Consider the following 57,671-nt stretch of genomic DNA (forward strand, 5'->3'; position numbering starts at 1 on the left):
GCCCCCGCATTCATGCGGGGGAGTAGTCACGTGAAGGCGCTGTCGGAGTTCGCCGCGGCAGGGTTCGACACGGTGTACGTCAACCAGATCGGCAAGGACCAGCAGGGCTTCTTCGACTTCTACCGCACCAAGGTGCTGCCCGAGCTGCGCGGTTGAGAGGAAGAGGAGCTGGGGGCGCTCTCCGGCGTGGCGGTCAGCCCCCTCCGCCCGCCTGGGGCGCGGGCGCCTGGAGGCGTGCCGCGAAGACGATGATGTCGTCGTCGGGGTCCTCTCCGAAGAGGTCCACCAGGTGGGCGCACAACTCCTCGGGCTCGCCGGGTCCTTCCGCCACGACGGCGCTCAACAGGTCGAGTCGCTCGTTGAGTTCAACGTTGCGGGTCTCGACGAGCCCATCCGTGATCATGACGAGCCGGCTGCCCGACTCGATGTCGTGGCAGGCGGCCGCGGGCTGCGGCAGGCCCAGGCCCAGGAGCGGTCCGTGTTCCCGCAGGTAGCGGGGCGTCCCGCCGGGCCCCAGGAGCAGGGGCGGCAGGTGCCCCGCGTTGGCGACGTGCAGCCGGGCGAGGTCGGCGTCGACCAGGACGATGCACACGGTGGCGGTCCATCCGGGCTGGTGCAGGCGCAGCAGATGGTCCAGGTGCTCCAGCAGGACGTGTGGGGCGAGGTTCTGTGCGGCGTAGGCGCGCAGGGCGTGGCGGATCTCGCCCATGACCATGGCGGCCTGGAGGGAGTGGCCCACGACGTCCCCGACGGCGAGGAGCAGGCCCTGTGCGGTGGTGACGGCTTCGTAGAAGTCGCCGCCGATCTCGGTCGTGGCGGCGGGGAGGTAACGCACCGCGAGTTCCGCGCCGGGGCTCCGGGGCAGGCTCGCGGGCAGGAAGGTGCGCTGCAGGGCCAGGGCGAGTTCGTGCTCCTGCCCGAAGCGTTCCACCACGTCCTTGTGCTCGGCCGTGAGTTCCGCGTAGAGCGCCATCACCCCGGCGTTGGTCTCGGTCAGTTCCTCGTTGAGGCGTTCCAGTTCGTCGCGTTGGGCATGGGCTTCCTGGAGCGCGTTGATCAGGTCGCGGGACTGGGCCTGGAGGTCGTCGATCGCGCTGGCGGGGCCGTCCGACTCCAGGCGGGCGAGGACGTGTTCCACCGCCAGGTCGCGGGCGGCGAGTTCGGGGATGCGGCAGACGATCTCGATCCGGCCGCCGTCCGGTTGATCCGGACGGTCGAGTGCCGGCTCGTAGCGGGTCTGCGGCAGCAGCCGGGTCACGGCGGTCAGCGACTCGCCGCTGGGGGTGCGGTCGTGCGCCAGTGCAGAAGGGTGCGGAGCGCCGCCGGTTTCCGTTGCAGGCTAAACATGGCGGTCATCGCCGAGGGGCGCAGCAGATCCCGGCCCAGTTCGCTCACCGCGGTGGCCAGGCGGACCTGGTCGCGGTCGTCCAGACCGACGGCCGAGGCGATGGTCTTGGCGTGCCGGCGCAGGGCGAAGATGTCCTGCTCGGTGCTGAGCGGCGTCACCAGCAGGGCACTGGCGCCCGCGGTGCGGCGGTGGACGCGCGGGGCGGGTGGATTCACCGTGCCGCCTTGGCGATCACCGCGCTGGCGTCGTCGCGACGGGTTCCGGCCTGCCGCAGCAACGCGGCGGCGATCAGGGCGGGCGGGTGGTGGAGCAGGCCGGCCAGGTCGCCCGGGGCCCAGCGTTCGCTGAGGCCGTCGGAGTGCATCACCAGGACCCCGTGCCGCGGCAGGTGGTGCTCGTAGGTGCGCAGTTGGTGTATCTGGTGGCCCGTGATGCCCGGGTGGGAGAGCAGCGTGGTGCGGCTGGTGCCGGTGACCAGGGCGGCGGTGATGTTCCCGACGCCGCAGAACAGCAGGCGGCCGTCCGGCTCCAGGCGTGCGACGGCCACCGCCGCGCCGCGGGTTCCGCGCAGGGCGCGGTGTACCTGCTCCACGGTCTCCTCCGGGGTGCGGGCGGTTCCCGTCCGAAAGGCGTGCACGGCCGCCTGGGCCGCCACGGCGGCCATCGGGCCGTGGCCCAGCCCGTCGCAGGACATGACCAGCACACCGGTGCCGGGCCCCGCGGCCGCGGCACGCACCGCCGTCGGGCGACCGGTGCGGCCCGGGCGGCCAGAACCGCCGGGGCGCACAAAGGGGTCCGCGGCGGGGGGTGTGGGCGGGTGGGGTTCGGACGGACGCGGTGCGGGCGAGTGGGGTGAGGGTGGGCGCGGTGAGGACGGGTGCGATGAGGGCGGCCGGATCCCTGTCAGGGCGGACCAGCTGACGCCGCCGGACGCCGACGGGGCTGGGGTGTCGCCGATGTGCGGGGCGCGCTGCCGCTCACCGGTGTCCGTGCGGGCGGCCCAGGCGTCGCCGCAGACCTGCTCGCCGCCGATGGGCCGGGTGACACCGCCGACCACGGGCTCGCCGGTCGCCGAGGGATCCGCGGGACGCGGCCAGAAACGGGCGAGTTGCACCGTGCCGAGGCCGGGCTGGGAATGGATGTGGAAGGAGTCGGCGAGGCGTCGGACCGCGCCGAGGCCGATACCCAGGGTGCCTGCCGTCGACATGCCGTCCCGCAGGGCCGCCTGCACGTCGACGATCCCCGGGCCGCCGTCCACGGCCAGTACTTCGACCCCGGCAGTGGCGTGGTTACGCACCACGCGCAGCAGCAGGGAGCCGTCGACGGCGTGCTTGGCGATGTTGCCGGCCAGTTCGGCCACCGCCAGGACGAGCTGGGAACTGCGCTGCTCCCCCAGGCCGATGCGCCGGCCCAACGCGGCGGCCGCGCCGCGGGCGGCTTCCGGCTGGTCGCGGAACCAGGCGACGTCCTCGCAGTCCATCAGGGGCGGGGCGTCCGTGTCCGTCATCGCGCCCACTTGGTGACGGTCACGGTGGTGCCCTGTCCGGGAACGGTCTCCAGCAGGAATTCGTCGACCAGCCGCTTGGAGCCGGACAGCCCGAGGCCCATCCCGGCGCCCGAGGTCCAGCCGTCGGTCAGCGCCAGGTCGACATCGGGGATGCCGGGGCCCCGGTCGTCGAATACCAGGCGCACCCCGCGCCGGCCGCGTTCCTCCACCAGGCCGCCGGTCATGGTGCCGCCGCCGCCGTGGATGAGGGTGTTGCGGGCCAGCTCGCTGGCGGCGGTGATCAGCTTCGTCTGCTCCACCAGGGAGAAGCGGCACTGCTGCGCGAGGGCCCGTACCCGCTGGCGCGCCTGCACCACACCGGCGTTGGCCGTGATCTCCAGCGTCTGCGAGGCGCTGGAGGCGCCGTTCACAGGCCTGCCGCGGCATCCGGTCCGACGCCATCGGCGCCGGGACCGGCCGCGGCGTCGGGCTCGGGCTCCTCGAGGGACTCGGCGCGCGCCCGTTCCAGCAGGCGCAGGCCCTTGTCCAGGGACAGCGCCGTCCGTACGCCGCCGAGGGACAGGCCGAGCTCCACCAGGGTGATGGCGACGGCCGGGCGCATACCGACCACGACCGTCTGCGCGTCCAGCAGCCGGGAGATGGACGCGATGGTGGCCAGCATCCGGCCCACGAAGGAGTCGACGATGTCCACCGCGGTGATGTCGATGACCACCCCGTGGGCGCCGGTCTCGACCACCTCGGCCGCCAGTTCGTCCTGAAGGAGCATCACCGACTGGTCGTCCAGGTCCGTCTGGATCGACACCAGCAGGACGTTTCCGATCTGCAGGATGGGAACGCGTTCGGTCACCGGGCACCGGCCTGCGGCGCCGTGCGGGAGAGCGTGAGCCCGGAGCGGCGCAGCGCGTGCCTCAGGGCGTCGGCCAGGGTGGCCTTGGTGACGATGTCGCCGAAGTTGATCCCCAGTGCCACGATCGTCTGCGCGATCTGGGGCCGGATCCCGGAGATGGTGCACTCGGCGCCCATCAGCCGGGCGGCCACCACGGTCTTCAGCAGGTGCTGGGCGACCTCGGTGTCGACCGCGGGAACGCCGGTGATGTCGATGATGGCCTGCTCGGATCCGGTGTCGATCAGGGCCTGGAGCATCTTCTCCATGACCACCATCGTGCGCGCCGAGTCCAGGGTTCCGACCAGCGGAACACCGATCACGCCGTCCCACAGCTTCACGACCGGCGTGGACAGCTCCAGGAGCTGCTCGGCCTGCGCCGAGATCAGCTCCTCGCGGGTGCGGGTGTAGACCTCCATGGTGAACAGGCCCAGGGTGTCCAGCAGCGTGGAGAACTTCAGGTAGGCCTGGAGGTCGCTGTCGTCGCCGGACAGGGCCGGCTCCAGGACCTCCTTGAGGGCGAAGACGCTCACCGCCGTCTCGGTGGGGGTGAAACCCTGGTGCGCGCGGTTGCGCGACAGTTCGGTCAGCAGCGCGCGGACCTCGCCGAACGCTTCCCCGCGGCCGTCCATACCGCCCTCGGCGAGGGCTGCCACGAGCGCCGTGTAGATCTCCTTCAGCTCCCGCTGGACCTCGGCTCGGCTCACCCGCCCGCCCAGGGAACCGGCGACCTTGTCGGACCATTCGGCACCGAGGTCCTCCCCCCGGACCGTCAGCAGACCGACCAGACGATCCGACACGCTTTCAGCAGCCACAAAACACATCCTTCTTCGCAGGCGGCCAAGCGGCCTGTCCGAAACCATCGGCCCTTCGTGTGACCTGCGAACGCCGCCCAAAACCGTGATGTGCGCCACGCCGGATGGCCGCTCGCGACCCACGGGCGGGGGCGCGTCGCGACCGGCCTCGACGGCGCCGGTCCTTCCCCGCCGTCCCGACGCCGCGCACGCGCGGCAACTGTGTTGTTCATCCCGGGTTCTGGAACACGCGGAGGACGCGGTGCGCGGACGATGGTGCTGCCGGTGCGCCGGCTGGGCGAGGAGGAGTTCCGCGGCGAGGGCGGCCGGCTCCTGCTCGCGGGCAACGCCCTGCACGCCGACCTGGCGCCGGAGGCCGCGGGCAGCGGCGGTTTCGGATGGCGCATGTCCATGCTGGGCCAGACGCACGGCTTCCCCGTCCCGGCCGGCGGCTCGGGAGCGCTGAGCGGCGCGCTCGCCCGCCGTCCGGCCCGACGCGGCGGCGGCGTCCATGGGGCCCCGGGCGCTGATGCCGCACGGGCCGCCCTGCGCCGCCACCGCACGGCCGCCCTCTCCCGCCTCCAGAACCGGCTGACCCACCGCGACCGCGGGGGCCGACGATGACCGGGGAACAAGATGTTGCGTGAATGAACGACGGCAGAGCGGGTAGAAGCGCGCTCGCACACCAGAATGACGAGGACGGGGGCAGTGGCATCTCATGGCTGACGGTGACGGCTGTCCCGAACCGGACGGCTGTCTGCTGCGCGCCGGCCACGCCCTGACCGGGAACGACGGCTGCATCGCCGACGCCCGCCACCGTGTCACCGCCTTCCTGGAACAGGCCGTCACCGCACACCGGTTGACCGTCAGCGACCGCGTTCGCGACCTGACCCGGCTTGTCGTCAGCGAACTGGTCACCAACGCACGCAAGTACGCCCCGGGACCCATCCTGATGGAACTCGCCATCGACGCCGACCATGTCGAGGTGACCGTGTGGGACAGCGACCCCACCGTCCCCACCCCGCGCGGCGCGGACCCGGGCAGGATCGGCCAGCACGGCCTGGAGATCGTCCAGGCCGTCACCGAGTCCCTGCGCATCGAACGGGGGCCCGTCGGCAAGCGCGTCACCGCCCGCCTCGCCCTGGCCGACCCGCCCGCCGCAAGGGCGTAGCGCCAACGCCCTCGGCAGGCGGAACCCGGCAGGTGGCGGTCAGGACCAGGGCCGCCTGGTCGTCGTCGATGCCGCGCCCGCCTGTGAAGGCGCCCACGGCCCCGGTCAGGGCGTCGACGACATCGGCGGCGGGCCGGTGCGCGGTGGGCCGATGCTCGGCGGGCCGCTACGGGCCGGTCACGGCGTCGGCGAGGCGTTGTCCACCGAACTCCCGCCAAAGGCGTCGCGGGGCTCGGTGATGCCGTCGGTGTAGAGCAGCAGGCTCTCGGTCAGCCGGTGGGCCTGCTTGGCCTGGGTGGTCTCCACTCCGGTCACGCGCACCCCCATGACGTTGCCGCGGACGTCCGTGCGGGGCTCGCACGAGGTCGAAGAACGCCTCCCGCGCCCGCTCCCTCTCGCCCAGCAGCACCCGGGCATCGCGCGCCGTGCGGGGCTTGCTGGTGCGGTACACCTGGTCCAGGAGGGCGATGAACCCCCTGCCCGGCCAGTTCCGGCAACAGCTGCCCGGCCGGAGGCCGGTGCGGACGCGCCCGCTGTCGCCGACCGCGGCGATCACCGGACCGCCCCCGCCCCGTCGCCACTGCCATCGCCGTCGGCCAGGGCGATGCGGGCGATGACGCGTTTGCCCGCCGGCTCGCGCCGCACCTCGAAGCGCTGCGCGACGGCCCGCACGATCTCCAGGCCGTGCTGGCCGACCCTTCCGGCGTCCGCCGCCCGCGCGGCCGGCAGGGCGGGATCGGTGTCCCGTACGACGACCTCGACCGTGCCCGCGACGACACGCAACTCCAGCAGGACAGCTCCGGGGGCGTACTTGCGGGCGTTGGTGACCAGCTCGCTGACCACCAGCTGCGTGAGGTCCACTACACGCTGCGCGACGGGAAGCCCTCGCTCGCCGCGGACGCCCGCGAGGAAGGCCGCCGCCAGATGCCTGGCCCGCGCGATGTCCGTGCCGTCCCCGGTCAACGACACGCCGGTCCGCGGAACTTCGCCGTCGACTTCCGTGTGCTCCCCCGCTCCCGGGTCCTGGCCTGGCCTCATCACGCTGCCGTACTTACCCCCTCACAATTTCCGCCGCATACCCGGGTACCTCCCGCCCACACCCGGCCGGCCGTGTCGCATCCGCCACATGCCGTCCACGCCCCACGTCGTGCGGGGCGGCACCCACCCGGCGTGTCGGTGTGCCAGGATCAGCGCCATGGCTGAGGAAGAGACCACGGGCGGCGCGGACGCCGGGAAGCCGGGCGGGTTGACGGTGACGACAGCCACCGCCGACGGGGTCCGCGTACTGACCGCGGTCGGAGAGATCGACCACCACACGGGCGGCCTGCTCCGCGAGGCACTGGACGCCCCCTACGCGCCGCGCGCCCGGATCGTGGTCGACCTGGGCGGGGTCACCTTCATCGACTCCACCGCCCTCAACATCTTCATCGCCGCCCACCGCGACCTGGACGACGCCGGTGGCCGGCTGCGCCTGGCCGCGGCGTCCGACTCGGTGATGCGTACCCTCGCCATCGTCGGCGTGGACACATTGATCGACTGCCGCGCGACGCTCGCTCACGCGCTCGGCGACTGACCTGGCGTCCGCTCGGTGAAAGTTGCTCTACCCTACGAACTCGCACGCCCTGGCGCGGCGCGCCCCGGTTTCAGGCAGCGGAGCCGGACCACCGTCCGCACATGTCCGCACTCATCGGCCGCGCGCCCGACGACATGACTGCTGCGCCATGCCCGGGAGCCCGCGAGGCCCACCGGGACTGATCGTTCGCTAGTTCATGGCCGGCGACTCCACCCGGACCGGCCCGAGGTCCCCGGCCGGCGCCAACTCTCCCGCGCCACTGCCGGTTTCGCCCGCCTTCCGGCTCCGGCAGGATGAGCACATGCTCATCGTGATCGGCGGACTGCCCGGCACAGGCAAGACCACCCTGGCGCGCCTTCAGCGGTCCATGTCTGGACGACGGCGCCGCGGGCGGAGCCGGGAACGCGGCAACGGTATACATCGCTGACCAGTGACGTAGGTCCAGGTTGAATACGCGGTTCACGCGCTCTTCAGGGTCGATCATGCTGGCCCTGCCGACGCGCCCGTCCCACCTGGCCCCGGATTGATCCCGCCTCCCGCTCCTACCGCGGGCCAGCCTCCCGTTTGCTATGCGCTGGTACCGGCACATAGCTACAGTGCTGGTATGGGAAAGCAGACGAACATCCGCCTGGACGAAGAGGTCAAGGCAGCCGCCGAGGACCGGGCCAAGCGCCGGGGCCTGAGCCTGCAGGGGTACGTGGCCGACCTGATCGAGGCCGACCTCAACCAGTCCCGCGCAGCCTTCATGGCCGGCGCCGCATCGTTCCTGGCCGCGTACACGGACGCATTCGATGCCGAAGTCGGCGAGGACCGCTACCCCGGACTCCCGGGCACCCCGGCGAAGACGGCGCCCAGGGACGCCGCGTGAACCTCCGCATCGACCTCGCGTGGATCCTGGCAGTCGCGCAGCAGATTCCGGGAGACCCCCAGGTCGTCGACTACGGCGTCCCCGTAGCCGCCGAAGCACGTCACCGTGCGGAGATCCTCGACCACGAGGTCTACCCCGAGCCCCACCACAAGGCCGCCGCACTGCTGTGCGAGCTGGCGAGAAACCCGAGCCTCCAGGTGCGGAACCTCCTTTTCGCAGCAACCGTGACCGCCGCCTACCTCTCCGCATGCGGCCTCCCGGTGAGCCCCGGCCTGGACACCGTCGTGCCCCTGGCCCGCGCGGCCCGCGACGGGCTCCCCGTACGCGATGTCGCCGCCCAGATCAAAACCTGGACGAGCTGACCCAGCCAGCTCTTCCCACGGCCCGCACCCAGTCCGGTTCTGTTCACACGGCCTGATGCAGGTTCGGGTGATGGGTCAGAATGTCACCCGCTCACGCATCAGAACCCGAGCAAGTCCAGCGACACCGGGTACAACATCTTCCGCATACCGCAACTCCCCCGACAACGGGCAGGGGTTTCGCGTGGCTCAGCCGTCGGACATCGAGCGCGCCCCTACGATCACGGGCGAAGTAGCGCACACAGCCACCTGCGGGGCCTTCCGCAGCCCTCCCACTACGCCACCGAGGACTACCGCGTGCTGTGAACGCTGGGCGGCGTGGGAGTCGGCGTCCTCGTCATGATGCTGGCAGACGTGCTCGCCAAACACACCACCCGGACCTCGCCACGACCGGCCTGAGTCCGTGAGACAGCCCGCCGCTCCGCACCCCTCGTCCCTTGGGAGCACCGGCCCCGGACGCCGCGGCGACCAGATCGCTGCCTGGTCACTGGAGGCCGCCCGTGCCCACGGCGGCGCCGACTGCGAGCCACCGCCGAAGACCCTGACCTCGTCATCACCGTCGCAGGCACCACCAATCGGCCCAACCGCCTTCCATGATCGGGTGGATATCGGCCGGGACACACCCTCGATTAATCCTGCTCTCACCGAACACCTACTCCTACCTGCTGTAGTACCCGCATGCGGGCCAAGCCCGGATCCCGCGCCACCCGGGATCCGGACCGGACGAAGGAGGTGGGCACCATGGCCGACGCCCACGGCGCCCGGCTGCGGAGTACGGCGGACCGGCGGGTGCCGCCCCCGGCATCGGGCCCGGCATCGGGCCCGGCCGACGCCGGGCTGCAGGCGCACCGCGGGATGACTCTGCTGGCGACCATCAGCCTGTTCATCGGGACGCGCGCCGCCTGGACCGACGCGATCAGGACCAAACCGGCCGTCGCCGCTGTCATCTCCCTCGGCTACGCCTCCATCCTCGCCTGCGGTGTCCTCGCCCTCCTGGTACGCCGCCAACGCTCGCTGATCCGGGTGGACGCCGCCGTGCTGATCACCGCGATCACCCTCGTGACCTGCGGATACCTGCTCGACCACGCGGGCACGGACGAGGGTGTCCTGACCGCCCAGGCGGCGAACGAGATCCTCCACGGCCACGTCGTCTACGGCCGGGCCTGGCCCTGGCTCTTCGGGACCCACTCCGTCGGCATCACCAAGACCATGTCCGGCGGCGCCGACTACACCTACGCCTATCCTCCGCTCACCGCACTGATCGCCGCCCCCGTCCACGCCGTCGTCCACTCCACGGCCGCCGCCACTCTGGTCACCACCGGGGCGCTGCTCGCCTCCACGGTGCTGCTGTGGGTGCTGCTGCCACCGCTGTGGCGCTCCGCCGCCACGGCCGTCTGCCTCGGCTTCGGCTTCCTGCCCCACTACGCCTACGACGGCTATCCGGCGATCACGGCGCTCGCGCTGCTCATCCCGGTGGTGGTCCGATGGCCGCAGACCGGCGCGGACGGTCGTCTCGGCACCCCCGGAGTCCTGCGGGCGGTCTGCCTGGGCGCCGCGTGCGCCGCCCAGCAACTCGCCTGGTTCCTCACCCCCTTCCTCCTCATCGGCCTGTACGCCGTCCGGCGCGGCGAACTCGGCCACCGGCGGGCCCTCGCGGTGGTCCTGCGCTACGCGGGCACGGCCGTGCTCACCTGGTCCGCGATCAACGCCTACTTCGCCGCCCAGGACTTCTCCGCCTGGCTGACCGGCACGTTGCTGCCGCTCAGCCAGAAGGCGATCCTGCACGGCCAGGGCGCGATGGGCATCTCCTACTACATGACCTCGGGCAGCAGCCGCCTCGACTTCTACTCCTACGCCAGCGTGCTGCTCCTGCTCGGACTGCTCGTCGCCACCTGGCTGTTTCCCCGCAGACTCGGCCCCGCCGTCACCGTCCTGCCATGGACCGCGTTCTACCTGGCCACCCGCTCCCAGGACGGCTACTTCCTGATGATGACCCCGCTGTGGCTGGCCGCCGCGGCCACCGCCCCGGGCGCCGCGTTCGCCCGCGCCTGGCAGCCGCGGCTGCCACGGGCCGCGACCGGCCGCCGCGCCAAGGTCGCCCTGACCACGGCGCTGCTCGCACCAGCCCTGGTGTGTGTCGTGGTCGCCGCCGCCAGCCCGCCGCCGCTCCACATGAGCCTCACGGCCCGCTTCGCCACCCACCGCGCGCACCTCGGCATCACCGCCCTGCACGTCCGTGCCCGGAACACCACGGGCAGACGGCTCACCCCGCACTTCGCGAGCCGCACCGGCCAGGGCGCCTCCAACTGGTGGACCATCGCCGCCGGGCCCGCCGCGCTGGCCCCGCACTCCTCCGCCGAATACGTCGTGACTCCCCCGGGCGGCTTCCGCAGGGTGAAGCCGCGGACCTATCTCATCGCGGTCACCGGCACCCCCATGACGATCACGACGGTCCGCGTCCCCTCGACGGCGGCCTCGGCCGCCCGGTGAGCGGAGACCTGTGCCCCGCGACACTCGGTACGGCAACGGTTCTTGTAGTACAGCAAGGGAGCTTCCTCCAGCGGCCTCGACGTCCTCGTCGCCCCACCGTTCCCACGACCTGCTTCAGCGCGAGTTCAGGTGGAGGAGGTGAGGACCGAGTCGTCTTCCGGACGGGCCCCGGGCAGCTGAAAGCGGGCGGCGATCGGGGCGGCGTCGATATCGCGGGTGCCCGTGGCCACGCACAGGGTGTAGGCGACGTCGTCCATGCGCTGGCGCACCTCGCTGCACCCGTTCTCGGCATGCAGGACCCGCAGCGTTTCGTACTGTTCGATCAGGCTCGTCAGAACTGCCGGATGTGCCATGAGCATGAGGGCCTCCCTGATTCCCCGCCGAATGGCGGGTGGCGGTGCAGCCGCCGGGTACCTCGTTCTGCCGTGCGCCATGCCCGCGCAGCACAACCGGATTCACGAACGACCCTCCCGCGTCCCCCACACCCAGGGCCCCACCGACGGGCGGTACCGAACAGGGCGGCCGGGCATCCCCGGCCGCCGCGGGAGTCACTCGCCCCGACACCCGGGGCCGACAGGGGCGGGGATGCCGCTCCCTCGAGCGATATGGAACGTCGTTCATCGACGAACTCGGCCTCTGCCGCATCCTGGGACCCGGCGGCGGTCGCTTCGGCGCGGAGACGTCCGTCCGGGAGTGGCTCGGGCATTGCCCGGCTCGGGAGATCCGGCTCATCGGTAGGCGCGTGATTGTTTCGCCTCGGGGGCCGACGGGGACCCGCACGGCACGCCGTCGGCACGCCGAAGCAACGCCTGGCAAGGCCGGCGGGAAAGCGACCGTTCCACCTGGCCCAGGCGGAACGGCTCTCCTGGGGCGTGCCGGAGCCAAGCCTCGTCGCGGCCTTGCAGGAGTCCAGCCTTTTGCGCCCTCTTCATCGGGCATCACCGCCACGGAGCGACATCAAGGGAAGTCACCATGAAGGCAGCGGTATACGAAGGACCGCGAACGGTCACCGTGAAGGACGTACCGGACGCGAAGATCGAACATCCCTGCGACATCATCGTCAAGATCACCACCACCAACATCTGCGGTTCGGACCTGCACATGTACGAGGGCCGCACCTCGTTCGAGTCCGGCCGCACCCTGGGACACGAGAACCTGGGCCGGGTGGTGGAGATCGGCCCGGCCGTCCGCAAGGTCCAGGTCGGCGAGTACGTGGTCCTGCCCTTCAACATCGCCTGCGGCTTCTGCAAGCAGTGCGAGCAGGGGCTGACGAACTACTGCCTGACCATGCAGCCGGAACCGGCCCTCGCGGGAGCCGCCTATGGATTCGCCGAAATGGGCCCCTACCAGGGCGGCCAGGCGGAGTTGTTGCGTGTGCCCTACGGCGACTTCAACGCGCTGCGTCTGGGCGAGGACGCCGCCGAGCGGCAGACCGACTACGTGATGCTCGCCGACATCTTCCCCACCGGCTATCACGCCACCGAGATGGCCCACGTCAAGCCGGGCGACCAGACCATCGTCTTCGGGGCCGGTCCGGTCGGGCTGATGGCGGCCTACTCCGCCCTCCTCAAGGGCGCCGGCCGCGTCTGGACGGCCGACCACCAGCCCGACCGGCTGCGCATGGCAGAGGAGATCGGGGCCATCCCGATCAACACCGCCGAACAGGACCCCGCCGAGGTCGTCAAGGAGGCCACCCTCGGACTCGGCGCCGACAACGGCTGCGAATGCGTCGGCTACCAAGCACACGACCCCCAGGGACAGGAAGACGCCGGCCTCACCCTCAACGGACTGATCGACTCGGTCAGGTTCACCGGCGACATCGGCGTGGTGGGCGTGTTCCTGCCCCAGGACCCCGGCGGCACGCAGGCACAGAGTGAGCTGGAAGCGCAGGGCAAGATCCCGATCGACTTCGGCATGATGTGGTTCAAGGGCCAGCGCATGGGCACAGGACAGGCCCCGGTGAAGAAATACAACCGGGCGCTGCGAGACCTGATCGCCGGAGGGAAGGCGAAGCCGAGCTTCGTCGTCTCCCACGAACTCAGCCTGGACGAGGCCCCCACCGCCTACGAGCATTTCGACGCCCGTGACGAAGGCTGGACCAAGGTCGTCCTGCACCCCGACGGGCACGGCAACGGCCACAAGCGGTAGAAGATCCGTGGCCGACGTGCCCCCTCGCCACCTCGCTGGCGCGCACGCGCGATCAACGCTGCTGAGCACCGCCGCCACGACGACCGCGCCGCCGGCCCAGGTCGACGAGGACCGAGTGGTCCCCGGACCAGCCCTCGACGTAGCCCTTCCCGGCTTCCAGACCTCCGGTCGTCACCGGCACCGTCACCGCAACGGCGACGGCGACGGCGACGGCGACGGCGACGGCGACGGCGACGGCGACGGCTACCGGGATCTCCTTGAGGACCCTGCGTACGCCCGCGCCGGCAGCGCCTGCGGGTGGCGACTACGACCTGGCCGGGTTGCTGCCCGGTTCCTTCACGATGCGGTCGCCGGCCGCCAGCGACTTCCACAGCCCGCGGTCGACGCGCACCTTGACACGCCGCCCGTCGGCGAGCCGCACCTTGGCGAAGTGGTAAATGTTCGCGCCGTCGAGCATGCCTCGCGACTTGCCCTCGACGATGCCCTCCCAGGCGTCGTCCGGTCCTGGTTTGCGAGATGTGAACATGCCGCAATCGTACGAAGGAAGACAGCCGCGCCGCAGTGTCACCAGGCACCCGTTCCGCCGTACACCTGTCGCCCGCGGGGCCGTACAAATGTCCCCGACGGGACCACGGCCTCGTCGCGCGTGGCGACAGAGCGGGCGGATTGGTCCGCCGGACGGACGCGACACATTTCGACCAACTCGAAGGAATGACATGCGCCTCGGCCACTCCCCCCACCATCACAAGGCGGTACGACGCTCGAAACGCCCGGGGTCGTGGCCGGACGGCCGCTGACCTGGCTGCGGCTCAAGGCATCACCACGGCCGCGATCGTCGTCTTCGCCGGCCCCGGACCGGTGTGGCGGCTGGTCCCTGCTCTGTTCGTCGTCCAGACCGTGCCGCTGTCGCTCCGACGGCTCCTCCCAGGGTGGCGGAGGTCCGCGGCCGGACGGAGAGCGGATCTCGGTCGCGCTGCGGCCGCGCGCCACCCTCCGGACGGATCAACGCGCCGTCGCCTCGCCTGCGGGCGGCGCCCCGTTCCGGGGACGGCCGACTGCGGGCGAGGCCGGCGGAAGGCTCGTCGAGGGCGGGCCCAAGGTGGGGGCGAAGGCGACGGCACCGGTCGTTCCCCGGCCTGGGTGGCATCTGCGGGAGCCGCGCTGCCGACGCGGTCCCGACGCCTTCATTCGGCGTACAACTGCGCCAGGGCGTCGGCGTACTTGTCCCGGATCACCCGCCGCCGCAGCTTCAGCGACGGGGTCAGCTCGCCCGTCGTCGGGCCCCACTCCTCGCTCAGCAGGCGGTACTTCTTGACCTGTTCGGTCCGGTTGAGCCTGGTGTTCGCGGCGGCCACCGCCCGCTCCACCTCGGCGAGCACCTCCGGGTGCGCGGCGAGCGCCGCAAGGTCGCCCTCGATGCCGTGCGCCGCGGCCCAGGCGGGGGCCGCCTCGGCGTCCAGTACCAACAGGGCCACCAGATAGGACCGGTTGTCGCCGTGGACCAGGGCCTGCCCGATCAGCGGGTGTTCTTTGAGGGTGTTCTCCACCAGCGCCGGGGAGACGTTCTTGCCGGTCGAGGTGATGATCATCTCCTTCTTGCGGTCGGTCACCCAGACGTAGCCGTCCTCGTCGATCCGGCCGATGTCTCCCGTGTGCAGCCAGCCGTCGTCGTCCACCGCCGGGTCGACCGAACCGTCCGGACGCAGGTATCCGGCGCACACCGACGCGCCCCGCACCTCCAACTCGCCGTCCGCGGCGGTGCGTACGCTCACGCTGGAGACGGCCCGTCCCACCGAGCCGAGCCGGAATCCGGACTTGGGGCTGTTCCCGGTGGCGACCCCCGTGGTCTCGGTGAGCCCCCAGGCGTCCATGACGACGATGCCGAGACCGGCCCAGAACCGCACCACGTCCAGCGGCATCGGCGCGGAGGCGCTGGCCGCCCAGGTGACCCGGTCCAGCCCGCCCTTCGCCAGTACCGGCAGCAGGATCTGTTCCCGGCAGCGGGCGTAGAACGCTTCCAGCTCGGCGGGCGGCCGCTCCCCGCGCTCACGGAACGCCACGTGTTCACGGGCCACCGCCGCGGCCTCGTCCACCGCCTTGCGCTGTTCTTCCGGCAGGGCGGCCAGCGCGGTACGGATCGCGACCGCGAGCTTCTCCCAGATGCGCGGCACGCCGAAGAACTGCCGCGGGCGCACCTCACGCACCAAGGGAGCGACGGCGGCCTGATCGGCGCACAGGTGGACGTGCGACGCCCGATGGCAGGGCAGGTAGATGCCCAGCATCCGCTCCGCGATGTGGGCGAAGGGCAGGTAGCAGATGTGCTCCACATGCGCGGGCAGCTCCGCCACGTCGTCCAACGCCCGCGCGTTTGCCAGAACTTGCGCGTGGGTCAGGACGACGCCCTTGGGTTCCCCCGTGGTGCCGGAGGTGTACACGACGGTCAGCGCGTCGTCGGGGCGGGCCGCGTCGAGCGCCTTGTCCAGGTGGTCCGGCACCGGTTCCGCGAGCAGCGCGGCACAGGGCAGATGGCCGCCCTCCTCGCCGGGTTCCGCCACCACGAGCCTGGTGAGCGGGGTCCGGTCGTCGTCCAGCAGGGGCGCCCACACGTCCACCTGGGCCGCGCCCTCCACGACCGCCACCGCCGCCCGGCAGTTGCGCGCGATGTGTGTGATCTGCCCCGGCGCGGCGGTGCCGTAGACGCTGACCGGCACGGCGCCGAGGCGGACCAGCGCGAGATCGGAGAGCCAGTGTTCGGGCCGGTTGCCCATCATCAGCAGGACGTGATCGCCGCGGGTGACGCCCAGTGCGGCGTAGCCGGCCGCCAGACGCCCGGTGTGTTCGCGCACCTGCGCCCAGGTGAGCGTGCGGTTCTGCGCACCGCCTCGTTCCTTCCAGGAGAGGGCGGGCAGGTCGCGGTGGAGGCGGGCGTTGCGCTCCAGCAGCTGCGGGAGTGTGGACACGGCCGGTTCTTCCCGGTCGGCGCGCGGTGCTGATGTCATGACGGCCTCCTGGCGGACTGAAGCGGTGCGGGTGCGATCGAGCGGGTGCGGCACAGCGGGATGCGGTGGGACGGGGTGCGGAGGAAGGGCGTGCGGAGCGAGGAGTTGCGAGGCGACGGGACTGCGGCGCAGCGGAGCGGCGTGGCGCCGGACGACGGGGCGGACCCGCCCGGGGTGCTCTCCGGGCGGGTCGGCGGCGGCCGACGCCGGGATCGCTCCCGCGCCGGCCCCCTTCCTACGCCTCCGGGCCGCCCGCGTACAGCGCTGCGGCACGTGTGATCGTGGCATGGGCCTCACGCACGATCCGCTCCACGATGTGCCGGGCAGGCGCGATGTCGCGCACCAGCGCCTGGGACAGGCCGACGGACCAGATGCCCGCCTCCAGGTCGCCGTCCTCGAAGACCCGGCGGCCACGCGCCCCGCTCACCAGCTGCTGTACGTCGGGGAACGTCCCGCCGTCCGCGAGGATGCCTACGACCTCGTCGCTGACCGAATTGCGGGCCACCCGGGCGGTGTTGCGCAACTCGCGGAAGATGAGACGGGTGTCGAGCTCGGCGGCCTCGACGATCCGCTGCTTGACCGCGTCGGCGACCGGCGCCTCCGTCGAACACAAGAAGCGCGTGCCCATGTTGATCCCGTCCGCGCCGAGCACGAGTGCGGCCGCGAGGCCGCGGCCGTCGCCGAATCCGCCCGAGGCGACGATCGGGACGGTGAGGACGTCGGCCGCCGCGGGGATCAGCACCAGCCCGGGGACGTCGTCCTCGCCGGGGTGTCCGGCGCATTCGAAGCCGTCGATCGACACCGCGGCCACGCCCAGCCGCTCCGCCTTCACGGCGTGCCGGACGCTCGTGCACTTGTGGATGATCCGCACGCCGTGCCCGGCGAAGAACTCCATGTGCGGCTCGGGACTGGAGCCCGCGGTCTCGACGATCGTCACCCCGCAGTCGACGATCACCCGCCTGTACTCGTCGTACGGCGGCGGGGTGATCGTCGGGAGGATGGTGAGGTTGACGCCGAACGGCTTGTCGGTGAGTCTGCGCGTGCGCTCGATCTCGCGCGCCAGGTCCCCCGGCGTGGGCTGGGTGAGGGCCGTGACGATGCCCAACGCTCCGGCCTCGGAGACGGCGGCGGCGAGCTCGGCCCGGCCGACCCACATCATCCCGCCCTGGACGACGGGGTGTTCGATGTCCAGGAGGTCGGTGAGCCGGGTCCGCAGCCGGGCCGGGGCGAGCACGCCGTCAGGCATAGATCTCACCGCGCTCGGCGCGCTCCACCAGCGAGTCGGGCGGCAGGAATCGGTCGCCGTAGGCCGCGGCGAGTTCACGCGCCCGGTCGACGAAACCGTTCAGGCCGCCCTCGTACTGGTTGGCGTACTGCAGGACGCCGCCCGTCCAGGCGGGAAAGCCGATGCCCTGGATCGAGCCCACGTTGGCGTCGGCCACGCTGGTCAGCACGCCCTTGTCGAGGCAGTCGACGGCGTCGAGGGTCTCGGCGAAGAGCATCCGCTCCTGGAGGTCCCGGAGCGGCAGGACGCGCTGCCCGGAGCCGTAGCGGTCACGGACCCCCGGCCAGATGCCGAGGCGCTTTCCGGACTCGTCGTACTCGTACCACCCTGCGCGCTCCCGGCGGCCGACGCGTCCCTGGTCTAGCATCCAGTCCACCACCGCCTCCGAGGGGTGCTCGGTCCAGGTCCTGCCCTCGGCCTCCTCGGCGGCACGGGTCTCCACCCGGATCCGCTGCGTCAGTGACAGGGTCAGTTCGTCCAGCAGTTGCAGCGCGCCGGCCGGGTAGCCGGCCTGGAGGGCGGCCTGTTCGACGCTGGCGGGCTCGACGCCCTCGCCGACGGCGGCGACGGCCTCGGCGATGAAGCGGCCGATCACGCGAGAGGTGAAGAAGCCGCGCGAGTCGTTGACGACGATGGGGGTCTTGCCGATCTGCAGGACGTAGTCGAAGACCTTGGCCAGCGTCTCGTCGCTCGTGCGCTCACCACGCACGATCTCCACCAGGGGCATCTTGTCGACGGGGCTGAAGAAGTGGATGCCGATGAAGTCACTCTCCCGCTCGACGCCCTTGGCCAGCAGGGTGATCGGCAAGGTGGAGGTGTTGGACCCGAGCACGGCATCGCGCTCCACGATCTGCTGGACCTCCTGGAAGACGCGCTGTTTCAGCGGCGCCGACTCGAAGACCGCCTCGATGACGAAGTCCACCCCGCCGAAGTCGGCGGGGTCGGCCGTCGTGCGGATCCGCCCCAGCAGGGCCTCGGACGTCTCCCGGGTCGTCCTCCCCGCTGTCAGCGCCTTGGACTCGAGGCGCCGGGCGTAGTCCTTGCCGTCCTCCGCGGCCTCGGGGCTGACGTCCTTGAGCACGACGTCGATGCCGGCCTTGGCGCTGACGTAGGCGATCCCCGCCCCCATCATGCCCGCCCCGATGACCCCGACCTTGCGTGCGGCGAAGCGTTCGAAGCCCGCCGGGCGGCTCGCGCCCGCGTTGATGCGCTGCAGGTCGAAGAAGAACGCCTTGATCATGTTCTTGGTGACCTGACCGCCGAGCAGGCTGACCAGGTAGCGCGTCTCGATCAGCGAGGCGGTGTCGAAGTCGACGTGGGCGCCCTCGACGGCGGCGGCCAGCGCCGCTCGCGGCGCGGGCATCGGCGCTCCCCTGGTCTGCTTGCGCAGCAGGCCCGCGAGTGCGGGCAGCGTCGCCGCGACCCCCGCGGCGCGTACGTCGCCGCCCGGCAGCCGGAAGCCCTTGACGTCCCAGGGCTGGCGGGCCTCGGGGTGTTCGGCGATCCAGGCCCGCGCCCGCGAGTGCCCCTCCTGGGCGCTCTCGACGAGTTGGTCGACGAGGCCGAGCGCGAGGGCCGCCCGCGGGGTGAACTTCGTCGCCGGCAGGATCACCTCCGACAGCGCCTTGTGCAGGCCGAACATGCGCACGGTGCGGGTGATGCCGCCGCCGCCGGGCAGCAGTCCGAGGCCGACTTCGGGCAGGCCGAAGCGGCTGCCGGGCAGGCCGGTGGCGATCCTGTGGTGGGCGCAGAGGGCGACTTCGAGGCCGCCGCCCAGTGCGGTGCCGTCCAGGACCGCCACGACCGGCCTGCCGAGCCGCTCGAGCCGGCGCATGAATCCCTTCATCCGGTTGATGTAGTCCGTCTCCTCGGCCGCCCGGTCGGCGCTGCCGGCGCTGAGCCGGTTGAGGTCGCCGCCGGCGAAGAACGTCTTCTTCGCGGACACGAGCAGCACCCCGGTGACGCTGTCCCGTTCGGCTTCGAGGCGCGGGACGCATTCCTCCAGGCCGGTCATGAAGGCGTCGTTCATGGTGTTGACCGACGAGGTGGGGTCGTCGAGGGTGAGGGTGACGATCCCGTCGGCGTCGCGGGCGTAGCTGATGGCGGATGCGGTCATCTCTCGAAGGCTCTCTTTCGGTACGCGGTGGGTGCGGCGGTCAGGTGCGTTCGATGACGGTGGCGATGCCCATGCCCGCGCCGACGCACAGGGTCGCGAGGCCGCGGCGCCCGCCGGTGCGCTCCAGCTCGTCGAGCAGGGTGCCGAGGATCATGGCTCCGGTGGCGCCCAGCGGGTGGCCCATGGCGATGGCGCCGCCGTTGACGTTGACCCTCTCGTCGGGCACCTTCAGGTCGCGCTGCCACTTCATGACGACCGCGGCGAAGGCCTCGTTCAGCTCGAACAGGTCGATGTCGTCGACGTCCAGGCCGGCGCTCGCGAGGACCTTGCGGGTCGCGGGGGCGGGGCCGGTGAGCATGATGGTCGGCTCGGCGCCGGTGACGGCGGTCGCCACGATGCGGGCGCGCGGGACCAGGCCGAGGCGTTCGCCGATCTCGCGGGTGCCGATCAGGGTGAGGGCGGCTCCGTCGACGATTCCGGAGCTGTTGCCGGCGTGGTGGACGTGGTCGATCCGCTCCAGGTGGTGGTACTTCTGCAGGGCGACCGCGTCGAAGCCGGCCTGCGCGCCGACGGCGGCGAAGGAGGCGGGCAGCGCGGCGAGGCTCTCGGCGGTGGTGCCGGGCCGGCGGTGTTCGTCGTGGTCGAGGACCAGGACGCCGTTCAGGTCGCGGACGGGCACGATCGACTTCCGGAAGCGGCCCTCGCGCCAGGCCGTGTCGGCGCGCTCCTGCGAGCGGGCGGCGTAGGCGTCGACGTCCTCGCGGCTGAAGCCCTCCATGGTCGCGATCAGGTCGGCGCCGATGCCCTGGGGCACGAAGTACCCGTCGTACGCGGTGGTGGGATCCTGCGCGTAGGCGCCGCCGTCGGAGCCGATCGGGACCCGCGACATCGACTCGACGCCGCCCGCCAGAACCAGGCTCTCGTAGCCGGAGGCGACCTTCTGTGCGGCGAGGTTGACGGCCTCGAGACCGGACGCGCAGAACCGGTTGACCTGGACGCCGGCCACCGTATGGGGCAGTCGCGCGACGAGGGCGGCGGTGCGGGCGATGTCGCCGCCCTGCTCCCCCACGGGCGAGACGACGCCCAGCACGATGTCGTCGATCAGTTCCGGGTCGAGGGCCGGGTTGCGTTCCTGGAGCGCGTGGATGAGGCCCGCGACGAGATCGACGGGCTTGGTGCCGTGCAGCGCGCCGCCGCGGTTCTTGCCCCGCGGCGTTCGTACGGCGTCGTAGATGTAGGCGTCGGACACGACGCCCCCTTTCCTGGGATCGGGACGAGGTGGTGGGGCGGGGGTCTACAGGCCCAGGTCGCGGCCGACGATCTCTTTCATGATCTCGGTGGTGCCGCCGTAGATGGTGGTGATGCGCGAGTCGAGGTAGTCCTGGGCGATGCGGTATTCGCGCATGTAGCCGTAGGCGCCGTGGAGTTGGAGGCAGCGGCCGACGACGGCGACGTAGTTCTCGGTGGCCCAGAACTTCGCGGCCGCCGCGTCCACGGCGGTGAGTTCGCGGCGGGAGTGCCGGGCGAGGAGGTCGTCCAGGTAGGCGCGGCCGACCCGGGCGGTGGTGACCATCTCGGCCAGTTCGAAGCGGGTGTTCTGGAAGGTGCCGATCGGTCGGCCGAACGCGGTGCGCCCCTTGACGTACTCCAGGGTGCGTTCGAGCACCCCCTCGAGGGAGGCCACGGCGTTGGCGGCGATCGAGATGCGTTCCTGGGGGAGGTTGCGCACGAGCGACTTGAAGCCCGATCCCTCCTCGCCGAGCAGGTTGCAGTCCGGTACGCGGACGTCCAGGAAGAACAGTTCGCTGGTGTCCTGGGCGTGCAGGCCGATCTTCTCCAGGTTGCGTCCGCGGGTGAAGCCCGGACGGTCCGCCTCGATGACCAGGAGGCTGATGCCGCCGTGGCGGTCCTCGCCGGTGCGGACCGCGGTGACGACGAGGTCGGCGTTCTGGCCGTTGGAGATGAAGACCTTGCTGCCGTTGACCACGTAGTCGTCGCCGTGGCGGACGGCGGTGGTGGTGATGCCGGCCAGGTCGCTGCCCGTTCCCGGTTCGGTCATCGCCACCGCCACGACGAGTTCACCGGCGGCGATGCCGGGCAGCCAGCGCGCCTTCTGGGCGTCATCGGTCAGGTCGGTGAAGTAGGGCACGACGATGTCGTTGGAGAGCGTCACCGCGGCGAGGGCGTCCGAGGCGGGGTGGCGGGAGAACTCCTCGCCGATCACGGCGTTGAAGCGGTAGTCGTCGACCCCGCCGCCGCCGTACTCCTCGGGGATGTTGAAGCCGAGGATGCCCGCCCGGGCCGCCTCCTCGAACAGGGAGCGGTCGACCTTGCCCTCGGCCCGCCACCGCTCGACGTGCGGGGTGGCGTGCTTGTCGGCGAAGGCGCGGGCCGTCTTGCGGAGGAGTTCGTGCTCGTCGTCGTAGAGCGGCCGGTCTGCGGAGATCACATGGGCCATCGGTGGTCCTGTTCTGTTCCGGGGCAGGGGTGCGGAAGGAAAGCGGCAGCACGGCGGGCGGCGGTGCCGGTCGCGGGGCCGCCGCGCAAGGGAGGGCGGCGGCGACGCTCAACGCGTGGGCACGAGGACCGGTTTGAGGGTCAGGCCCGCGCGCTGGTCGGCGACGGCGCGGTCGAAGTCGCCCAGGGCGTAGGTGGTCACCAGGCGGTCCAGGGGCAGGCGGCCCTGACGGTGGCGCCGGACCAGTTCGGGGATGAGGACCGAGGGTTCGGCGTCTCCCTCGACACAGCCGCGGAGTTGGAGCCCGCGCAGCATCAAGGACCGTATGTCGAGGGTGGTTTCGGCGGGCCCGAGGCCAGTCAGCGCCAGCGCGCCGCGTGGCCGCAGCAGGGTGAGGGCGCGGGCAATCGACTCGGGCCGCCCCGTGGTGTCCAGGGCGTGCGTCACCGGCGGGATCGGTTCGTCCAGCGAGGCCACGGCAGTGGCACCGAACCCGGCGCACAGCGCGCGGCGCGCGGCGACGGGTTCCGCCACGACGGCCTCGACGCCTTCGGACAGGGCGGTCAGCACCGCGGCGGCGCCGACGCCGCCCGCGCCGACGACCAGCAGCCGGTCGCCGGGGCGGGGGCGCAGCACGTTGAGCACCGCCCCCGCCCCGGTCAGGAACCCGCAGCCCAGGGGTGCGACCACTTCCGGCGGCGCGTCACCGACGGGTACGCAGGAGCCGGCCGGCGTCAGCGCGGCGGTGGCGAACGACGACTGGCCGAAGAAGGCGCCGAAGACCGGCTCGCTTCCGACGCGGATCGTCGACGACCTGTCCAGCCGCCGTCCGGAGCCGTTGAGCGCGCCGGCCCAGGCGCAGTACGCGGGATGCCCGCCCCGGCACTGACCGCAGCGCCCGCACGACGCGAAGGCGATCACCACCCGGTCGCCGACGGTGAGGCGGTCGACGGCCGAGCCGAGCCGCTCGACGGTGCCGCAGCCCTCGTGGCCGAGGACCGCCCGCCGCGCCCCGAGGTTCTCCCGGGTGACGAGGTCCGTGTGGCACACTCCGACGGCCTCGATCCGGACGATCACCTCGTCGGCGCGCGGTTCGTCAAGTTCGGCCTCGACGAGCTCGCTGGGCGCCGGGCCGTGCGAGAGCAGCGCGGATATCCTCATTCGCGCTCCAGGCCGAAGTAGAAGAGCCGGCCGCTCGCAAGCACTCCGTCGGCCTTGCCGTTCATCACGCCCATGAGGGTGGCGTCGTCGACCCGCTTGAAGTGGTCGAACACGGGCATGCCGTCGTAGACCATGGTGGCCGTCACCTCGCCGCGGAACTCGATGTTCCAGAGGCTGGCCTCTCCGCGGCCCGAGGTGGTGTCGGAGTAGAGGCTGCCGTCCTCGGTCCGGCAGATCAGGGGTTTGGCGTCGTGCAGGGCGTCGAAGCGTTTGCCGTGCCACCGGCTGCGGGCGAGCATCCGCTCGACTGGATGGCCGGTCGGGAAGGCGAAACCCCGCCAGGAGCCGAGCAGGTCCGCGGCGTCGACGGTGTCCAGGTCCCGCCACAGGGCGTCGAGTTCGCCCGGATCGACCGGTCCGGCCGCCACCCGCAGGACTCGCCACCGCTCGGACACGGAGGCTGTGAGGTCGTTCACCGCACACGCATCCGGCGCAGCAGGGCCAGTTGGCCGTTGGTGCGGCGGACGAAGCTCTCGACGGCCCCCGGTGGCGGGCCGAGCGGCATGAGGCGCTGCGCGGCGACGGTCTGGCTCTCGGTGTACTTGAGGATGCCCTCGGCGCCGTGGCGGCGCCCCAGTCCGCTGTCGCGCATCCCGCCCATGCCGGCCTCGATGCTGCCGGCCGCGGCCGCGGCGCCGTCGTTGATGTTGACCGATCCGCAGTGGATCCGCCGGGCCATCCGGTCGGCCGTGCGGGTGTCGCGCGACCAGATCGACGCGGACAGGCCGTAACTGCCCTGGTTGGCAAGGCTCACGGCCTCGTCGTCCGAGGCGAAGGGGTAGAGGGAGACGACGGGGCCGAACGTCTCCGCTCGGCAGACGGCCATGGCGTCGGTGACGCCTTCGAGGACGGTGGGAGCGTAGAACAGGGGGCCGATGTCGGGCCTGGGCCTGCCACCCGCGAGCGCGGTCGCGCCCTTCGCCACGGCGTCGCCGACATGATCCTCGACCGCCGCGAGCTGTGCCGCGGAGAGCAGCGATCCGACGTCCGCCGAGTAGTCGTAGGTCGGCGCGAGCCGCAACTTCCCTGTCAGGTGCACGAGTTCGTCACGGAAGGCGTCGTACACCCGCTCGTGCACGTAGACGCGTTCGATGTGGATGCACATCTGGCCGGTGTTCGCGAAGGCGGCGACGACGGTGCCGGCCGCCGCGGCGGTGACGTCGGCGTCGGCGCGCACGATCAGCGGGTTCTTGCCGCCGAGTTCGAGGGAGCAGCCGACCAGTCGCCGGGCGGCGCGCTCGGCGACGGTGCGCCCGGTGGCCGTCGAGCCGGTGAAGCAGACGTAGTCGGCGGCGTCGACCACGGCGCTGCCCACGACTTCCCCGTCTCCGGCCACGATCCGCCACAGCCCGGCGGGCAGACCTGCCTGCGCCATCAGCTCCCGCGTCCACAGCAGGGTCAGCGCGGTCTGCGAATCCGCCTTGGAGACAACGCCGTTGCCGGCGAGGAGCGCGGGAAGCACGTCTCCCACTCCGAGATAGAGGGGGTAGTTCCACGGCGAGACGATGCCGACCAGCCCCCTCGGCACCCGTACTTCCCTGACCTTCGTCAGGCCGGGGACCATGCCCCGCACCCGCCGTGGGGCCAGGTAGCGGCGGGCCCTGCGGGCGTAGTGCCGGGCGATCGCGGCGACCTGCGCGACCTCCTGCCAGGCGTGGTAGCGCGCCTTTCCGGTCTCCCACTGGATCAGGTCGAGGACTTCGTCCTGCCGCCGCAGCAGCAGGTCGTGGAAGGCGAGCACGATGGCGGCGCGACGCCCGATCGGCGTGTGCGCCCAGGTGTGTCGGGCCTCCGTGGCGGTTGCGGCCGCGGCGGCGACGTCCCGCGGGTCGCAGGCGGGGACGGGCGGGAGGGGCGACAGATCGTACGGCGCCAGGGCGGTCACCGCGCCGGGGGCGGGACGCCCCTCGCGGGCCCCCTCCTGGTGCACCCACGCGCACCAGCGCTCGATCAGTTCGTCGGTCACCCATGCGGGTCGTGAATTCGCCATCCGGGGCGGAGGCGCTTCGATCTGGTCCTGCTCCGTGCTCATGGCGCTCCTAGGGATGCCGGACGGGACGGGGAAGGCGTGGTGGTTCTGCGGCGGTTCGCGGTGGCGCGGCCGGTGAGCGGGATCGGGCACCGGGCTGCGACAGCAGTGGCCTCTGAGGCGCGCAGAGGTCTTGCCGCCGCCGGATCACGTCGTTATGTTAATCAAAAATCACATCGGTGGACAAGCTTGCTGCCGCCCTCAACTGGCGCTCGATGTCAACAGGAACGGCACTGTCCGACCTACCTCGAAAGTAGGTAAGTGAATGACAAATCTCAGCAGAAGGCGCGCGATGACGCTGGGCGCCGCGCTGGGCCTGGTGGGCCTGACGAACGTGCCGCAGGCCTGGTCGTGGTCGTCCAGCGGCTCGATCGCCGCCACCGACACCGTCACCGACCCCTTCCAGGTCTGGGACCCCGCGGCCGACGACGTGGCGACCCGGCTCCTGGCCGACGGCTCCGTCCCGGCGGTCAACACGGCCTGGGAGTCCTGGGTCAACAACGCCGACGCCCTGCCCTCGGGGATGCCCGCCTACCTCACCAGCTACCTCACGCAGGTCAACAAGCTGCCGTCATGGGCCGATCCCGCACTGCTCGCCGCCTCCGAGACGCTCTACGTCCGCCTGAGCAGCTACCTGTTCGTGTCCGAGAGCCTCGGCAGCGGGATCCTGAGCACCGTGATCCCGCGCGAGGCCCGAGCCGTCTACTGGTCCGCAGGCGGCGCCGACATGAAGGCCCGCGCGGCCAAGACCTTCACCTTCGGCTACGACCTCCACAACGGCAACGCCTGGAAGAACAACGGGCACTTCGTCGTCACCGCCAACAAGACGCGCCTGGTCCACGCGGCGGTCCGCAACCTGCTGCCCACCTCGGCCCACTTCTCGGCCACCGCCGACCAGCCGAAGCCGATCAGCAACGGCGACATCCTGCGCACCTTCCACTCGGTCGCCACCGTCGCGCACAACAACATGAAGAAGTGGGGCATCCCGCTGTCGGCCGCGGAACAGGCCGCCGACCTCCACGCCTGGCAGGTGGCCCTCAGCCTGCTCGGCGTCCAGGAGCAGTTCATCCCCGCCAGCTGGTCCGCCGCGCAGACGCAGGCGAGCCAGATGCTGTGGCCGGTAGTCGCCCCCACCACCGAGGGCATCGACCTGGCCAAGACGCTCCTCGGATACGTCGAGGACCCCGTCGCCGGCCTCGACACCGGATTCGTCAGCGAGTTCACCCGCTACCTGATCGGCGACCAGTACGCCGACTGGCTCCACCTCCCCCACGACCTGGTCTCCCGCGCCCTGATCCAGACCGCCTGGCCGCTGTACGTCGCCTTCCGCGAGGGGCTCTCGCCCATCGTGCCGGACGGCTTCTACCTCTTCGACCAGACCCTGCGCGGCATCGCGATGCTCTTCCTCAACAACGGCACCTCGCCGACGCAGACACCGATCACACTCCCCACCGCGAACCGGCCCGGCGCCTGAGCCGGCCCGCCCCTCGTACGACGCCCCGTGACCGTCCCCACCGGCCGCGGGGCGTCGCCGCGCCACGCCGACCGGGACCGCATCGTCCATGGCGGCTCCGGCATCCGACCGCACGCCGCGGGGCCTCTCCCGGAAGCGGCGTCCGCCGCACGACGCCGCTCTCGCACCATGCCCTAGACACCCAGGGCGGCCACGACCAGAGCCGTCACGGTGTCCCGGTGCTCGACCGAGTCCTGCCAGTGCAGCCTGCGCCCGGCCTCGACCACGACACCGAATCCGGCGTGCACCAGGACCCGCGCCTGGCGCGGGTCCAACTCCGGCCGCGCCGCGCGCAGTTGCTGCTCCCACAGATCGACGTGCTCACGCTGCGCGAGGATCAGGGGCTGCTGCACGTCGGCCGGCAGACCGCGGATCTCGGCTTCGGCGACGCTGGTGAGCTCGGTGTGCTCGAAGCTGTAGGCCACGTACGCCGCCGCCAGGGAGAGCACGGCGTCGTGCGGGTCGGTCACCTCGCCCAGGCCCTGGTCGACCGTCTGCGACAGCAGCGCCGCCGCCTGCAGGCACGCCGCCACCAGGATGTCCACCTTGGTGGGGTAGTGACGGTAGAGGGCCGACGGGGCCAGCCCCACCGCCTCGGCGATCTGCCCGTTGGTGACCTTCACGAACCCGTCGCGCGCGAAGAGCGGAATGGCGGCCGCGAGAATCTCCGCGCGTCGCGTGCGCGGCACGGGCCGGACGGGCAGTTCCGTGCGGCGCGGTCCCTCCACGGTCCGCGCCGGATCACTCGTGCACACCCGCAGGGCGGACGCCACCAGCACCTCTTCCAGACGGCGTTGGGTGAGGGAGACATGGTGCATCGTGATGGACCCGATCGCCCCGAGGGCGGCCGCTGCGTGCAACTCCGGGTCCGGCACGGCGTACTCCTCGCGCACCGCCTCGGTGACCCGGCCGACGACCCGCCCCAGCTTCACACCGAGCAGGCGGCGGTCCTCACGGACCAGGTAACGCGCCTCCCACCGGTACAGACCGCCCGACGCCCGATGGGCGACCGCGGCCCGGGCGACACCGCCCAGCACCCGCTCCAGACCGGCTCCCGGCGGTAGCTCGTCGACCGCCGCCAGGAGTTGGTCCGCGTTGACGTGCGCGCACTCGGCGAACAGGGCGTACTTGTTGGGGAAGTGCCGGTAGAGGGCCGCCGCGCTGATCCCCACGTCGGTGGCGATCTCCTCCATGGACGCCGCGTGATAGCCCCGCTTGCTGAACACCCGTCCGGCGGCCTCGACGATCAGTTGCCTGCGGTTGCGCGGTCTGGTGGCCGCGATCGGATCCGTGTTCACCGGCAGGCGGACATACGGGGAGACAGTGCCATGCGCCCTAGTGAATCACAAGGCGATCGAGGCCCAGAACCCACCGCCGCGCCGACGGCGCCCAGGCCGCCTGCGCCCCGGCGCTGTTGCCGCGCGAAAGAGTCCCGGTACCGTGAAAGGCACCATGAACACGACCGCCCTGGACTCCCTGCTCGCGCGCGCCGTCGCCCGCCCCGAGACCGAGGAGAAGCTGTCCCGGCAGATCCTGGACGCCGCGGTGGAGCAGTTCACCACGTTCGGTCTGCGCCGCTCGTCGGTGGACGACGTCGCCAAACGGGCGGGCGTCTCACGGGTGACGGTCTACCGGCGGTTCGGCACCAAGGACCGTCTGGTCGAGGCGTGCCTGGTGCGCGAGGCCGGCCGCTTCTTCCATGAGCTGGACTCCGCCGTGGCCGGCCTGCCGACCATGCGGGACAGGATCGTCGAGGGTTTCGCGGTCGCCCTGCGCCACACCCGGGCACACCCGCTGTTCGGCGGGCTGCTCCGGATCGAACCCGACGTGGTCCTGCCCTACCTGACGGTTCAGGGCGGTCCGGCGCTCGCCGCGACGACGGAGTATCTCGCGGGACACCTGCGGCGGGCCCGGGAGGCCGAGGGCCTGCCCGAGTCCGACCCGCGCCCCGTGGCCGAGCTGATGGTGCGGGTCGCGGTGTCGTTCCTGCTCAACCCGGCCGGCTGCATCGGGCTCGACGACGACGACCAGGCGAGGGCCTTCGCCGGCCGGTACCTCGCGCCGCTGCTCGACGCGTGAGCTGACGGCTCGAACGCTGCGGCACGCACGACGCCGGAGGCGAGACCGGCGCCCCACCGGCCGCCGGTGGCGCGGACCGGCTCCGTCACCGCGCCTCCTCGCCGGCCGGCCCCGGCAGGGGTCTTTCGTGCGCCCAGTGCGGGCCCAGGTCGTCGAGGGTCCAGCCGAAGGGGTAGGTGCGGGGCTTCGGCCGGTGCGGCCGGTGTTCGGGCCGGGAGGGCAGCCGTCGTACGAGAGCGGCGCGGGCCCGCAGGGCGCGGTGGGCCGCCGTGCGCAGCCAGAGAGGCTGGCGATGCAGACCGAGCGCGGTCAGCAGCGGGCCGTCGAGCAGGGCGAGCACGACGCGTGAGACGAACGGACGCAGGAGGCGCGGGTAGAGGTCGACGACGACCCGAAGCGTCGCGGCGGCGACGCGCCGGTTGGCGGGGTCGTAGGCGAACTTCTCCTTCTCGTAGGAGTCGAGGAGCTGCTCGAACCCGGTGTAGTCGTCGGGGAGTTCCGTGATGCCCATCATCTCGCCCATGCGGCGGCCCACTTGGGCGAGGCTCTCGGTCTCCTGCCGGCACAGGGGGCGCCAGCCGTACCGGTCGATCCAACGCTTGGGTCCCACCACGGTGGTGGCGAGGACGTACAGGTAGTCCTCGTTGGCGATCCGGTAGCGGCCGTGGATGCGGTTGAGGTGCTGCGCGGTGGCCCGGCCGTGCTCGGAGTCGAGGCCGTCGCGCACCATCTCGTAGGCGATGAGCACGGTGTCGTCGTACCGCTTGCGCCCGGTGCGCTCGAACTCCTGGGTACGGTCGAGGAGTCGGGAGATGCGGGGGATGCCGTAGTCCCGCAGGAACGCGACGGACACGCCCTGGAGGTAGTCCCACGGGAACTCGTACTGGGTGGTCCACCAGAATATCTGCTGGTAGTCACGCCGGGGGTCCAGGGCTTCGATGCGGCGCAGCCGGGTGTAGCGGCCCATGAGCTGTCTCCTGTCGCGGCCCGTTGCTCACGGTGGCGCCGGCCGCCGAGTCCGGAACCGGGCTCGACGGCGAGGGGCCCGGAGCCGGGTTCCGTCGAAGTGGCGGGAGGTGCGGGGCGGATCGCCGAGGGCGGCGAAGATACAAAAACTATTCACTTGTCTCACCGGAGGCGTCAACACCTCGGCGGGACAAGGGAGACGAGGGCGATCTCAGGAACGTGTCCGGTGGCCCACGGTGGACAGGGCGATGGCAACGTAGCGCTCCGCGAGCGTGGCCGGGGTCAACGGCCCTTGCGGGCGGTACCAGTTCACAACTCCCTGACACATGGTCAGGACCGCGCGCGCCGCGTCCACGGGGTAGGGGGTGGTGAACGCCCCGAGGTCCACGCCGTCCTGCACGCTGTGCCGGAGCATGGCCTCCAGTTCGTCGCGCAGTCCGACGTAGCGTGCCCGGTTGTCGGGTTCAAGGCTGCGGATCTCGGTGTCGAGGAAGGCCAGCGGTCCGCGGTGGGCCATGTAGAGCACGACGCACTCGACCAGGGCCCGGAAGCGGGCCACCGGGTCGGTGGCGTCCTTCGCCGCGTCGCGGCAGCGCCCGAGCACCGCCCGCATCGACCCCATGAGCAGTTCGACCAGCAGCGCCTGCTTGTTGTCGAAGTGGTAGTACAGCGTGGGCACGGTGACCCCGATCCGGCGCGCGATCTCGCGCACGCTGGTGCCGTGGTAGCCCTGCTCGTCGAAGACCTCCAGGGCGGCGGCCAGGATGGGCGGCAGTTCCAGCGGCCCGTACGTCCGCCAGTCCTCGTGCCCGTCCGCACGCAGTGCCGCCACCGCTTCCGCCATGACCGGTGCCTTCCGTCCGCCCGCTTCCGGCGCCGAGTCTATCGATCATCGAGGCCGTACTCGCGGTTGCGGCGGTATCGGTCGACCAGAACCCGCTTGAGCAGCTTGCCGGTCGGCGTGCGCGGAAGGCTGTCGACGAAGTCCACGTGGCGCGGCGCCTTGTAGTGGGCGATCCGCTCCCGCACGTACGCGATCAGCTCGCGCTCCAGATGCGGTCCCGGTCGGACGCCGGGCTCGACGGCGACCACCGCTCTGACCTCCTGCCCCATCTCCGGATCGGGCAGCCCGATCACGGCCGTGTCCGCCACCTTGGGGTGCAGGGCCAGCGCGTTCTCGACCTCCTGCGGATAGATGTTGACTCCCCCGGAGATGATGACGAAGTCGCGCCGGTCGGCGAGGAAGAGATACCCCTGCGCGTCGACGTGCCCGACGTCACCGGTGGTGGTCCAGTACGGGTGGAGGGGGTGCTGCGCGGCGCGGGTCCGTTCGGGATCGTTGTGGTACTCGAAAGCCGGCTCGTCGCGCTCGAAGTAGACGGTGCCGACCTGGCCCGACGGCAGTTCCCGGCCGTCGTCGGCGCAGATCCTCAGCGTCCCCAGCAGGGCACGGCCCACCGAGCCGGGCCTGCGCAGCCAGGCTGCGGTGTCGATGAAGGTCAGCCCGCTGCCCTCGGTCGCCGCGTAGTACTCGTGGACGATCGGTCCCCACCAGTCGATCATCGCCCGTTTGACGTTCACCGGGCAGGGCGCCGCGGCATGGATGGCGACCCGCAGCGACGACAGGTCGTACCGGGTGCGCACCTGCGGGGGCAGCTTCAGGGCGCGTACGAACATGGTCGGCACCCACTGGGTGTGGGTGACCCGGTGCCGCTCGATGGCGGACAGCGCCCGTTCCGCGTCGAAGTGCCGCATCATCACGACGGTGCCGCCGTAGGCGTGGACCACGCCGCCGAAGCGCAGCGGGGCGGCGTGGTAGACGGGTGCGGGTGACAGGTAGACGGTGTCCGGGCCGAATCCGTACAGGGGGCCGAACAGCGCGGTCGGGATGTCGCCCGGCTCGTGCACCTGACGGTCCGGCAGCGGAGGCTTGATGCCTTTGGGACGACCGGTGGTGCCGGACGAGTAGAGCATGTCGGCGCCGCGCGGCTGGTACGGCCGTGGCGTGGCGGACACGGCCGCCAGCGTCGCCGTGTAGGAGTCGTGCCCCGGTACGTCTCCGCCGAAGGCCAGCCGCAGCGCGACGCCGGGTGTTTCGGCCGCCACCGCCCGCGCCAGTTCCCCCAGTTCGGCGGAGACCACCAGGGCACGTGCCCCGCTGTCGTTGATGACGTAGGCCACCTCGGCGGGGGCGAGGTGGCGGTTGACGGCGGTGACGTACAGGCCTGAGCGCAGCGCCGCCCAGTACACCTCGAACACCTCGACGGCATTGTCGGACACCACGGCCACCACGTCGCCGCGGGCGAGGCCGGCGGCGCGCAGAGCGTTCGCCAGCCGGAGCGAGTTCTGTTCCAGTTCGGCGTAGGTGAGCGTCCGGCCGGTCTCCGCCATGACGACCGCGGGCCTGTCGGGGGACGTACGGACGTGTGCTCCCGGATACACAAGGCACCTCCTCGACCTGAGATTCGCGCTTGCCGCGCAAGTTCTCTACTGAGCGATCGCTAGAATCGGGAATGTGCTGCGAGGCGCAGCCTAGAGCGCATCAGGTCACCCAACAACGCTTCCAACGGCCAAGGTTGAGTTCCGGCCGAAGCATTGACCACCCCTCAGAGGCGCTCTAGCTTACCTAGCGCTCGCTAAGTACGGGTCGCCGTACATCTCTCGTGCGCCGGCCCGTCGGCATCCCCGCCCCGAGGAGAACCGCCATGCGCAAGAGCAGCTGGATCCTGACCGGGACGGCCGTGGTCCTGGTGGCCACGTCGGCGGTCACCAGGTTCGGCGCCTATCCCGCCCTGCACCAGATTCCCTCCGACGCCGACAGCACGTTCCACTACAAGGGCACCGCCTCCCTGCTCAACGCCCCCGCCCTGGCCGCCGGGGACAGCGCCCACGCGTACCTGCGCGACCTGCCGGTGACCCTGGACTGGCGCATCGCCGTACGGGACACCAGCGGCCGTACCGCCGTCGTCCTCGACGACGCCGTGCTGCGCGGCCCCGGGGGCAAGACGCTGAACAGCGCCCAACACATCTGGGCGGTGGACCGGCGCACCCTCTCCGACCGCCCGGCACCCGCCGGCTCGGGCGCCGAGCAGCACTCGGGACTGGTGTTCTCCTGGCCGCTGGACCCCGAGAAGCGCGACTACCCCTTCTGGGACACGGGCGTCCGCCGGACGGTGACCGCCCGCTACGCGGGATCGGACCAGGTGGACGGCCGTCAGGCCTACCGCTACGCCATCAAGGCCACGGGCGCGCTCGCCGACCCCACCACGGTCAAGGCGCTGCCCAAGGTCCTCCCCCGCAGCGCTGTCGCGGCGCTCAGCCAGGCGCTGCCCGCGGCCCAGCGGCCCGGAAAGGCGGCGCTCGCGGCCCTGCCCGAGGCCGTCCCGCTCACGTACACGTCCACCACCGAGCGCACGGGCTGGGTCGACGCGAGCACCGGACTGGCACTGAACGGCTCCCTGCACCAGACGGTGCTCGCGCAGACGCAGGGCGCGAGCGGCCCGGTCACGCTGTTCCCGGTGACCGACGTCTCGGTCAAGGGCGCGGCCGCCTCGGTGCACCAGCAGACGCACGACGCCTCGGTGGCGCAGCGCGCGTGGTGGTGGCTGAGTACGGGCGTCCCGCTCGGCCTGCTCGTCCTCGCCATCCTGGCGGCGGCCCTCGCCTTCCGGTTCGCCCGGCGCGCGGCCGGCGACCGCAGCCCGTCCGAGGACGAGCGCGAGGAGGCCCCGACTCCGGCGGCGTGAGCGGAGGAGGGCCGACGGGACCCGCCCAAGGGGCGGGTCCCGTCCTTTCGCATGTTCCGCCTCACGCCCCACCTTCCGACTCCCACCCCCCACCTTCCGCCTCCGCCTTCCGCTGTCCGCCTCCGCCTCCCGCCTTCCGCTGTCCGCGCACACGACAACGGCCGCCCTGTCGGCGGCCGTTGTGACGTCTTGCCCGGTGGGGGGAAGTCGCGGTCCTGATGGATGCCGCCAGGGGCGGGGTGGAGCGGCCTGCCGCCCCTGGCAGCGGTTGCGACCCGTGCGCGACTGCCGCGCCCGGGGCTGGTGGGGCGGCGCTCAGGCGGGGCGGTTCGTGTCGGGGATCGAGATGGCTATCGGCTGCGCCTCGTTGAGGAACAGGAGGACGAACTGACGCAGGGCCTCCTCCAGGGTCCAGGCGATCGCGGGGATGGCGGGCAGCGGGATCAGGCCCTCACGGAAGGCGACCAGCAGCGGCCAGGCGGCGGCGATCAGCGGTTCGAGGATGGGCTCCTGGGCCAGTCCGATCATGTCGCCGATCCGGTCGCCGAGCGTGTACCGGGAGAAGGCGCTGATCAGGTCCCGGGTGAGGCCGGCGTCGATCTCCGCGACGATGCCGAGGAGGACCTGGGTCAGCGCCTTGCCCTCGGGAGTGGAGCCGAGGACCGGGTCGAGGAGCTGCTTGGACTGGGCGTTGGCCGCGTCCCAGCTGGCCGGGATGTACTCGTCACGCACGCCGAGCATGTGCGCGCTGACCTGCCAGACATGCAGGTACGCCGCGGCGTCGGCATCACTGACGCGGACGCCCCACTCCTTCATCTTGCGCATGACGAACGTGGCCAGGCTGTGCCAGGTGACCAGGATGTCGGCCTGGCTGATCGGGGTCGGCTGGCCGCCGCTGGTCTGGGTCCAGGCCGGGGACTGCGGCAGCAGGTGCCGTACCGCGGCGTGGACCATCCGCGTCTTCACCGCGGTCACGATCATCGAACCCTGCGGCAGGTAGGCGTCCGTGGCTCCGATGTCGTAACCGAGTTTCGCCGTCTTGGCGATGCGGTCCTTCATGTTCGCACCGCCCTTGGAGTAGTAGACGGCGCGGGACTCCCGGGGGATGGCGGTACTCATGAGGCCGCTGCCGAGGCCGTAGAGCGCTCCGATGTAGATGCCCTTCGTCGAGTTGATCCGGGAGGCCCGGTCGAGCTTGTCGGCGTCCGCCCAGGACGGCATCTGCCGGGCTGAGTCCATGAACTCCCGCAGATCCGCGGGGAGTCCCGCGGGCGGCGCCTGATCGTTGCGGGTCCACGTGGCCAGTTGGTCGTTGATCGCGGAGATTCCGCCGCGGTCGAGCACGGCCGCGAGGACGGGGTCGGCCTCGTCGTCCCACACCCACTGCGGGTCGACACCCGCACCGGTGCCGGCCACCGACTCGTCCGGCGCCCACGTCCACAGCGAGCGGGCGCCGGCCGGCGTGGCCAGGCTCAGTGCTCCGAGGGCCCCGAGGACCCCTCCTGCCGTCAGTACCTTGCGCCTGCTGAACCCGTTCATTGCTCCGAACTCCTTCGTGAGTCCTGTCTGAATCGTGCTCGGGATCACGCGCACCGGGCACGTTGGGGCGCACTACGCGCGAGGGGGAACCGATGACGCGTGCAGGGTCGGCCCACGAGGGGCCTCGCTGGGGGCGGCCCTGCGGCACCTGCGCCTCGGGGTTCATCGACGCCTGCAACTCATGTGCTCTGAGGCCGAGTTGACACGATGGAACAGATCGAGGCTCTCTGTATCACCCAGGGGAGCACAGGCGGCACCGGAGCGCCAGGGTCTGCACCGAATCAGGAGGAGCCCGTGGGACCCGACCCGCCGGGCGACGGCGGCCGAACGCTCGCCGCGGTGCGGCAGTTCCTCACCGAAAGGCCCCGCGAGGAGCAGCGGGCAGACCGAATGGCGGGCGAGGTGGACATCGGCGTGGTCACGATGCCCGAGCCCGCCGCGCCGCGGGACCCCTCGCTCGTGACCACCGCCGCTTGCCACCTGCTCCGCCGGGGAACGGGCGGCTCCGCGCGTCCGGCGAGGACAGGAAAGGGCAGATGTTGGCCTCGTGTCAATAGTTGGTCGGAGTTCTACTCGCCTTGGCGTCGCTCCAGTTGGGGCGGTGCGGCGGATTTCTCCATGATCGCAAGGAACGAACTCCGCGCTCTCTATTGACACTTCGCCAACAGCGGCGCCACTGTGGGCCCCGCCCGAGGAGAGAGCGCACGGTTCGCGAGAGAGGGAACCCGACGTGAGCACAGCTGAGCCGCTGCACGAGTACGTCGAGGGGCTGACGATCACAGGGCTGCTGCGCCGCAACGCGCAGGACTTCGCCGAGCTGCCCGCACTGACCACCGGCCCCGGCCCGCACGCGGGCACCCTGAACTGGGCGCAACTGCGCGCCGAGGTCGCGGCCCTGACCCGCGGCCTGGCCGCGCTCGGCGTGCGCCGCGGGGACCGGGTCCTCGTCGCCATGTCCCGGCGGGCCGAGCACTGGGTCACGGACCTGGCCGTCGCCCACCTCGGCGCCCTGCCGTGCAGCACGTACGACACGCTGAGCACCGAGCAGATCGGCGCGCTGGCCCGGCACAGCGACGCCCGCGTGGTCGTCGTCGAGGCCGGGGAGCCGTGGAGCCGCTGGCGGCCGGTGCTCGACCAGCTGCCCCACGTGCGCGTCGTCGTCCTCGACCCGGACACCACCGCCCCGGCGGACGACCCCCGCATCGTCGCCTACGCGGCCGTACGCAACGCGCTGCCGCCGGACGCCGCCGCGTTCGAGGCGCTCACCGACGCCGTCGTCCCCGACCAGCCGCTGGCCCTGGTGTACACCTCGGGCACCACCGGCGACCCCAAGGGAGTGGTGCTCACCCACCGCAACGTGATCCACGAGTGCGCCATGCAGGACCGGCTCTTCCCCCTCCCCGACCATCCGGCGACGGTCGCCTACCTGCCGATGGGCCATGTCGCCGAACGGGTCCTCGGGATCTACCTGCCCGTGTACACCGCCGGACACGTCACCCTCTGCCCGGACGCCGGCCAGTTGCTGCCCACACTGCTCGCCGTGCGCCCGCAGAGCTTCTTCGGCGTCCCCCGCGTCTGGGAGAAGCTCGCCGCGGGCCTGCTGTCGCAGATCACGGCGCTCCCGGCGGACCGGGCGGCGGAGGTCGCGCGGGCCCAGCAGACCGCCCTGGCGGTGTACCGCCTGCGCTCCGAAGGCGCCGAGGTCCCGGCCGAAACGGTCCGCGAACTCGACGCGTCGGACCGGCAGGTGCTGGAGCCGCTGCGCGCCACCGTCGGCCTCGACGGATGCCAGCGCGCCTTCAGCGGCGCGGCGCCCATCCCCACCGGTGTGCTGGAGTTCCTCGCAAGCGTGGGTCTGCCGGTCTACGAGGTGTGGGGGCTGAGCGAGACGACCGGTGCCGCCACGGTCAGCACACCGCAGGCGTTCGCCCTGGGCTCGGTCGGGCGGCCCGGCCCCGGTATCGAGGTCAAGGAGGCACAGGACGGCGAGCTCCTGATCCGCGGCCCGGTCGTCTTCGCCGGGTACCTCCAGGCCGACGGCCGGGTGGAGCCCGCCACGGACGCCGAGGGCTGGCTGGCGACCGGCGACGTCGGCACGGTCGACTCGCGCGGCATCGTCACCGTCACCGACCGCAAGAAGGAGATGATCATCACCGCCGGCGGAAAGAACATCGCCCCGGCGAAGATCGAGTCCCGGCTGCGCGCCCACCCTCTGATCGCCTACGCCGTCGCGGTCGGCGACCGGCGCCGCTACGTCACCGCGCTCCTCGTCCTCGACGAGGAGGCCGCACCGCTGTGGGCGCGCAGCAACGGCATCGACGCCACCAGCCTCGACGAACTGGCCCGCCACCCGAAGGTGCTGGCCACCCTGGACACCGCCGTCGAGGAGACCAACGCGGTGCTCTCCAGAGCGGAGCAGGTCAAGCTGTACCGGGTCCTGGCCGGCCCCTGGACCGCGGAATCCGGTGAGCTGACCCCCAAGCTGAGCCTGCGCCGCAGGGCCATCGCCGAACGGCACGCCGCGACGATCGAGTCGATGTACGACGGCTAGACGCACCTTCGCCGGTGTACGACGGCTGGACGCACCCTCGCCGGTGTACGACCGCCAGGGCGCGGCTTCGCCGACGTACGACGCGTGGGCGCACTCGCCCACCATGTGCGGCACTTCGGAATGCGCGCACCGTGCGGTGAACGCCCCGTACGGTGAACGCGCACCGTACCGTGAACACCCGCCGGCAGGCGGTACGTCACCGGCACCCCCGTCGGCGGCTGTTCAGCAGAAGAGGAAATGACGGCATGGAAGGTCAGCGCCAGACGCCCCGGCGCAGGATGGAGCCGGACGCACGGCGCGCCGAGATCCTCAGTGTCGCCCGCCGGCTCTTCGGCGCGAACAGCTACGCCTCGGTGTCCACGTCCGACATCGCGGCCGAGGCCGGAGTGGCCCGCGCGCTGATCAACCACTACTTCGGGGGCAAACGGCAGCTCTACCTCGAAGTGGTACGGCAGATGATGGTCGTGCCTGCCTCCGTCTCCGAGCGACTGCCGCCGACGACACCGGAGGAACGCCTGTCGATATGCGTCGACCGTTGGCTCGAAGTCGTGGAACGCAACCGGGACATGTGGCTGTCGGCGATCGGCCTGGAATCCCTGGGCAACGACCCCGAGATCGACCGCATCATGCTCGAGGCCGACGAGATCGCCACCGACCGGATCCTCGAGGCGGCGATGATGACCGACGTCGGCTCGGGGGCCGTCAAGCTCCGGGCGATCATCCGCGCCCACAGCAGCATGCTGAAGGCAGCCTCCCGCGAGTGGCTGGTGCGGGGCACCCTCAGCCGCAGCGACCTGCACGTCGTCCTCACCCGCACGATATTGCACCTGCTCAACACCGTGTTCCCCGCGCTGCAGGAGGACTGAGAGGACGGGGGTCAGCGCCGTGCCCGCTCCGGTAAAGGCTCCAACCCGCCCGTACGTCACTTCCCACCTCCACAGGACCTGGGATTGATGGTCGGCCCCGTGCCGAATCTCCGTCTCGGCGCTGTGCAGGGCGGTGGCCCCCGGCTGCGACTGAAGAGAGGGTTAAGGCTGGTCACGCCGGACATAAAGGGTGCGACGCGATACTGCGATCGGGGGGCCGCATGGCACAACTCGACGTCCTGCAGCCACAGTTGACCGGAGCGATCTTCCGCGCGTGGGAGCCTCTCGGGATCCGCGGTGCGATGTGCGTGCTTCGCCGGCTCCCGCGTCCCCTGCGGCGTGCGGCACGCCTGCTGGTCCGTCTGTGCTACACGCCCTGGACCCCCAAGACCAGGTTTCTGTTGATCAGCCTGTGTTCCTCGGTGGCGCTGCTGGGTCTGGCGGACGCCGGTGGAGTGCTGGTGTCGCCGACTGCCGACGGCGCACGGTCGGCCCTCAGCTACCTCTTCTCCGTGAACGCCGAACCGAGCGCGGTCAGCCTCTCGCTGCTTCAGGATCCTGCCGGCCTGATCATCCTGGCCGTCGTCTTCGTCACGCCGATGTTCTACTGCCAGCAGGTACGGGCGATCTCCGACTTCGTACCGATGAATGAGCGCAACGGTGGTGCCTCTCAGCTTTCAGGACGCCGGATCGAACAGCTCAATCGGCTGACCGCCAGAACCAACAGGGCGTTTGCGGCGCTCGGTCGCAGGGACTTTTCGGCGGTCATCATGGCTACCGTGGCGGTCGGCACCGCCCTGCTGTACGTCTTCGTCAACGACCACGGTCTCCTGGAGAGCTGGAACTCGACGACGCTCCCGGACGCGGTCTGGCGGTCCGAGGTGTACGACGGCTGGTGGGCCAACCGGTACACCCACCCCGAACTGGCGATGGCACTGTGCGTGGCGGGCGCGTACGCCTTCTACTTCCTGGCAAAGCAGCTGGTGATGGGCGTCGTCTTCACCATCTACCTGAAACGCTCCTCCGAACTCGGCTTCGGCGTCACACCGAACATGGCCTACGACAGTGACGGCTTCCAAGGACTGCGCACCCTCAGGCAGTTCATGCTGTGGACCTACGGTTCCGCCGTCGCTCACCTGACCGGGCTGCTGGTCCTGTTCGTGGTATGGCTGCCCGCGGCACCGTGGACGCTCTTCGCAGTGGTGGTGGTGATGGTGGTGGACGCCCTAGTGATCATCTATCCCTCCTCCATCGGCTACCACTCGGCCCTGGACGCGAAGAAGAAGTACGTCGCTTCGCTGTCCGTGACCGACATGCCTCCGAACGACCGTGACGCGGCGATAGCCCAGGTGTGGTCCGTGTCGGTGCTGCCCGTCGGAACGCGCAAGGCCATCACCGCGATCACCGGGTACCTGCTGGTGCCCGCAGTCATCGCATGGCTCCCAGCAGTCGTCCAGAAGCTGTGACGCCTCCCGAGTCTGCGCCACGTTGACCTTGCGGCCCGTCCTCCGCCCCAAGGGCATCAGGGGATTTGTCGTGCTGCCCCGATGCTGGAAGGCCGAATGGTCCAACGGCTGGATCACGAACACCCACCGCAACTGGCGGACTACGAGCGTCTGCCTCCACACGCCGAAGCCCACCTGAACCGGGCATTGATCACCTCCATGCCGCGTCGCCTGGCACGGAGAGGCCCCGGCACCGGCTGCTGGGAGACGAAGTCGTAGCCGACTGCGTCAGGTTGGGCCCGGTCGCCCTTGGGCAGGGGCCGGCGCGCACCGCGGTGGTCACGCGGGAGCTGCGCACGGATCGGGGTGTCCCCGTCGCCAGATCTGCTCTGCTTCGCGGGTAGGGTCCGCGGCATGTACCCGTCGGCCGCGCCTGGCCCTCGATCCCCACCAACAGCGCGGCGCAACCGTGGGATTCGCTCCTCGCCCTGACAGACGGGGGGTTGGCTACGGCCGGGCAACGGTGGTCTTGCTCTTGGCCGTCGCCTTCGACGATCTCGGCCTGCATCGGGTGTGGGGTGCGATGTCGCCACTGAACACGGCTTCGGCGCGGACCATGGAGACGACGGGAGTGACCGAGCAAGGCACGAATCGTGAGCATGTGCTGAAGGCCGGCCGGTGGCGGGACTCCGTCCCGCACGCGATCCTCGACCGCGAGGTGGAGCTGAGCCCGGCACCGGCGTCCGGTCCGGCAGCAACGGCTCGATCCCCGCCCACTGCGCATCAGTCAACGACACAGCCAGACCAACGATCCGATGGTCCAAACGCCCTAGCCGTGAATGGGTGGCGATGGGACAGTGCCCCGGCGGACCGGACCCGGTGATGAACTCACCTGGGTCGGGCGCGCGCTTGCTCAACCCGCCCGTCGTCCGACGTGCCGCGCGGGAGCCGGATCGTCCCGTCATCTCGTGGCTCGAAAGCGATGTCGAGCACGGCCCCCACGACCTCACGCGTCGAAGCGTCAGCAGGTGCTCCTGAGTGAAGACGACCTCGCCCCTCAGCAGCAGGAACACACCTACAGAGCGTCACAAATCACCGATGGTGACATGACTTGCCACCAGCATCGATGAATTGCAGATCGAACCGTGTGCCGGGCTGGAAGGACTTCAGCTGCGGGAGCGCAGTATCCGGCGCATCCGGTCGGCCTGGTCCAGGAGGTTCGTGCGGACGACCGGGACAGCCTCTGCCGCAAGGCCCTCCGCTCGTCCCACGAAGGTCAGGTCGATACCGAACAGCGGGAAGAGCCATTTGGTGTAGGTCCTCGCCGGCACGGTTCCACCGTGGTGGATGGTTGGCACGAGATCGAGGTAGGCCTGCGCATAGGGCCTCAGCACGTCGTCCTGGCCGGCGCTCCAGAACAGTGCCGCAACCGAGTGGACCGAAGCGATGGGCACCGCGCGGTCCGTCACCAGCGTCTGCCACACCGCCTTCTTCTCGGCCGCGTCCGGAGTCGCAGCGCTGACCTGGAGCCTGCTGACCCACGCATCGGGATCCGGGTCGCGATCGAGCAGGGCCTGAGCCTCGGCCGCGGTCTCGCTTCCGAGCTGAGCCTTGCGCACCAGTGCTCGCCACTGGAGATCGATGTCCTGCCCGGCCTCGTCCTGGAGCCAAGCCACCTCCTCCACGTCGGTGGCGGTGCGGGCGTAGCCACGCAATGCCGCTTTGCGGTAGGCGCCGATGCCGGAGAGGCTGCGGCACGCCGCAGCCACTGCTCCCAGCAACTCGTCCCGATCCGAGGCCGGGCTCCATAGATCCGCGGCCTCGAGAGCCAGGTTGAGATACGGCTCGATCACCGACGCGGACGTCTCGACGGCCAGCACTGCGGTCAGGCACTGCACGGCTTCGGCGGCTGTCGCCTCGCCGTTGATCAGCATGTCCCAGGCCGTGGTGACGGCGACACCTCGCGCGGTCGCGGTGGGCAGGCGGGCGGCGTTGCGGAAGAACGCGTCCCTGGTCGCGGCGTCAGGTCTCGTCGAGGCGAAGGTCAGGTCCTCATCGTTGACCAGATACAGGTCGGCTCCTGCGGGCAGGTCGAGCCGGGTCCGTTCGCCCGCCACCTCGACTGCGACGAGTGCCGTCCGCTCAAGATGATCCCCGCAACCCTTATAGGCGCCGACGGCAAGCACGTGCGGGCGCGGCCGGCCCCCCGGACCCTGCGCGACCAGGGTGAACCCGTCTGCGTCGCGGTCGAGAGTGAGCCGGTCGGTGCCCGCTGTTTCCAGCCATCCCGTGCGCCACTGGTCCAGGTCACGTCCGCTGGCGTCGGCGACGGCGTCGATCAGATCCTGCAGCGTGGTGCTGCCCCAGGCATGCGTGGCGAAGTAGCTGCTCAGACCCGCGGAGAACTGTGCCTCACCGACGTACGTCATCAACTGCCGCAGCACGGACGCGCCCTTGGGGTAAGTGATGGCGTCGAACGTCGCCGCGGCCTCGGAGACGTCGCGGACCTGCTGGCGGATCGGGTGCGTCGTGGGTCCCTGGTCCATGAAATAGGCCTTGAGTTTCTCGCCGGCCAGATGTGCCGTCCAGGCATCGGTGTACGACGTCACGCTCACCGCGGCCCAGTTGCTCGCGAACTCCGCGAACGCCTCGTTCAGCCACAGGTCGTCCCACCAGCGCATCGTGACGATGTTGCCGAACCACATGTGCGCGAGCTCGTGCAACAGGTACCGCGAGAAGATGTCCCACTCCGCCCTGGTCGGGGTGGTCCTGCGCAGGAACCAGTCCATCCAGGTGACACAGCCGAAGTTCTCCAGCGCGCCAGGGAACTCGGGCGTGAAGACCTGGTCGTACTTGTGCTGCGGAAACGGCATGCCGAACTTGCCGGCGAAGAACTCGAGCCCCTGGGTGGTCAGGGTGAACAGCTCCTCGGCGTCCCGATCCAGGATCGAAGCCAGCGACTGCCGGCAGAAGAGCCCGAGATCATGACCAGCTCCGGTGCGACGCACTTCGTAGTACGGGCCCGCATTGATCACCGTGTTGTACGCCGCCAGCGGCGGCGTCGGCGGGAAGGTCCAGCGTCGCACCGAGCCGCGGTCTTCGACCTGCGGGTCACCGCTGTTGCTCAACACCCGCCAGCCGCAAGGAGCGGTCACCGTGAACGCCCACTCCGCCTTGAGATCCGGCTGATCGAAGCAGGCCAACACATACCGGGCGCAGTCGGGACTGAAGTCGGTGAACACGTAGGCCTCACCGTCGGCGGGATCGACCGCCTTGTGCACGCCCTGGCCATCGGCCGAGCACTCCGTCACCGAGACCACCGTGAGGACGTTGCGCTCGGCAAGACCGCTCAGCGCGATCCGGTCCTCAGCGGCCGGCCGCAACACGACCCCGTTGAGCGTGGCGCTCTCTACCGTCGCCGCACAATCGACAAAGGTCTCGGCCCCGGGCCGGCGACACGCAAAGGTGACCGTCGACACGCACCGGACCCGCGAGCCGGCCAGCAGATCCGAAAGGTCCACGGCAACGTCATACCGCTCGACCAGCAGCAGACTCGCCCGCCCCTCGGCCTCAGTCCGGGACAGACTCCTGACGCTCATCCCCACCCCTCACGAAAAGTCGATCATTCCCGGCGAACCACCCGCCCAGCAGAAGGCTGCGGCACCACCCACAGAAACTTCGGAACCACCCCCGCGGGCGCGGGGAACAGAGCAGCTGGTCCTGAGTGATCGTCATCCGGCAGGAGACAACCCCGAAGCCTCGGGAGGAGGCTGAAGCAACACCCTCCCCGTCAACAACTGGTCGAAAGCGACGGTCTCCTCCCCCAAATAACTGATCGCCTGTCACACTACTGACCGCCCTGCGCAACAACCCGTACCACCGCGGATCTCGCCCCACCCATCCAGGAGTTGCGCATGTGGTCCACGATCGTCGCTGTCCTCGGCACCCTCGCCGGCGTGGCACTGGCCGGATACGCCCAACGGTCAAGCGATCGGCAGGCCCGCGACCAGGCACACCGCCAAGAGGTGACGCGCGCTGTCGCTGATCTGTTGGAGGCAATCGTCCGCCACCGGGAAGTGCACTGGCTGTTCGTCGAATCTCAACGCGCCGGCGCCCCCGAGTCAGCGCACGAGCGCACCGCTCGGGCCACCACCCGCAGCGCGGCAACGGTCGCGCGTGACCGAGTCGGACTGCTCGTCGTCTCCGAGCCTGCACTGCTCGGCGCTATTGAGACCGCGTGGCGGACAGCCACAGATCTGCCCGACATAGCCCTGGGCCAGGCAACCGACGGCCGATTCTCACACGAAGTGGAAACAGCCCTGGAAGCCGCCAGGGAACGATGCCGCGCCGCCCACACAGCGCTCCACATCGCGGGCTCAGCCTACATACACGCACGCTGACAAAAAGCCCCTATCGGCATGAACACCGCTACCTCACCCTGCACCTGAAGCAAGTGCGGTGCCGGTGCCCCCTCGACGCGATCTGCGGGGCACCATCCCCGCGCGCGGGGAACAACAGCAGGGAACGACGCCGGAATCATCCATCCCTGCGTAACTCCGGACGCAGATACTCCGCGCCGGAAATGGGCATCCACTGTTACGGGCGTGTACAGCGATGCCGGGGGGCATCGGATGTCGATCCGGGGGAGGTTCGGTGACGGGCATTGAGCTGTTGGCGGGGGCCGCGGTCGGGTACCTGGTGCGCAAACTGCGCCGAGTGGCGGGGCGGGCCGACGCGGAGGTCGATCAGGTCCTCGACACCGGTATGGACGCCATCCACGAGTTGGTGACCCGGCAGTTGTCGGGCGATACGGCGCTGGAGACGCTGGTCGCGGAAACGGCGAACGGCGATGGAGAGGTCCGGGAGCGGACGTTGCGCAGGGTGAGCGACGCGGTGGCCGAGCACGCCGAGAACGACGCCGGATTCGCTGAACAACTACGACGTCTGGTGGACGAGTTGGACCGGCACAGGGCCGAGTCCCCGAAAGGCCGCGGAAACATCAGCCAGTCGACCGTCGCCTCGGGGAGCAGTTCGGTGAACCAGGCCGGCGGGAACATAACGATCTACCGGAGCGAGTCGTGAGCCGAGCACGTAGGCGCTGGCCCCGCCCGGAGGAGCCGACCCCCGCGAGACGGGTGGAACAGCGTGCCGTCGCTTCCGGGTTCGCCCGGATCTTCCAGGCCGCGGGCGACCAGGTGGTGTACGCGGGCGGTGAGCCCTACCGCCTCTCGACGTGGCCGGTCACTGCGTCCCGGAGCGGCGCGCCGTCCGGCGGGCCGCTCGACGGGTCGCTCGACGCGGGCGGGGTGCGGCCGAGCGCCCTGTTGCAGGCGAGCGGCGCGGTCGTCGACTTCACCGGCCGTACGGCGGAGCGGCAGCGGGCCCGGCGGTGGCGTGACGCGCCCGGCCTTCTGCGGGTCAATCTCCTCCACGGGCCGGGCGGGCAGGGAAAGACGCGCCTCGCGATGAAGATCGCGCAGGAGTGGCGTGCCGAGGGCTGGATCGTCCTGGGGGCGTTCCACCACAGGGACCGGCAGGCGCCGCCGGCGTTCGACGTTGCGTCGGACTTCGAAAGGGCCGCCGGTGTGCTGGTGGTGGTGGACTACGCGGAGCGCTGGGACACCGAGGATCTGCTGACGTTGCTCGGGGACACGTCCGTGGGCGCGCAGCGGGGTGTCCGGGTACGCGTCCTGCTGCTGGCCAGGCCGAGCGGGGTGTGGTGGCAGAACGTCGCCTACCGTGTCGAGCGCGACTTCGGTGTCCGCGCGGAGCGGTTCGAGCTCCTGCCGCTGGAGGACGATCCGGCCGTGAACCGGGAGGGGCTCTTCTGCGCCGCCCAGAGCCGGTTCGCCGAGCTGCTGGACGTGCCCGTGCCCGGAACGGCCCATGTCCCTGCCGGCCTCGGGGTCCGCGAGGAGTATCGGCTGGTCCTCGCCGTGCACATGGCCGCCCTCGCCACGGTGCTCGCGACCCGCCATGGCGTCGCCCCGCCGACCGACCCCGCCGAGGTGTCGGCGTTCCTCCTGAACCGGGAGCGCGATCACTGGGTCTCGCTGCGTCACCGACGCGAGGACCCTCTCGCCGTGACCGTGGACGGCATGGGTCAGCTGGTCTACGTGGCCACCCTCACCGGCCCGCTCGGCTACGGCGACGCGAAGCAGGCCGTCGTCCAGGCGGGCATCGAGAGCTTGCAGTCACCGGGGGCGATGGTAAAGGACCATGCCCGCTGCTATCCCGCCGCCTCGCCGGCAGGAACGGTGGGTGGGCCGGGCACCGTACTGGAGCCCCTGTATCCGGACCGTCTCGGCGAGGACTACCTCGCGCTGCTGACCCACGGGCATCACCACCCATTCGCCGCGGACCCGTGGGCCGACGACGCACCCGCGCGGCTGTTCGCTCCCGCGGTCGAGGCCGGCTCTGCGGCCGACGTCCCGGTGTGGACCCGCCGCGGACTGCTCACCCTCGTCGAAGCCTCCGCCCGCTGGCCCCACTTGGCCGACACGCAGCTCCATCCGCTGCTGCGCGCCAGGCCCGAGTTCGCCGTGCTGGCCGGCGGAGCCGCCGTTGTCACACTCGCCGCGCTCCCCCATGTCGACCTCGACGTGCTGGAGGCGATCGACGCGCTCCTGCCCGAGGGGCGAAGCGAGTGGGCCCCCGCGGCCGCAGCGATCGCCGACCGGCTGCTCGACCGCCGCCTGGCCGCGGCCGACGACGCGGAAGGCGCGCGGATCCGTGCGGACCTGTCCAACCGTCTCGCCGACGTCGGACGGCACGAACGGGCCCTCGTGCTCGCCGAGGAAGCCTTCATGGCCTTCCACGCGCTGGCGCCCCGCGCCCCGTCGGCGCACCTGCTCGACTTCGCGTACGCCGAAGGCAACTACGCCGTACGCCTGGCCCAGGTCGGACGCATCGAGGACGCGCTGGCCCGTTCCAACGGCGCGATGCTCTGGCTGTCGATTCTCGCGGCGCAGGACCGGGCCCTGCACCTCTTTGATCTGGCGCTCGCGACGCGCAACCACGCGACCTGGCTGGCGGACGCCGGACGCCACGAGGAGGCGGTCGGCTGGTCCGAGAGCGCCGTCGAGATGCTGCGCGAGCTCGCCACCCAGCGGGTCGGCAGCCTCCACATCGGGCACACGCGGGAGTTGTTCTCAGCGGTGTCGGTCCACGCGGGGCTGCTGGTGGCCACGGGCCTCGTCGCCGATGCCCTCACCTACTCGGAACTGGCCCTGGCCGCACTGCGCGACCTCGTCCGTCTCGACCGTAGTGAGTTTCTGCCCGACCTTCCCGTGGCGCTGAACGACCACGCCAGGCTGCTGGAGCATGCCGGGAGCCCGCTCGATACCCTGGTGCACTCGGCTGAATCGGTGGAAGTGCTGCAGGAGTTGGCGCGCCTGGACCCGGACGTCCACCTGCCGGATCTCGCGCAGGGGCTGGCGGCGCACGCGGTGTGGCTGTCGGAGACGGGTAGTGCGGTGGAGGCGGCCGAAGCGGCCGGGGAGGCGGTCGCGGTCCGCCGGGTGCTGGCCGACCACGACCGCCACACGCACCTGCCAGCGCTCGTCCTGGTGGTCTCGCTCCTCGCCGTACTGCTGGAGGAGGCCGGAGCTGCGCAGGAGGCACTCGTCTGCTCCGAGGAGGTGGTCGTCCTGCACCGGGAGAACGCCCGGCGCGATCGCGAGCCGCACAGCCTCGCGGACCTGGTCCGGGCGCTGCTCTCCCACGCGTCGCGGCTCAGAGAGGCCGGGGGTCTCGATGAAGCGCTCGCGTACGCGCAGGAAGCCACGTCCGCCGCTCGCACGCTGAGGGGAGGACCGGCCGACACCGTCGACCTGCCCATCGCCGCCGCCCTGCACGCGAAGTTGCTGGAGGAGGCGGGACGGCTCGACGAGGCCCTCGTCCATTCCGCGGAGACCATCGAGATCGCACGGACACGCGTACGGGACGACCGCGACGCCAATCTGCCGGACCTGGCGGCCGCGGTCGGCAATCACGCGTCGAGACTCGCGGACGCGGGGCGGCAGACAGAGGCGCTGGACCACAGCCGGGAGTCGTTCGACCTGTTCGCGGAACTCCACGAACGGGACCCCGACGCCCATCTCGTCGGCTATGTACGCAACGCCGCGATCCTGGGGCACATCCTGACCAAGGGCAGCCGGTTCACCGAAGCCATCGTCCCACTGCTCTTCGCGCTGGGGATGGCGCCGCACCTCAAGGAACACGAGCATCCGATAGGGGTCTGGGTCAGCGATCTGATGCGCGCTGCTCATGCCGGCGCCCCGCGAGCCGTCCAACGGGAGTACCGAAAGCTCACCGGCCAGAAGATCCCGCCCTGGTTCCAAAGGCCCCCGGCCCCTTGATCCGAGGCGCGACCTGCTCCAGCAGACGTTCAGCAACTCCCCTCCGGCAGACGTCGGACACTTCGGGAGGCGTTCAGCCACTCCTGCCGAAGTTCAGCCGCTCCCGCAGGCGTTCACCGTCGACCCGGCCCAGAGACATTTGCTGACCCAGCGAACCTTGTTGTGCTTTCCTGGCTGAAAGCACATCGCAACATCCTTTCGGGGAAGGAAAGTTGATGGCGGGGGAAATTCCCAGACAGTGGGCGGCCGCCACGCACGGATCGATCGTGAACCAGGCGGCCGGTGACATCATCCAGCTGATCTCCTCCGCCCCCTCGCTGGGACACCAGCCGGGGATGGAGAGCATCGTTGCGCCGTACGGCCAGCTTCCCCGGGTGATCCGCGGTCGCGCCTCACTGCTGGACGAACTGACCGACGCGGTCCTACGACCCCACCCCCACCCCCGCGTCCACGTACTGCACGGGATCGGCGGTAGCGGCAAGACGACCGTGGCGCTCGAAGTGGCCCGCCGGGCGCAGACATCGATGCCCGTGTGGTGGGTGTCCGCCGCCGGCGCCGACACGCTCAGCTCGGGCATGCGCCAGCTGGCGCTCGCCCTCGGAGCGGACATCGAGCAGATACAACTTGCCTGGTCCGGACAGGCCAGCGCATCGGATCTGGTGTGGAGCCTGCTGGACGCCCGCACCGACCACTGGCTGCTCGTCGTGGACAACGCGGACGACTCCCAGCTGCTGGCCCCCGCGCACGGACGCGTGGCCGGCGGGACGGGCTGGATCCGGCATCCCCGTTCCGCCCGGGGCACGCTCCTGGTCACCCGGCGCAGCAGGGATCCGCGCCTGTGGGGGACCTGGGCCGAACTGCGCCTGGTCGACCAGCTCTCCCCCGAGGACGGGGCCCAGGTGCTGCTCGACCTGGTCGGCGCCACCGCGGGAAGCGAGTCGGACGCCCAGGCACTCGCCACCGACCTGCAAGGGCTTCCCCTGGCGCTGCGCCTGGCGGGCGCGTATCTGCGCGAGTCGGTCACCCAGCCGCCCTGGCCCGGAACCAGCCCCGTGCGCAGTTTTGCCGCCTACCAGCGGACGTTGCGCTCCCGCTTCACCCTGCTCGACACCACGCCGCCGGGTCAGTACGAGGACCGCACCCAGCAGGAACTGATCACGCGTACCTGGGAGTTGTCCCTGGATCTCCTGCACGCGCAGGGCAAGGACCAGCCCCGTCCCCTGCTCAGGCTCCTCGCCCACCTGGCCGACGCGCCGATCCCGTTCGTGCTGCTCCTCGATCCGGCAATCCTCTCGGACTCCCCCGAGGTCGGCCCCATCACCTTCGAGCAACTGCACCGGGCGCTGACGAGCCTCGCCGATCTCGCGCTGATCGACATGACCACGCGTCCCGACCCCAACCCCGACAACCCTCTCGCCTATACGCTCAGTCTGCACGCCCTGGTGCGCGCCACGAACCGCGAGCATCCCCAAGTCGTGGCGCGCAGGCCGGAGTACCTGGACGTCCTGGGGGCGAGCATGCACAAGGTCACCGACGCCCTGGATCCCGACGAGCCGGCCGCGTGGCCGGCCTGGCAGTTCCTGGCGCCGCACGCCAGCAGCCTGCTGGAGCTGCTGGCGACCAGCGTCGACATCGACCGCGAGACGGCCCGGGAGCTCTCCAGAGCCGCCCAGGGCTCCGCCGACTACTTCGGCGCGCTGGGCATGTACGAGCGCGCGGAGACCGAATACCGCGCCGTCCTCGACGTCCAGCGCCTCGTGATCGGCGAGGACCACCCCGACACGCTGAGCACGCGGCACAATCTCGCCTACACCCTGCGCGACCGCGGGATGCTCGAAGCGGCCGAGACCGAATACCGCGACGTACTCGCCGTACGACGCCGGGTCCTCGGCGAAGAACACGCCAAGACACTGGTCACCCGCAACCAACTCGCCCGCGTCTACCGCGAACAGGGCCGCTACGAAGAGGCGGAGGAAGAGTTCCGCAATGTACTCGCCGCACAACGCCTCACGCTCGGCGAACAGAACCTCGACACGCTCATAACCCGCAGCAATCTGGCGTCGATGTACTTCGTGTCCCGCAAACTCGACGAAGCCGAGGCCGAATACCGCGACATCCTCGCCACCGAACGCCGCGCCCTGGGCGAGGACCACCTCGAAAGCCTCGTCACCCACGGCAACCTCGCACGCGTGCTGGCCGAACAAGGACGATTCGACCAGGCCGAGGCCGAGTACCGCGACGTGCTCTCCGCCGAGACACGTGTCCTGGGCGACGAACACCCGGACACCCTCACCACACGCCACAACCTCGCGGCGACACTCGCCGCCCAAGGACGCCAGGCGCAAGCCCGCAAGGAATTCCAGGCGGTCCTCGAAGCACGCGAACGCCTGCTCGGCCCCGACCATCCCAACACCCGCCAGACCGGCACAGCACTCGCCCTCCTCGCCGCGCCGCCGGACGAACCGGTGTAGGACCGCCACGCACACGACCGACGGATCAACTCGCCGCCGGACGTGTGGCGTTCGACGCTGCCAGCTCGGCGGCGGTCCGTCACGCAGAAACCCGGACGACCACACGCGGGCCAGCCGCAGGCTCTCACCGAAAGACGGGCACGGTGGACACCACCGGAGCCCGGGCACAGACGAGTCGATCGATCACCGGGTAGAGGCTTTCGGGACCGGCTGGTCCTCGCCGAGGAACTTCGCCGTCTGCCGGACGATCGCCAGCTCGGTTTCCAGCTCTTGGATCCGTCAGCGAGCGGCCCGCAACTCAGCAGACTCACTCGACGGCGTTGCCGGTCGCCGCCCGTTGTCGATGTCGTCCTGCCGCAACCACTTCGACAACGTGACGGGATGGACGCCGAGCTCCACCACCGTATGTGTGGCCCGCTTGCCGGCGCGGACCAGCGCGATGGCACACACCCGGAACTCCGGAGGACAGGGACGAGACAGAACCGCCGGCGTTCCGTGAAGGACTGTCAGTCAGCCACCACAACTGGAACCTGAGAGGTAGGGCAGGTCACTCCTCGGTGGGACAGCCGTGCACGTCAGCGCCGTCTTGCATGTGATGGAGTTCGGCGAAGAGACTCTGGGGCCGGGACAGCAGCTCATGGTAGGTGCCCGTCTCGACGATGCGTCCTTCGGCCATCATCGGGCCAACGCCCCCCGACAAGTCAGCCGCGCTTCCCCTGCCGCCGCCACGTGCGCCCGCCGTCGTCCGAGGCGTACAGCCCCTCGCCCTTCACGAGGTCGTACGTCGGCTTCGTCGCGTCCGCGATGCCGTACAGCGTCTTGCCCTGGGCGGTGAACGAGGTGAACGGCACCGGGGTCTTGAGCTGGTGGAAGGCCCGGTTCGAGCGGTCGTCGGCGAGCCAGCAGCGGCCCCCCTTCTCGCCGACGAGCAGCCGCCCGTCCGGCAGCGCCCGCAGCACCAGGGACACCGATTCGAGCTTGAGGTCCTGCCAGGGGATGCCGTTCCCGGTGAGACTGCGCCAGTGAGCGCCGTCGTCCGCGGTCACCATCAGGCCTCGGACCGTGCCGTTGGGGCCGCCGAGGAGCAAGGCCAACGCCGTCGTGCCGCCCGCCGCGGTGACGGCGCCGCCGTTGGTGTACGGCTTGGGCATCGGCATGGAGGTGAGGGTGCGGCCGTCGCGTTGCTGCACGACGCGGTTGGGCATCCGCGACCGGTCCACGAACCAGACCGAGCCGCGCTCGTCCAGCGCGAAGTCCACGTATTCCGGTGCGCCGGCCGGGGCCGCCATGGTGCGGTTGGCGGGGCGGTAGAAGCGAGCCGGCATCCCCTCGTGGAGGACGATGTCGTCGGGGTGGGTGCTCAGCGCGCGGTCCGACGCGGTGACCTTGTGCCGCTTGCCGCGTACGTCGAGCGCGTACGCGCTCTCCGCGCCCCGGCTGCTGCGGTGCCAGCGGACGAAGCCGTCGCGCACGCCGATGTACTGGTCCGGCTGATCCTCCACATTCGCGTGCCACGCCTGCTGCGCGACCGTGCGGCCGGCCGGCGAGACGATCCGCCAGGCGGCGGCCGCCGGGCCCTCGTCATCCCCGATGTAGCGCGCGTTGTACGACAGCAGCAGGGAGCCGTCGCCCGCCCGCGCCACCCCGGCCGGTGCGCCGGCCGCCTCGATGACTGCGTCAGGACTCGGGTGCGGGTCCTTGATGACGCGCTTGTACGCCGCCTCGCGGTCACCGCTGCCGACCCCGGAGTCGCTCTGCGCACACGCGGTCAACGCCAGGGACAGGACGCTCACGACCGCCGTGGCGACTGTGAACACGTGCCTTCTCAACCTCACCATCGCGCCATCCTCGCAGCTCAGCATCACGGAAGGGCACCTTCCGGACTCTTGGTCATCTCGATCCGGTGACCGGCCGCCTGAGCGGGGTGAAGCGTGTGGTTTCGCCGAACACTGACGCCGTGCGGGACGCGGCCCCGTGCTGCGCAATCGACTCAGAACCAGTGCGCAGTCCCGGCCCGGCGAGGCACTGTGCGGCCTGGCTGAGCAGCAGACACCGGACCGAGTGCATGCGTGCGCAGCCCACCACTGCCGAACCTGGGCACTGCGCAGCGTCGGCGCAGGCCGAAGCGGCGTAGCCGGTGGTCGGTGCCGCAGCAAGCGGCTTGATGCCCCTGCACACCGGATGTCCAGCCGCCCCTCGCACGACGCGCGGGCCGACGCCCAGTGCCAGCCGGGATCCGTCCCTGTGGTCGGACATCCGGTCAGGGCGTGGTCAGTGTGACCACGGGCTTCGTGCCGCGATCGTGACCGTGGTCGGGTCCCCATGGTCAGCCTTCCGGTCGGGTGCCCGGTTGCCTCCGGTGCTAGCGCCCGTCGCCGACACCGTCCCCCGCACGTCTTCACCACTGCGCACAACGGCCGCCTCCACACACGGAACACACAGGCGTGCGCAGCTGTTCGCGCAAGCGCGGCTGCGCAGCAGCAACGACCGTGCAGACAGTGCGCAGGCCCGGCTGCGCATCGCCCCGACCCGACCGTCGACCTGCCCGAACCGGTGGCCGGGGTGCGCAATCCGCGCCGCAGACCGTCCTGGTCGTGCGCAGGCGCAGGTTTCGGCTGCGCAGTCGCTGGTGGCGGTAGCTGCGCAGTACGCAGACGACCGGCAGCGGCTGAACGTGCTGCGCGACCTCGCGGCCAGCCGGAGGCCCGATCATGTGTCATCGTTCGCAGGGGACTTCTCGGCGTACCCTCTCGAAGCGGTCAACGGCGCACCCGATAGCGCAGGTGAAGCACCCGGTCGCCCTGGACCACCTCGTCAGGATCCTCGAAGAGATGCTGCGTGTGGACCGACCCGAAGTAGCGCTTGCCGGAGCCGAACACGACGGGTACGACGTCCATGCGTACCTCGTCGATCAGGCCCGCGTCAAGGACCTGGCCACCGACGTCGCCGGCGGCAACCTCGACGATGCGGTCGCCCGCCAGCTCCTGCGCCTTGGCCATGGCTGCCTCGACGCCGTCGACGAAGTGAAACGGCGCCTGGGGGTCCCAGCCCTCGGGCTCTGGCCGGTGTGTCACGACGACCACGTGGTCGACCGCCGACACAGAGCTGTACATGACCACCTTGCCCACCGGGATCTCCTCCGCTTCGGGGTGCCCCAAATTAGCGTGCTGCGGGCTGCGCTCGTGTCACCACCATCCCGGCGCCGCCGCGTCGCTGTCAGGGTCGTCCCCTCGCCACGGGAGTGCTGTCGCCAGACGGCCCGAGTGGTCGGCCATGAGTGGTGACAGGCGACGGGGTGGGGTCCTCGCCGTTCGTGTGCGGGCACGCGTGTGAAGCTTCACCGTTGCGCGGCTCGCCTGGCCGAGCCGCGGCCTGCACCGCCAGATCCGACAGCAGGACTTCAGCCACCAGTTCTTCGACCACGGCCGTTCCGTGCTCGGCGATGGCAGGGACCAGCCCGGGGTCCCAGGGAGCGTCGGTCAGGCGGCCGGGCCCGGGCCCGTGAGGGGTGCGCCGCACCGCGGCACGATAGTCCGCGGCCGTCATGCGCCAGGGGCGGACCGGCGTCTTGTCCAGCAGGTAGGCCGCGATGCGGATGCCCTCACCGTCGAAGTCGCCGTGGTAGAGCAGGGTGGCGCCCCGATCCGCCAGGAGGCGCAGGTAATGGACGGCCGCGCTGTTGGGCCAGCCGGACGTGCACACCAGCGGTGGACAGTCCGGGCCGAAGCGCCGCAGGGCCAGGGCCACAATGCTGGGGTTCTCGACGGCGTGCACGACAGGCGGGGGATGACCGGCGAGGGTGAAATCGCCCGGGGCCCGCACTTGGGCAAGGGTCAGGCTGGCGGCCTGGCCTGCCTCGGCACAGGCTCGGGCCACGCGGGCGAGCGTTCCCTCGCCGGCCGGGCGCAGTCCGGCGACGAGAACGGTGGCCGACAGGTCGTCGTCTGCGACACCCGCGCGCGCCCACAGAGCACGCCGGTCCGCAGCGGAGTTCGGCACGGCGCACGCGTGGAGGACCGCCAGGGCCCGCAGGACGAGGGTGGACAGCCGGGTGCCGTCGTCCAGTGCGTGGGAGTCGCCCTTGAGGACCCGGGCGGCGAAGACCGGAAGAGGCTCGGCCGCGGCCGGGAGGTCCGCGAGCACGGCCAGCGCCTGCGCGAGCAGCACTCGGGTCCCCTCCGGTGAGCCGCCGACCAGGCCCGCGGCGCGGCACGAGGCGGTCCAGTCGGCGAGCGCGGGCTGGGCCCGCACGGTGGCGTGAGCGTCCAGCCAGGCCCATGTCCGGGCACGCGCGTCCTCCTCCCGGCGCCGGTCCGCCGCGCGGTCGGCGAGCGGGCCGACAAGCTCGGTGACGGTCTCGCGTACCGTGCGCCCGGACAGCTCGGTGACGGCCTCTTCCAGCCGGGCCAGAGAGACGTAAGGGCGCGGGTCCGGCAGGCGGTCGAGGCCCAGGAGGTCGGCGAGCGCCTCGCGTTGGGCCTCGTCGAGCGGGCCGATGCGCACGCGGGTGACGGGGCGGCCGGAACAGAGCCGGCTGTGGACCATGGCCCACAGCGGGCGGAGTTCGGCACGGCGCAGGGTGCCGTCACCGGGGGCCGGCTCGGTGTGGGTCATCGCGCCTCCAGGTCGGTGCCGTTCCAGACGAAGCGGGCGCTGGTGACGGCGTCGTCGTCCCCGTCGGTGAGCAGCTGGTGGACCGCGATGCCCGGCAACTCGCGGTAGCTGCACCACTCGTGGTCGGAGGTGATCATGAGGTCGAGGTCGAGAGCGGTGAGCAGGGCGAAGACCTGTCCCCGGTTGACGGTGTCCACGCCGACGAAGACCTCGTCCAGCAGGATGGGCCTCGGAGCAAGCGGTACGGCCTCGTAGTGGGCGGCGACAGCGGCGAACAGCGGCAGGTGCAGGGCGATGGCCTTCTCTCCGCCGGAGAGCGCGCCGTGCAGTTTCTTGGTCAGCGGCTGCCAGCCGGTGCCGCCCGCCCGGTCCAGGCGCACGGTGAAGCGGTGCCAGGCGGTGTAGTCGAGTACCTCGCCGAGCTGCTCCTCCCAGCTCGCTGCCGTGTCGCTGCCCTTGGCCTCCTCGATGCGCGCGCGGAAGAAGGAGTGCAGTGCGGCCCGGTCCGCTTCGCCGACCCGGCCGGGGTCCTTGAGCAGCAGCTGACGGGCGGTACGGGTGCCGTCCGGCAGATCGGGGCGGACATCCCAGACGAGCTGGACGGCGACGTTGGAGGCGGTCCGCACCCGCTCCAGGTGACCGTTCATGCGGTCGACGAGTTCGCCGGCCTGGCGGATGCGGGCGGCGAGGTGGCGGCGGATGTCGCCGGTGAGGATCTGGTCGAAGAGGCTCCGCTCGGCGGTGGTGATGTCGTCACGGCTGCGGTCGCGTTCCTGGGCGAGGGTGGTGAGCAGGCCGGTGGCCCCCACGCGCAGGCCGTCCAGGGTGGCGTGGAACAGCTGGGTGTCGTCGTCGGGTTCCAGGTCCAGGTCGGCGCGGGCGCCCAGGCGCTGACGGGCTTCGTGGACGGCTTCCGACAGGCGGGTCGCGGCGTCCCCCAGGTTGCGTGGCGCGTGTGGAACCGTCGGCCATCTCGCCGCCGTGGCGCGGGCCGCCTCCAGGGTGGCCTTCGTGCCGTCACCGGCGTCGGGTTCGAGCGGGAGGCCCGCGTCCTCCGCGAGACCCACAAGACACAGGTGTCGGAACCGGTGTGCCGCACGGTCACGCTCGGCGACGGCTCGTTCCCGCCGCTCGGCGTCCTGTCCGCTGGTGGCGCGCAGCCCGCCGATACGGCCTTCCAGGCGTAGGAGGAGCTCGGACGCGCGGCCCGCCTCCTCACGGCAGCGCGTCAGTTCGGCCCGCGCTTCGGCGACGCGTGCGACGATCTGCCGGTAGTCCTCGCCGGCGGTGGCCTCCACCGCCTGAAGTCGCGCTGTCAGCCCCACCGCCTCGGCTTCGGCGGCTGCCGCCTTCTCCGTCTCCTTCTCGGCCGTCCGGTGCGCGCGTTCTGCCTGCGTGGTGATCTGACGGGACCGGTGGGCCGCGGCGGTCGCGGCAAGCCGGGCATCCACCCAGAGGTCGGCGCGGTCCCTGAACCCCTCGACGTCGCGGGAGAGTTCGTGCAACCGGACCCGATCGGTGGGCAGACCGTGTTCTGCCGCCCGGCGGCTGAGCGTGCGCAGGGCGTCGGTCACCGTGGACTCGCACCGCGCCACATGGGCGGCCGCGTCGCGTACGGCGTCGTCACGGGCGGCCACGTGCTCCTCGGCACGCTCCCAGGCACGTCGGCGGGCGTCGAGCTCACGGTGGTCGGGGCGGGCCTGCCGGTCCGCCTTCAGCCCCTCCCGGCGCGCGTCGAGGCCGCGCAGCTGGTCGTCGAGCGCGGCAATCCTCGCGTTCGCCTCGCTGATGAGTTCGGACAGCTCGCCGATCCTGCGCCGGCGGGCCCGCAGCCGCGCGACGGCGCCGATGTGAGCGGGCTCCGACTTGCTCCACGTTCCCGTGGCCAGCGCGAGACGCCAGGCTCCGTCGGCACCGACCGCCGCCGGATGGCCTCCGGGAAGCGTGGAGCCGTACGCGACGCCGGCGAGGATGCGCAGCACGGTGTCGACCGGGACGGGAATGTCGTCCTCGGGTTGGAGCACGTCCAGCAGACTGGGCCCGGCGGCGGCCAGGGCCAGCGTCGCTTCGGCCCGGGTGTCGTGCCCCGGCAGCGTGATCCCGTCGTAGGGGCTGACCCAGGCGTCCAGGAGGCCCGATGCCTCAAGTGCCGCCTCCACCGCGGCCTGAACGGCAAGCGGAACACCTTCCCGGAAGGCGACCAGGCGCCACAGCGGCGCGCCCGCCGTGGCCGTGCGGACGGTGGTGCGGGTCGCCGGAGGCACCGGTGGCA

At 71.2% G+C, this 57,671-nt stretch carries 46 protein-coding genes and 3 pseudogenes (1 of these 49 running past the window's edge); 18 read left to right on the top strand and 31 right to left on the bottom strand.

The window, feature by feature from the left end:
- Positions 1 to 193: 193 nt before the first annotated feature.
- From WN71_RS20160 to WN71_RS20185, 6 genes are read right to left on the bottom strand one after another with little or no spacing between them, the layout of a single operon-like run.
- Complete coding sequence (locus tag WN71_RS20160) at positions 194 to 1,258, bottom strand: PP2C family protein-serine/threonine phosphatase (protein WP_052742880.1); 1,065 nt, start codon at positions 1,256 to 1,258, stop codon at positions 194 to 196.
- Positions 1,259 to 1,263: 5 nt separating this feature from the next.
- Positions 1,264 to 1,563, bottom strand: a complete 300-nt coding sequence (locus tag WN71_RS20165) for an ATP-binding protein (RefSeq protein WP_046581895.1) — start codon at positions 1,561 to 1,563, stop codon at positions 1,264 to 1,266.
- Positions 1,560 to 2,855: an ATP-binding SpoIIE family protein phosphatase gene (locus tag WN71_RS20170; RefSeq protein WP_107469709.1), complete on the bottom strand. Its 1,296-nt coding sequence runs from the start codon at positions 2,853 to 2,855 to the stop codon at positions 1,560 to 1,562. Before WN71_RS20170 ends, WN71_RS20165 begins: the two co-directional genes overlap by 4 nt.
- On the bottom strand, positions 2,852 to 3,265 hold the full coding sequence (locus WN71_RS20175; protein ID WP_046581899.1) for an anti-sigma regulatory factor: 414 nt from the start codon (positions 3,263 to 3,265) through the stop codon (positions 2,852 to 2,854). The genes WN71_RS20170 and WN71_RS20175 overlap by 4 nt, the downstream gene beginning before the upstream one ends.
- On the bottom strand, positions 3,262 to 3,702 hold the full coding sequence (locus WN71_RS20180; RefSeq protein WP_046581900.1) for an STAS domain-containing protein: 441 nt from the start codon (positions 3,700 to 3,702) through the stop codon (positions 3,262 to 3,264). Before WN71_RS20180 ends, WN71_RS20175 begins: the two co-directional genes overlap by 4 nt.
- Positions 3,699 to 4,553, bottom strand: coding sequence for an STAS domain-containing protein (locus WN71_RS20185; RefSeq protein ID WP_240529699.1), 855 nt, complete (start codon positions 4,551 to 4,553; stop codon positions 3,699 to 3,701). Before WN71_RS20185 ends, WN71_RS20180 begins: the two co-directional genes overlap by 4 nt.
- Positions 4,554 to 4,715: 162 nt before the next feature.
- On the opposite strand from WN71_RS20185, the pseudogene WN71_RS20190 reads away from it, so the two are divergent.
- Both WN71_RS20190 and WN71_RS20195 read left to right on the top strand, forming a co-directional pair.
- Positions 4,716 to 5,042: pseudogene (locus WN71_RS20190) on the top strand (NAD(P)/FAD-dependent oxidoreductase); the annotation flags it as partial.
- A gap of 208 nt (positions 5,043 to 5,250) precedes the next feature.
- The gene (locus WN71_RS20195) at positions 5,251 to 5,703 is read left to right on the top strand and encodes an ATP-binding protein (RefSeq protein ID WP_046581905.1); all 453 of its coding nucleotides are present in this window, start codon (positions 5,251 to 5,253) and stop codon (positions 5,701 to 5,703) included.
- Between the two features lie 177 nt (positions 5,704 to 5,880).
- Here WN71_RS20195 and WN71_RS41960 read toward each other — a convergent pair whose 3' ends face one another.
- Together WN71_RS41960 and WN71_RS20200 are read right to left on the bottom strand one after the other, a co-directional pair.
- The gene (locus WN71_RS41960) at positions 5,881 to 6,018 is read right to left on the bottom strand and encodes a hypothetical protein (protein WP_167382937.1); all 138 of its coding nucleotides are present in this window, start codon (positions 6,016 to 6,018) and stop codon (positions 5,881 to 5,883) included.
- 237 nt (positions 6,019 to 6,255) lie between these two features.
- Positions 6,256 to 6,741 (bottom strand): ATP-binding protein, encoded by a 486-nt coding sequence (locus WN71_RS20200; protein WP_046581907.1) that lies wholly within the window; start codon positions 6,739 to 6,741, stop codon positions 6,256 to 6,258.
- 157 nt (positions 6,742 to 6,898) lie between these two features.
- Here WN71_RS20200 and WN71_RS20205 point away from each other — a divergent pair, with 157 nt between their 5' ends.
- The 4 genes from WN71_RS20205 to WN71_RS20220 all read left to right on the top strand — a co-directional run bounded on the left by WN71_RS20205 (position 6,899) and on the right by WN71_RS20220 (position 10,993).
- Entirely contained in the window at positions 6,899 to 7,276 is a 378-nt protein-coding gene (locus tag WN71_RS20205) for an STAS domain-containing protein (protein ID WP_079177973.1), read from the top strand.
- Positions 7,277 to 7,880: 604 nt separating this feature from the next.
- Positions 7,881 to 8,144 carry a hypothetical protein gene (locus tag WN71_RS20210; protein WP_240529700.1) on the top strand — a complete coding sequence of 88 codons (264 nt, stop codon included), beginning with the start codon at positions 7,881 to 7,883 and terminating at the stop codon, positions 8,142 to 8,144.
- The gene (locus WN71_RS20215; RefSeq protein WP_046581908.1) at positions 8,141 to 8,506 is read left to right on the top strand and encodes a hypothetical protein; all 366 of its coding nucleotides are present in this window, start codon (positions 8,141 to 8,143) and stop codon (positions 8,504 to 8,506) included. The genes WN71_RS20210 and WN71_RS20215 overlap by 4 nt, the downstream gene beginning before the upstream one ends.
- A gap of 738 nt (positions 8,507 to 9,244) precedes the next feature.
- The gene (locus WN71_RS20220) at positions 9,245 to 10,993 is read left to right on the top strand and encodes a hypothetical protein (protein WP_338058689.1); all 1,749 of its coding nucleotides are present in this window, start codon (positions 9,245 to 9,247) and stop codon (positions 10,991 to 10,993) included.
- A 125-nt stretch (positions 10,994 to 11,118) separates the two neighbouring features.
- Here WN71_RS20220 and WN71_RS20225 read toward each other — a convergent pair whose 3' ends face one another.
- Entirely contained in the window at positions 11,119 to 11,352 is a 234-nt protein-coding gene (locus WN71_RS20225; protein ID WP_046581909.1) for a DUF5133 domain-containing protein, read from the bottom strand.
- A gap of 613 nt (positions 11,353 to 11,965) precedes the next feature.
- Between WN71_RS20225 and WN71_RS20230 the strand changes: the two genes are divergently transcribed.
- Positions 11,966 to 13,141 carry a glutathione-independent formaldehyde dehydrogenase gene (locus tag WN71_RS20230; RefSeq protein ID WP_046581910.1) on the top strand — a complete coding sequence of 392 codons (1,176 nt, stop codon included), beginning with the start codon at positions 11,966 to 11,968 and terminating at the stop codon, positions 13,139 to 13,141.
- 52 nt (positions 13,142 to 13,193) lie between these two features.
- On the opposite strand, the gene WN71_RS43245 is transcribed toward WN71_RS20230, so the two are convergent.
- From WN71_RS43245 to WN71_RS20275, 10 genes are all read right to left on the bottom strand, one after another.
- Positions 13,194 to 13,316: a hypothetical protein gene (locus tag WN71_RS43245; RefSeq protein WP_276208119.1), complete on the bottom strand. Its 123-nt coding sequence runs from the start codon at positions 13,314 to 13,316 to the stop codon at positions 13,194 to 13,196.
- Positions 13,317 to 13,445: 129 nt separating this feature from the next.
- On the bottom strand, positions 13,446 to 13,667 hold the full coding sequence (locus tag WN71_RS40970; RefSeq protein ID WP_046581912.1) for a DUF7489 domain-containing protein: 222 nt from the start codon (positions 13,665 to 13,667) through the stop codon (positions 13,446 to 13,448).
- Positions 13,668 to 14,325: 658 nt separating this feature from the next.
- The gene (locus WN71_RS20240) at positions 14,326 to 16,140 is read right to left on the bottom strand and encodes an AMP-dependent synthetase/ligase (protein ID WP_046581914.1); all 1,815 of its coding nucleotides are present in this window, start codon (positions 16,138 to 16,140) and stop codon (positions 14,326 to 14,328) included.
- 235 nt (positions 16,141 to 16,375) lie between these two features.
- The gene (locus tag WN71_RS20245; RefSeq protein WP_046581915.1) at positions 16,376 to 17,386 is read right to left on the bottom strand and encodes an NAD(P)H-dependent flavin oxidoreductase; all 1,011 of its coding nucleotides are present in this window, start codon (positions 17,384 to 17,386) and stop codon (positions 16,376 to 16,378) included.
- A complete protein-coding gene (locus WN71_RS20250) occupies positions 17,379 to 19,541 on the bottom strand; it encodes a 3-hydroxyacyl-CoA dehydrogenase NAD-binding domain-containing protein (RefSeq protein ID WP_046581916.1) in 2,163 nt (720 codons plus the stop codon). The genes WN71_RS20245 and WN71_RS20250 overlap by 8 nt, the downstream gene beginning before the upstream one ends.
- A gap of 40 nt (positions 19,542 to 19,581) precedes the next feature.
- The gene (locus WN71_RS20255; protein WP_046581918.1) at positions 19,582 to 20,790 is read right to left on the bottom strand and encodes an acetyl-CoA C-acetyltransferase; all 1,209 of its coding nucleotides are present in this window, start codon (positions 20,788 to 20,790) and stop codon (positions 19,582 to 19,584) included.
- Between the two features lie 45 nt (positions 20,791 to 20,835).
- Positions 20,836 to 21,999: an acyl-CoA dehydrogenase family protein gene (locus tag WN71_RS20260; protein ID WP_046581919.1), complete on the bottom strand. Its 1,164-nt coding sequence runs from the start codon at positions 21,997 to 21,999 to the stop codon at positions 20,836 to 20,838.
- Positions 22,000 to 22,107: 108 nt separating this feature from the next.
- Entirely contained in the window at positions 22,108 to 23,160 is a 1,053-nt protein-coding gene (locus WN71_RS20265; protein WP_046581921.1) for an alcohol dehydrogenase catalytic domain-containing protein, read from the bottom strand.
- Entirely contained in the window at positions 23,157 to 23,636 is a 480-nt protein-coding gene (locus tag WN71_RS20270; RefSeq protein WP_206300106.1) for a DUF4334 domain-containing protein, read from the bottom strand. The genes WN71_RS20265 and WN71_RS20270 overlap by 4 nt, the downstream gene beginning before the upstream one ends.
- A complete protein-coding gene (locus WN71_RS20275; protein WP_046581923.1) occupies positions 23,633 to 25,252 on the bottom strand; it encodes a succinic semialdehyde dehydrogenase in 1,620 nt (539 codons plus the stop codon). The genes WN71_RS20270 and WN71_RS20275 overlap by 4 nt, the downstream gene beginning before the upstream one ends.
- Positions 25,253 to 25,541: 289 nt before the next feature.
- Here WN71_RS20275 and WN71_RS20280 point away from each other — a divergent pair, with 289 nt between their 5' ends.
- Positions 25,542 to 26,723: an oxygenase MpaB family protein gene (locus WN71_RS20280; protein WP_476756013.1), complete on the top strand. Its 1,182-nt coding sequence runs from the start codon at positions 25,542 to 25,544 to the stop codon at positions 26,721 to 26,723.
- A gap of 173 nt (positions 26,724 to 26,896) precedes the next feature.
- Here the strand turns inward: WN71_RS20280 and WN71_RS20285 are convergent, their stop codons facing one another.
- Complete coding sequence (locus WN71_RS20285) at positions 26,897 to 28,060, bottom strand: TetR/AcrR family transcriptional regulator (protein WP_046581927.1); 1,164 nt, start codon at positions 28,058 to 28,060, stop codon at positions 26,897 to 26,899.
- A gap of 154 nt (positions 28,061 to 28,214) precedes the next feature.
- Here WN71_RS20285 and WN71_RS20290 point away from each other — a divergent pair, with 154 nt between their 5' ends.
- A complete protein-coding gene (locus tag WN71_RS20290; protein ID WP_046581929.1) occupies positions 28,215 to 28,841 on the top strand; it encodes a TetR/AcrR family transcriptional regulator in 627 nt (208 codons plus the stop codon).
- Between the two features lie 85 nt (positions 28,842 to 28,926).
- On the opposite strand, the gene WN71_RS20295 is transcribed toward WN71_RS20290, so the two are convergent.
- The 3 genes from WN71_RS20295 to WN71_RS20305 all read right to left on the bottom strand — a co-directional run bounded on the left by WN71_RS20295 (position 28,927) and on the right by WN71_RS20305 (position 32,249).
- Entirely contained in the window at positions 28,927 to 29,808 is an 882-nt protein-coding gene (locus tag WN71_RS20295) for an oxygenase MpaB family protein (protein WP_046581931.1), read from the bottom strand.
- Between the two features lie 210 nt (positions 29,809 to 30,018).
- Positions 30,019 to 30,651 carry a TetR/AcrR family transcriptional regulator gene (locus WN71_RS20300; RefSeq protein ID WP_046581932.1) on the bottom strand — a complete coding sequence of 211 codons (633 nt, stop codon included), beginning with the start codon at positions 30,649 to 30,651 and terminating at the stop codon, positions 30,019 to 30,021.
- Between the two features lie 38 nt (positions 30,652 to 30,689).
- Positions 30,690 to 32,249, bottom strand: coding sequence for an acyl-CoA synthetase (locus tag WN71_RS20305; RefSeq protein WP_046581934.1), 1,560 nt, complete (start codon positions 32,247 to 32,249; stop codon positions 30,690 to 30,692).
- A gap of 263 nt (positions 32,250 to 32,512) precedes the next feature.
- Between WN71_RS20305 and WN71_RS20310 the strand changes: the two genes are divergently transcribed.
- Entirely contained in the window at positions 32,513 to 33,553 is a 1,041-nt protein-coding gene (locus tag WN71_RS20310) for a porin PorA family protein (RefSeq protein WP_052742881.1), read from the top strand.
- 315 nt (positions 33,554 to 33,868) lie between these two features.
- Here WN71_RS20310 and WN71_RS20315 read toward each other — a convergent pair whose 3' ends face one another.
- Complete coding sequence (locus tag WN71_RS20315; protein ID WP_046581936.1) at positions 33,869 to 35,092, bottom strand: oxygenase MpaB family protein; 1,224 nt, start codon at positions 35,090 to 35,092, stop codon at positions 33,869 to 33,871.
- Positions 35,093 to 35,822: 730 nt separating this feature from the next.
- Here WN71_RS20315 and WN71_RS20320 point away from each other — a divergent pair.
- The 4 genes from WN71_RS20320 (at position 35,823) to WN71_RS43350 (ending at position 40,837) form a co-directional block, all read left to right on the top strand.
- Complete coding sequence (locus WN71_RS20320; protein WP_046581938.1) at positions 35,823 to 37,643, top strand: AMP-dependent synthetase/ligase; 1,821 nt, start codon at positions 35,823 to 35,825, stop codon at positions 37,641 to 37,643.
- Between the two features lie 245 nt (positions 37,644 to 37,888).
- Positions 37,889 to 38,509, top strand: coding sequence for a TetR/AcrR family transcriptional regulator (locus tag WN71_RS20325; RefSeq protein ID WP_046581939.1), 621 nt, complete (start codon positions 37,889 to 37,891; stop codon positions 38,507 to 38,509).
- 221 nt (positions 38,510 to 38,730) lie between these two features.
- The gene (locus tag WN71_RS20330; protein ID WP_143074851.1) at positions 38,731 to 39,975 is read left to right on the top strand and encodes a hypothetical protein; all 1,245 of its coding nucleotides are present in this window, start codon (positions 38,731 to 38,733) and stop codon (positions 39,973 to 39,975) included.
- A 412-nt stretch (positions 39,976 to 40,387) separates the two neighbouring features.
- On the top strand, positions 40,388 to 40,837 hold the full coding sequence (locus WN71_RS43350; protein WP_338058690.1) for a GNAT family N-acetyltransferase: 450 nt from the start codon (positions 40,388 to 40,390) through the stop codon (positions 40,835 to 40,837).
- A gap of 283 nt (positions 40,838 to 41,120) precedes the next feature.
- On the opposite strand, the gene pepN is transcribed toward WN71_RS43350, so the two are convergent.
- Entirely contained in the window at positions 41,121 to 43,553 is a 2,433-nt protein-coding gene (gene pepN / locus WN71_RS20335; protein WP_046581941.1) for an aminopeptidase N, read from the bottom strand.
- Between the two features lie 315 nt (positions 43,554 to 43,868).
- Between pepN and WN71_RS20340 the strand changes: the two genes are divergently transcribed.
- The 4 genes from WN71_RS20340 (at position 43,869) to WN71_RS20355 (ending at position 50,785) form a co-directional block, all read left to right on the top strand.
- Entirely contained in the window at positions 43,869 to 44,354 is a 486-nt protein-coding gene (locus WN71_RS20340) for a hypothetical protein (RefSeq protein WP_046581942.1), read from the top strand.
- A gap of 253 nt (positions 44,355 to 44,607) precedes the next feature.
- Entirely contained in the window at positions 44,608 to 45,036 is a 429-nt protein-coding gene (locus WN71_RS20345) for a hypothetical protein (protein WP_046581943.1), read from the top strand.
- A complete protein-coding gene (locus WN71_RS20350; protein ID WP_143074852.1) occupies positions 45,033 to 48,314 on the top strand; it encodes a hypothetical protein in 3,282 nt (1,093 codons plus the stop codon). The genes WN71_RS20345 and WN71_RS20350 overlap by 4 nt, the downstream gene beginning before the upstream one ends.
- A gap of 215 nt (positions 48,315 to 48,529) precedes the next feature.
- The gene (locus tag WN71_RS20355) at positions 48,530 to 50,785 is read left to right on the top strand and encodes a tetratricopeptide repeat protein (protein ID WP_079177977.1); all 2,256 of its coding nucleotides are present in this window, start codon (positions 48,530 to 48,532) and stop codon (positions 50,783 to 50,785) included.
- 154 nt (positions 50,786 to 50,939) lie between these two features.
- On the opposite strand, the pseudogene WN71_RS43470 reads toward WN71_RS20355, so the two are convergent.
- The 6 genes and pseudogenes from WN71_RS43470 to WN71_RS20375 form a co-directional block, all read right to left on the bottom strand.
- A pseudogene (locus WN71_RS43470) lies at positions 50,940 to 51,265 on the bottom strand (transposase); the annotation flags it as partial.
- A 67-nt stretch (positions 51,266 to 51,332) separates the two neighbouring features.
- Positions 51,333 to 51,464: a hypothetical protein gene (locus WN71_RS43250; RefSeq protein ID WP_276208120.1), complete on the bottom strand. Its 132-nt coding sequence runs from the start codon at positions 51,462 to 51,464 to the stop codon at positions 51,333 to 51,335.
- A gap of 22 nt (positions 51,465 to 51,486) precedes the next feature.
- A complete protein-coding gene (locus tag WN71_RS20360) occupies positions 51,487 to 52,602 on the bottom strand; it encodes a hypothetical protein (RefSeq protein ID WP_240529701.1) in 1,116 nt (371 codons plus the stop codon).
- Between the two features lie 942 nt (positions 52,603 to 53,544).
- Positions 53,545 to 53,883 (bottom strand): annotated as a pseudogene (locus WN71_RS20365) (dihydrofolate reductase family protein); the annotation flags it as partial.
- Positions 53,884 to 54,001: 118 nt separating this feature from the next.
- Entirely contained in the window at positions 54,002 to 55,399 is a 1,398-nt protein-coding gene (locus tag WN71_RS20370) for a TIGR02679 family protein (RefSeq protein ID WP_079177978.1), read from the bottom strand.
- A protein-coding gene (locus tag WN71_RS20375) for a TIGR02680 family protein (RefSeq protein WP_046581951.1) crosses the window boundary here: on the bottom strand, positions 55,396 to 57,671 show its 3' portion. It continues 1,882 nt past the right edge of the window; 2,276 of the gene's 4,158 nt are visible here — the last part of the coding sequence; the start codon falls outside the window, past its right edge; it ends in the stop codon at positions 55,396 to 55,398. The genes WN71_RS20370 and WN71_RS20375 overlap by 4 nt, the downstream gene beginning before the upstream one ends.

It is taken from the genome of Streptomyces mangrovisoli (assembly GCF_000974985.2).
Taxonomy (GTDB): Bacteria; Actinomycetota; Actinomycetes; order Streptomycetales; family Streptomycetaceae; genus Streptomyces; species Streptomyces mangrovisoli.

What these genes read in the sequence shown, in the direction of transcription:
- WN71_RS20370 (WP_079177978.1), bottom strand. Translation starts at nt 55,399, where the DNA reads ATGACCCACACCGAGCCGGCCCCCGGTGACGGCACCCTGCGCCGTGCC.
- WN71_RS20195 (WP_046581905.1), top strand. Translation starts at nt 5,251, where the DNA reads ATGGCTGACGGTGACGGCTGTCCCGAACCGGACGGCTGTCTGCTGCGC.
- WN71_RS20275 (WP_046581923.1), bottom strand. Translation starts at nt 25,252, where the DNA reads ATGAGCACGGAGCAGGACCAGATCGAAGCGCCTCCGCCCCGGATGGCG.
- WN71_RS20240 (WP_046581914.1), bottom strand. Translation starts at nt 16,140, where the DNA reads ATGACATCAGCACCGCGCGCCGACCGGGAAGAACCGGCCGTGTCCACA.
- WN71_RS20205 (WP_079177973.1), top strand. Translation starts at nt 6,899, where the DNA reads ATGGCTGAGGAAGAGACCACGGGCGGCGCGGACGCCGGGAAGCCGGGC.
- WN71_RS20300 (WP_046581932.1), bottom strand. Translation starts at nt 30,651, where the DNA reads ATGGCGGAAGCGGTGGCGGCACTGCGTGCGGACGGGCACGAGGACTGG.
- WN71_RS20315 (WP_046581936.1), bottom strand. Translation starts at nt 35,092, where the DNA reads ATGAACGGGTTCAGCAGGCGCAAGGTACTGACGGCAGGAGGGGTCCTC.
- WN71_RS20200 (WP_046581907.1), bottom strand. Translation starts at nt 6,741, where the DNA reads ATGAGGCCAGGCCAGGACCCGGGAGCGGGGGAGCACACGGAAGTCGAC.
- pepN (WP_046581941.1), bottom strand. Translation starts at nt 43,553, where the DNA reads ATGAGCGTCAGGAGTCTGTCCCGGACTGAGGCCGAGGGGCGGGCGAGT.
- WN71_RS20245 (WP_046581915.1), bottom strand. Translation starts at nt 17,386, where the DNA reads ATGCCTGACGGCGTGCTCGCCCCGGCCCGGCTGCGGACCCGGCTCACC.
- WN71_RS20220 (WP_338058689.1), top strand. Translation starts at nt 9,245, where the DNA reads ATGGCCGACGCCCACGGCGCCCGGCTGCGGAGTACGGCGGACCGGCGG.
- WN71_RS20225 (WP_046581909.1), bottom strand. Translation starts at nt 11,352, where the DNA reads ATGCTCATGGCACATCCGGCAGTTCTGACGAGCCTGATCGAACAGTAC.
- WN71_RS20265 (WP_046581921.1), bottom strand. Translation starts at nt 23,160, where the DNA reads ATGAGGATATCCGCGCTGCTCTCGCACGGCCCGGCGCCCAGCGAGCTC.
- WN71_RS20340 (WP_046581942.1), top strand. Translation starts at nt 43,869, where the DNA reads ATGTGGTCCACGATCGTCGCTGTCCTCGGCACCCTCGCCGGCGTGGCA.
- WN71_RS43250 (WP_276208120.1), bottom strand. Translation starts at nt 51,464, where the DNA reads ATGATGGCCGAAGGACGCATCGTCGAGACGGGCACCTACCATGAGCTG.
- WN71_RS20355 (WP_079177977.1), top strand. Translation starts at nt 48,530, where the DNA reads ATGGCGGGGGAAATTCCCAGACAGTGGGCGGCCGCCACGCACGGATCG.
- WN71_RS20250 (WP_046581916.1), bottom strand. Translation starts at nt 19,541, where the DNA reads ATGACCGCATCCGCCATCAGCTACGCCCGCGACGCCGACGGGATCGTC.
- WN71_RS20260 (WP_046581919.1), bottom strand. Translation starts at nt 21,999, where the DNA reads ATGGCCCATGTGATCTCCGCAGACCGGCCGCTCTACGACGACGAGCAC.
- WN71_RS20230 (WP_046581910.1), top strand. Translation starts at nt 11,966, where the DNA reads ATGAAGGCAGCGGTATACGAAGGACCGCGAACGGTCACCGTGAAGGAC.
- WN71_RS20325 (WP_046581939.1), top strand. Translation starts at nt 37,889, where the DNA reads ATGGAAGGTCAGCGCCAGACGCCCCGGCGCAGGATGGAGCCGGACGCA.
- WN71_RS20170 (WP_107469709.1), bottom strand. Translation starts at nt 2,855, where the DNA reads ATGACGGACACGGACGCCCCGCCCCTGATGGACTGCGAGGACGTCGCC.
- WN71_RS20330 (WP_143074851.1), top strand. Translation starts at nt 38,731, where the DNA reads ATGGCACAACTCGACGTCCTGCAGCCACAGTTGACCGGAGCGATCTTC.
- WN71_RS20295 (WP_046581931.1), bottom strand. Translation starts at nt 29,808, where the DNA reads ATGGGCCGCTACACCCGGCTGCGCCGCATCGAAGCCCTGGACCCCCGG.
- WN71_RS20290 (WP_046581929.1), top strand. Translation starts at nt 28,215, where the DNA reads ATGAACACGACCGCCCTGGACTCCCTGCTCGCGCGCGCCGTCGCCCGC.
- WN71_RS40970 (WP_046581912.1), bottom strand. Translation starts at nt 13,667, where the DNA reads ATGTTCACATCTCGCAAACCAGGACCGGACGACGCCTGGGAGGGCATC.
- WN71_RS20280 (WP_476756013.1), top strand. Translation starts at nt 25,542, where the DNA reads ATGACGCTGGGCGCCGCGCTGGGCCTGGTGGGCCTGACGAACGTGCCG.
- WN71_RS20310 (WP_052742881.1), top strand. Translation starts at nt 32,513, where the DNA reads ATGCGCAAGAGCAGCTGGATCCTGACCGGGACGGCCGTGGTCCTGGTG.
- WN71_RS20210 (WP_240529700.1), top strand. Translation starts at nt 7,881, where the DNA reads ATGGGAAAGCAGACGAACATCCGCCTGGACGAAGAGGTCAAGGCAGCC.